Genomic DNA, 57,384 nt, shown 5'->3' with positions numbered 1-57,384 from the left:
GACGGGGGTAACGTCATATGGGGGCGCACGGCGCCCCCATATGACGTTACCCCCGTCCCCCCGTCAGCCCCCCGACACGCAAAAAAGCGGGAACCGAAGTTCCCGCTTTTCGGTTAGCGTTATGTCGCGCGCAGATTAGTAGCGGTAGATGGCCGCCACGCCGCGATCCACCGGCATCTTTTCGGCCGGCAGCACGTAGATGTGGGCATCTTGGGCCAAGGCCGCTTGAGCGAATGCGTCCACCAGATCGGGGCTGGCGGGGTCTTCATTCAAATCGTCTTTGGGGTCGCCGGCCGGATCGAAGAACATCTCTCCAGTCTTGGGGTCGTAGGTGCCGGGAATATCCTTGCCCTCCTGCACCAGCAGCACGCCCACCTTGCGCTCCAGCAGCGCCAGCGCAATGGCGTTGTAGTCATCGGTGGCGCGGCCCTTCGAGGCGTCCAGGGCGTATTGCTCCAGCACCTGTTTCACGTTGGCCTCGCGCTGGGCGTCCATGATGGTGAGCGCGTCTTCCAACAGCGTTTTGCCGTCCAGGCCGGCCGGATCTTTCTCGATGCCCACCGGCAGCAGGTGGCGCAGTGTAGAGATTTTGCGGAAGAAGCTCACATGCTCGGGGGCGCAGCACAGGATGATGGGGGTGGTGTCTTTGTCCACCAGGTAGTCGTCCACGGCCTTGTTCACGTAGCGGGCGAACTTCTCAAACTCTTCCTGCGACACCTCTTTGCGGGACTTGCGATCGTGGTAGGGGGACAGGTGGCCCTCAAGCGTGATGTAGTCCAGTGCGCCTTCTTCGTCCTTGCGCATGTCGGCAACCGTGTCGTCGGAGTTGGCGAACAGCTGCGAGAAGTAATCGTGCACTTCCTGGGGCAAGTGCTGGCGCTTCACGCCGTTGCGGTTGCCCTTCACCCAGCTGAAGCGATCGTTGCCCAGCTCCAGGATGTAGTACTGGGTGCCGTACTGCCAGTTGCGCAGCAGCGGCTTCACGTAGAAGGTGTCGCTCACCACTACAGCCGGTTTCACGTCGAACTCCAGATTGAAGGCAAACACGTTGCCGTTGGTGATGAACAGCCCCAGGCTCTTGCCGGCGTTCACCCACAGGGGCAGGTCTTCCTTTTCCAGCAGGTAGTTCAGGCGCTCGGCAATGCCGGCCCAGTCTTCCTCCTTCGGGAACTTCTTACGCAGGGTGCGCTCCGCCTCTTCTTTCAGGTCTTTGAACTCAATCATGTCCCATTCGTCGCGGCGGTCTTCCCGCTGGGTGCGATGGATGGGCAGATAGATGGAAACCAGCGGCGGCTCGGCGTTCTCGTAAGCTTTCGGGTCAAAGTGGTCCAGCACAATTACGCTGTCCCGCAGTTCAGTCCTGGCGTCTTTCATAACAACCTCCATTAGCTGGTTTGTGTATGCGGCTTTAGCCAGCTGTCCATGGGGCGTGCGAGCTCGTGGCAAGCCGTTCGCATCAGCTGGCTAGTAGTCACAAGCATAGCCACGTGGGCGGGGGCGGAGGGTGAACTGCGGGGCCTGTTTTCTTTCGGTTTCCCTTTTGTTGCGCGGATTTACCGGGGCGCTTTCATGGCGCGCATCGCGTTCAGGATGGCGATGACGGCCACCCCCACGTCGGCGAACACGGCCATCCACATGTTGGCGATGCCGAAAGCTGCCAACACCAGCACGGCGAACTTCACGCCCAGGGCAAACACAATGTTCTGCCACACGATGGCCATGGTTTTGCGGGCGATGGCTTTGGCGGTGGCGATGTCGGCGGGGTTGTCCTTCATCAGCACGATGTCGGCCGCTTCGATGGCGGCGTCGGAGCCCATGGCCCCCATGGCGATGCCGATGTCGGCGCGGGTGAGCACCGGCGCGTCGTTGATGCCGTCGCCCACGAAGGCCACTTTGCCCTTGCCGCTGGTTTGGGCGCGTGTTTGCTGGATGATGGCCTCCACTTCCTCTACCTTGTGCTGGGGCAGCAGTTCGGTGTGCACTTCGTCGATGCCTAGCTCGGCCGCAACGGCGTTGGCCACGGCAGCACGGTCGCCGGTGAGCATGACGGTGCGGCTGACGCCGGCGGCGTGCAGGGCGGCAATGGCCTGCTTGGCCTGCGGCTTGATGCGATCGGCAATCACGATGGCGCCGATGAACTGGCCGTTTTGGGCCACGTACAGCACGGTGCCGGCGACTGCGCGCTCTTCAAAGGTCACGGCGAAGGCTTCCATCAGCTTGCCGTTGCCCACCAGGATTTCCCCTTCGGCGGTGGCAGCCTTCACCCCTTGGCCACTGATTTCCTGCACGTCGGTCACGGCATCTGCCGCAGCGGGGGAGGGGCAGGCGGCCCGCACCGACTGGGCGATGGGATGAGTGGAGAAGCCTTCCGCCAGCGCCGCCAGCTCAAGCAGCCGCTGCCGGGTGGTGCCGGGGGCCGGATGCACTTCGGTCACTTCGAAGGTGCCATCGGTGAGGGTGCCGGTTTTGTCGAACACCACGGTGGTGGCATCTCCCAGCGCCTCAAGGTAGTTGGAGCCCTTCACCAGGATGCCTTGGCGGGAAGCGCCGCCGATGCCGCCGAAGAACGACAACGGAACCGAAATGACCAGCGCGCAGGGGCACGAGACCACCAGGAAGGTGAGGCCGCGCAAAATCCAGTCGCTCCAGGGCTGGCCGAACAGCAGCGGCGGCAGGATGGCCAGCCCTGCAGCTAAGCCCACCACGATGGGGGTGTACACGCGGGCGAAGCGGGTGATGAAGTTCTCGGTGCGGGCCTTCTTCTCGGAGGCGTTTTCCACCAGCTCCAGGATACGGCTGACGGTGGAGTCTTCGAAGGGTTTGGTGGCGCGTACCACCAGCTTGCCGGTGAGGTTCACGCAGCCGGAGATTACCTCGCTGCCGGGCCGTCCCATGCGCGGCACCGATTCGCCGGTGAGGGCGGCGGTGTCGATTTGGCTCTCGCCTTCCACGATGCAGCCGTCCAGCGGGATGCGTTCGCCCGGCAGCACCACGAACTCGTCATCGGGGGCCAGCTCGAAGGGGTCTACCTGCTGCAGCTGGCCTTCGCGCACCACGTTGGCGAACTCGGGGGAGATGTCCATCATGTCGGCGATGGATTTGCGCGATTTGTCCACGGCGTAGCTTTGGAACAGCTCGCCCACCTGGAAGAAGATCATCACGGCTGCGCCTTCGGCCATGTGGGGGTCGGAGTCGGGGAACAGCACCAGGGCGAAAGCGCCGAAGGTGGCGATGGTCATGAGGAAGTCCTCATCGAGCGCGTGGCCGTGGGCCAGGTTGCGGAACGCGCCCGCCACGATGTCGTAGCCTGCCACGAGGAAGGCCACGAAGAACAGCGCGAACTCGGCGTACAGCTCACCGGATTCGCCCGCCACCTGGGCTAGCACGCCAGTTTGGCTGAGGGCTTCGGTGACAACGAAAATGGCAAGCGCCACGATGATACGGATAAGGAGGCGTTTCTGTTTAGGGGTCATGGAAGTGCCTTTTCTAGTTGGGGACAAGCTTATGACAGGGGACGGAGATAATGTCAGGTTTTCTGGAGCAGGGGGAAGGGCGGGGGCAGCCCAAGTCGCTCAGACAGTCCTGCTTTGGGAAAAGCGCCACCGGCGCTTTTCCGTCGTGCGGAACTCGCTTTGTTGGACCACCCCCGCCCTTCCCCCGCACAGCTGCATTGCATGACGAGGGAAGGGGATGATGTCAGGTTTCAAGGAGGGTGGGCCGACCCGGCAGGCCTGCGCTCGACGCTCCGCACGAGGGGAACTAACTCGCCCTGGCGGGCGAGTGGATTTCCCCTCTACTCCGCTTGGCCGGACCTCGCTCCGACCTGCCGGGTCGGCCCAGCCAGGATGCATCGCAGGTCGGATTCGTAGGGCAGAGATTCTATCTCTGCCTAATCGTTCCTGGAGGGTGGGCCGATGGGGCGGGGTTACGCCCGATGCGCCGTTTCCGCTTAGCGCAGGATGTGGCAATCCTTCTCGTAGCTGGTGCAGATGGCATCGGCGGCTTCCACGATGGGCTCAAGCTCGGCCGGTGTGGAGGCATCGGCGTCCAGCATCAGCTTCGAGGTCATGAACGAGATAGTGGCATTGTTCACGCCGGGCAGTTGGCTGATGTCGTGCTCCATTTTCGCGGCGCAGTTGGCACAGCCGAGGTTTTCCAGTTTGAATGACTTGCGCATGAGGGGTCCTTTCTGCAGACGGGGAGGGGATTACTCGCACACGTGGGTGATGCCTTGGGCCAGCATCGTGAACACGTGGTTGTCGGATAGGGAATAGATGACGTTCTTGCCGTCGCGGGTGGCCTTCACCAGGCGCGCCTGCTTCAGGATGCGCAGTTGGTGGCTGACGGCGCTTTGGGTGCAGCCCACGGCAGCGGTGATCTCGTTTACGCTGGCATCGCCGCCCATGAGGGCAAACAGGATTTTGATGCGGGTGGTATCGGAAAAGGCCTTGAACAGGTCGGCTACGTCGAACAGCAGCTCTTCGTCGGGCATTTCCTGGAACAGGGCCGTGGTGGCCTCGCGATTGCAGCCGCAGGGGCAGTCGATCATCTGGGCGCAGGCGGTTTCCACCACTTGCTGGGCTTGGGTTTCTATGGAGGCGGTTGCGCCCATCGGTTCTCCTTTATGAACTTAACAACATATGAGCAACTGTTCATAAGATAAGGAATGCAGCGGTATCTGTCAAGGGGTTTTTGAGAAATCGAAACTCTTGGGTGACGGCTGCGGCGTTTGGGGGCGGCGGTGCTAGGGTTGGGGGAGCGAATAGGGCAGGCGGCCGCGGGCGGTTTGGACTTGCTTTGCGGCGAAAGGAGAGCGAAATGAGCGCGCACGATGCGGATGAGATGATTACGCCGGGGCTGATCGAGCGGCCGGCGCCCATTGCGGGGTTTCCAAATTTCGGTCACATCCCTCTGACAGGAATGGCGAATGCCCGCGATTTGGGTGGTATGCCTGCCGCTGACGGGCGGGCCATCAAGATGGGGCGGCTTCTGCGCACCGATGCCCTGCACCACGCCACCGAGGCCGATCTGGAATGGCTGGTGGGCACCTGCGGGGTGCAGCGGGTGTTCGATTTCCGCAGCCCTGAAGAGAAGAAGGCGGCGCCCGACCCGAAATCTCAGATGAAGGGCGTGGTGTTCTTCGATGTGCCGGTGTTCAACGTGGCCTCGGTGGGGTTGATGCCGGGGCAGGGGATTGCGGCCGATGCGGTGGCGCTGGAGCATGTGGCGCGCGGGTTGCATCCGCTGGTGCGGCAGGTGTATCCCCGTTGCCTGCTGGGGGCCGAGGGCATTGCCGCCTACCGGGCGCTGTTCGACGCGCTGCTGAGGGCAGAAGACGGCGCCACCCTGTGGCACTGTACCGAGGGGAAGGACCGCACGGGCCTGGCGGCGGTGCTGGTGGAGCATGCGCTGGGGGTGAGCGAGGAGAATATTCGCAAGGACTACCTGGCCACGAACCTGTTTGCCCAGACCGCGGTGGAAAAGATCGCCGATGCGTTCGGGCGCCATCATGTGGCGGTGCGGGCCGATATGGATTTGGACGCGGTGTTCTACGCCTATGAGGACTACCTGGACGAGGCGCTGGCGGCGGTGCGGGAGCAGTGCGGCGGCCTGGATGAGTATTTGGAAGAGCAGCTGGGGGTGACGCCGGACGCGCGGCGCCAGTTGCAGGAGATGTATTTGGCCTAAGCGCGACTTTGCCTTTGACGTATTCGCCTTGCCGCCGGTGCGAGGAAAGCGCGGGCGCTGGGGCGAATCGTAGTATTATGGCGAGGTTTTCCGATTTCAATTTCCGGAGGGTATCCATGAGCCAAACCGCTATGCCCGATCAGAAGGTCCTCGTTTTCGATTTCGGCGCCCAATACGGGCAGTTGATTGCCCGCCGCGTGCGTGATTTGCACGTGTACTCCGAGATTGTGCCCTGCGACATCACGGCCGATGAGGTGCGGGCACTGGCGCCGGCGGCCATTATTTTGTCCGGCGGGCCTGCGAGCGTGTACGCCGAGGACGCGCCTTCCATCGACCCCGAGGTGCTGCGACTGGGCATTCCGGTGCTGGGCTTTTGCTATGGGCAGCAGGCCATGGCGGTAGCTCTGGGGGGCGAAGTGGGCCATACCGAGAAGGGCGAGTACGGACCGGCGGTGATTATGCGGGCGGCCGAGTCGGCGCTGTTCGACGGCACGCCGGGCGAGCAGACGGTGTGGATGAGCCATCGCGACGCGGTGACGCGGGTGCCGGAGGGCTTCGCCATCACGTCGCGCACCGAGGTGTGCCCGGTGGCGTCGATGGAGTGCCCCGAGCGCAAACTGTTCGCCACGCAGTTCCATCCGGAGGTGCGCCATACCGAGTTCGGCCAGACCATGCTGAGGAATTTCCTGTTCGGCATTTGCGGGTTGGTGTCCGATTGGACGATGGATTCCATCATCGACGATTCGGTGGCGGCCATCCGCGCGAAGGTGGGGGAGAGCCGCGTGATTTTGGGGCTGTCCGGCGGCGTTGACTCCAGTGTGGTGGCGGCGCTGTGCGCGCGGGCCATCGGCAAGCAGCTGGTGTGCGTGTTCGTGAATCACGGGCTGCTGCGCAAGGGCGAGCCGGAAGAGGTGGAAGAGGTTTTCACCAAGCAGTTCGATGTGGACTTCATTCACGTGCATGCTGAGGAGCGCTATATGCGGCTGCTGGCGGGGGTGACCGAGCCAGAGGAGAAGCGGCGGATCATCGGCACGCAGTTCTGGAAGGAGTTTTTCGCCGTGGCCGAGGAGCTGGACGGCGTGAAGTATCTGGCCCAGGGCACCATTTACCCGGACATCATCGAGAGCGGCGCGCGCAAGACCGGCGGGAAGGCCAGCACCATCAAGAGCCACCACAACCTTATTCCGTTCCCGGAGGGCGTGCATTTCGATTTGATTGAGCCGCTGGATCATTTCTTTAAGGACGAGGTGCGGGCGCTGGGCACGGCGCTGGGGTTGCCGGACTACATCGTGCATCGCCAGCCGTTCCCGGGGCCGGGGCTGGCCATCCGCATCATTGGGGATGTGACGCCGGAGAAGCTGGAGATTCTGAAGAACGCCGACGCGATTGTGCGCGAGGAGCTGGACGCCTACAACGAGCGGCTGTTCGCCGAGACGGGGGAGCGCAACAGCGAGCATAGCGTGTGGCAGTACTTCGCGGTGCTGCCGGACATCAAGAGCGTGGGCGTGATGGGCGACGAGCGCACCTATGCGCGCCCGGTGATCCTGCGTGCCGTGGAGAGCAGCGACGCCATGACCGCCGACTGGGCCCGCCTGCCCTATGACGTGCTGGCCCGCGTAAGCGGCCGCATAGTGGCCGAAGTCCCCGGCGTGAACCGAGTGGTCTACGACATCACCTCCAAGCCGCCCGCGACTATTGAGTGGGAATAATCGCACACATTATCGTGAGGCTTGGTTTGTGTGCATTTTGGCGCGATTTGGTGTGCTAAAGCGATTCGCAGTTGCCTCCAAGCCATCTGAACCATCGTTTCCTAACATGCTCTCTTAGTGGCTACTGAGAGAGCATTTCTCATGGTCAACCAATGCTTAATTGGTTCATAGGCATTAAGAGCGAGATCAAATCATCACGATAATGTGAGCTTAAGCTTGCATTACGCGAAGCCTATCAACTTTGTACTCACGCAACTATCAGCAGTGGAATCGATTTATCGCATTTGTACTCATCTTGTACTCAAATAACCGAGCTAAAGAAAAGGCCGTTTTGCAGATGCAAATTTGGTGGCGAATACTTCGTTTTGCGGCATGAATAGCAAACGGTGTAGTAGAATACGTTTCAGATAGCCCCGGGACGACCGCTGATTCAAGTCGCCGGGGCTCAATTATTACATACGGAAGGCGAGCATGGCGGATTCCCCAAGTATCAATAGATCCGATATAGAAGCTTGGCTTTCTGCGCCCCGATACAAGAGGTATCTAGAAATCGCCAAGAACGATGATAACCTCGCACTCGATCTGTATCTCTGGAACATCGGGTTAGCGCAAGCCGTACTTAGGGATGTCTCATTCTTTGAGGTCGCTCTTCGAAATGCTTACGATAGGGCCATTTCAGCTACTTGGAGTGGGAACAAGCACTGGCTGTTCGATGATGCTTCACCGGTAAGGCGTCCGATTCTTCGAACCAACAAGCGGGGAAAGGTCAAAGATGCCAATCGACTCAATCGCAATGCAATCGACCATTTGGCGGGAAATCTAGGGCACAACCCTCCTCCTGATAAAGTCATCTCGAATCTAACCTTGGGGTTCTGGGCGCATATGACTGACAGGAGCCATGAACGTGACCTTTGGATCCCGTCCATACATTCTGTTTGGCCGAAAGGCGCATCAAGAGACATAGTAAATCGCAAGATTGCAGGGATCAACAACGTGCGTAATCGCGCGGCACACCATGAGCATCTGTTTGCGTCTGAGGGGATGAGCCGCTCGACTTTGCAAGCATGCCAAGATGCGGTTGTGCTCTTTTCTCAGTTAGAACCCGCAGCGTGTAATTACGTGTACGAGGGGCAGCTCGATCAGTGCTCTGTTAGCGACTTTGTTGCTAACAATCCCGCGCCTTGCAGCGTTGCGATCTAGCATTGTCGCAGAGGAGGCTGGGGCATTGGCAACAATGAGGGATGTCACGCTATCGGATTTTCCAGTCTTGACTTGCATCTCGCCAGCTCTTTTTCTTTGTCATTAATACCGTCTTCTTTCGATTTGTTCTTTTTTACTAAGTTATCTTTTCGCTTCTCAAAGACTCAATCTCGCTTTTTAGTTCTTTCTTTGCTTTGCGATCCAAGATTCCCAACGCACTAAGTTGCTTCTCTTTTATTTCTATTTCGCCTGAAAGAGAAGAAATCTTTGCCTTGGTCGCCGAATACTGCTCATCACTTTTTAGCTTAATCAGATCTTCCTTAAGCTGTTTTATCGAAGCTTCAAGACTAGCTCGTTCCTCTTGATGCGCATCCCAGTATTTATTGATTCTGTTCTGGCGTATTCGTTGTTCCGAGTCAGCCTTAGCGCTTTGCCATTCGGCTATTTTCTTATTTCGCGCAGCGATTGCAGAATCGGTAAATGCGTATTCTTTTGCCCATTTTGCACTAACGTATTGACTCCCCGAGATATACCCGATTGAACAGGAATCTCGTACCTTTTCGGCAATAAATATGAGGTTTTCATACCTAGTTATATCCTCTTCATCATCATTGTCGTCAATATTGATCGCTGCTTCAATTACTGAAATGCACCCATCTCCACGGTCGGTAAATCTGTTCCAGTCATATTTAGAGGGGATGGCATATAGTGAGCGATCGCTGGATGAGGCAGTTTTGTAGTCTTGAAACATGATGCCATTTCCAAGAGGCAACAACGGTTTGTCGTCGGTGTAGTCTGACCATATTGTCTTCCAGGCTTGTACGGCAGCGGCGTTCATTACCAAGGCTGCATCAGCCTTGAATTTATTTGGTTCTACTCCACATGATAGAATGAGCTTCATCGTTAGAATAATGGAGTTAGCTGCTTCTGTGACTATTGAGGAAGCGTTTTCTGAAGATGGGAATTGAATATAATTCTTGCAGCGTAGATTAATCATCGCCAATGAAAGCTTGCTAATATCTTCTGCGATCTGCTTTTTCAGCTCATCTGCATTTGCATCTTCGGAACAATTGGCAATCGCTTGAGAGAAGTAGTCAATTGCTTCTGGAATTCTATTGTTGCCACCAGTAGTTTGCCAACCAGCTGCAATCCCCTTTAGATAGAGAGCTTCATAGTTTGTCGGCTCTATCTCTAAAACTTTGTTTGCGTAGTCTTCAGCTTCTTTTTCATTATCTGAATCATGCGCCTTTCTTGCTAAGGATAAGAAGTTTTCGATTTGCTGAGTATTATCAACCTTGACTGTTCCTTCGACCTGAACAACTCCCTCTACCATCATCTTCTTTGCGTTTTCAGGTGTATATTTCATCCCGCAGCTTTGGCAAACAAAAAAGTCTCCGTCTTTGACAATGTCTGTTGCACCACATAATTCACACTGTATAGCTTTCATTAGTTGTCCTTTTTATAAATACTGTGATTATTCTTTGCGCGATCGATACGTATTACGCCAGGAATGCGTCCCTCTTTGACCTCATTAGCAAAGTATTGTCCGAAACTGATTCTTTCGCCTCGTGTTAGCTGATTCCATTTGTGCTCAGGAAATAGTGATTTGCATTCAAATGTTTGACCAACTTTGACATTGGTATCTAAGTATTGCCTTGCCTGCTCTAGCCATTTGGCATGATTCATAATCGCCCTACTTTCGTATACATAACTGGTCGCGTTGTTGAAGAAGTTTCTTCAATTCATCACAGCGACTATCAAGAGCTTCAGTTTTTCCTGCTTTTGCATCAGCTAAGAGCTCATTGATATGGGCTTGAATAATTTGTTCCACCGGCTGAGCCTTCTTGCATGACCGCAGGTTAGAGAACTGAGCTATTGCAATAAGCTCGTTAACGCAATCCTGATTATTAGGAAGCGTTTCTTTCAGAGCTTCGAGATGCATTACCAGATTTTTAATAAAGGAAGTATCTTCATTGATTTGGGAATCAATAGAAGCGATATGTTCAGTCGATGCTTGGCTTGTCAAGGCAACGCAAAGAAAACCGCCAAATAGGAGAATGCTTATTGCATATCCCCAAGGATTGCAGAGGGTTGGGTAAATCATAAATAGCGTGCTTACAATCAATTGGCCTATCAGATATGCGGCGGCAACTGTATAAATGGGCAGTTTGAGGAAGAATCTCGGTGTTTGTTTTTGTTTGAGTATTACAAAGGCGCAGGCTGCAAATGCGACTAAGGCGAAGCCGAGCTCAGCCCAAAACGAAAACGATGCCTCAAAAAGCAGCATACATATTAAGAAATAAACTGCGAATCCAACTATTAGAGCAATTATTGTAGTGCGGGTTGCTTTGTTTTCCATACTTTTTAGCCCCTCTTATTCCCGCATTGAGGACAAAAATTGTCATTTGATGAGAATTGTTTGCCGCAATTCGGGCAAAATTGAGGCAAGGATCCTTCGGTATCAGGCGAGGCGACGCCGGGATAGATAGAACCTCCAAACAGTTGGTTCTCTCCGATTGCCTCAGAAACCGCGCCCCCAACTACAGATCCCATAGTGCCGCCCACTCCTGACATCAGCCCAAGGCCTATTCCCATATTCGCGAATTCACCAACCGCTTCGTTTTGAGCCATTTGCTCCGCCACGTCGAATCCACGTTCTTGTTGATAGGTATATCCTTCAATTTGGCGCTTTTCTGCGACCCCCTTGGCCTCAATAACTGTCTGTTTAGCTGCCGTCTCCTGGTTAATCACGCCAACTTGCTGGTTGATCTGAGCGTTTTTTACATCCGCATACTGCCGAAAAAACAGCTCCTTAAATTGCTCATAAATGGGGTCGCCCTCGGGCTTAACGATTGTCGTAATCATCATTTGAGTAAGCTCCAGGCCGTATTCTTTGAAGTCGGGCTGAAGGTGCTTTTTTACTTCGTCTGATAAAAGAACTAGCTGTGCATCCATTTGGAAAATAGAGAGCGAGTTTTCGGGTATCGCCTGAGCTATGGCAGCTTTTATCCTCGTCTGAAGAAAGGACTTAAGGTATTTGATTAACTCTTCTTGTGAAAGAATTGCTTCAGTACCCACAATTTTTAGGAGGAGTTTCTTAGGCTCTCTGACAGCAATTGCCATCTCTCCTGATGCGCCAATTGAAAGAGGAAAATTGAACTCTGGTTCCATAAACTGGATTTTTGAGTTTGTTCCCCAGCTTATACCCATTTGTTCTACGAGGTTTATGAAGTAGACCTCAGCATGAAATGGGCTTTCGCCTCCTGATGGAATGTTTATAACTTTACTTAATAACGGGATGTTCTGGGTCTCTAGCTCGTATCTGCCAGGTTTAAACGAATCGAGCGCTTCTCCATTTAAGAAGAAAATAGCCTCTTGCGCTTCATGGACTATGAGTTGAGAACCAGTATTAAAATCCTCTTCGGGATATTTCCAAACAAAGGTTTTGTTATCACCTTCGTATTTGATCACATCTATAAGATTCAAGTTTTACTCCCAAGAACCAAAATAAGTAGACGTTATTTGGTTCAGGGAGAGCTTGAAGTAAAATCATTTCTATACTGCTGAAACAGATGTGACCCGTTGCTTGAAAAGACTATTATTTGAGCTTCAAATAACGTCTACGTTTTTGAGGTGTGAAAAAGTCCAAAAAAACCATCAGGCGGTCTCGCTCAGCAATGCTTTCCTGTCCTCTTTCATCCAGTTATCGAAAGTAGTTATGCTTATCTTCAGACGGTCAGCCGCCTCTTTTCGGGTGATGGCTCCATTTTCATAGGCGCGCTTCGTCTTGAGATAAATGCCCGGCCGTTCGATCTTAGGTCGTCCGAACCTAACTCCACGCGCCTTTGCAGACGCTATTCCCTCAGCCTGTCTTTGCTTGATATTCTCGCGTTCAACTTGCGCGACATAGGAGAGGAGTTGAAGCACCACATCAGTGATGAAGACGCTCGTGATCTCGCCTTTGTCGTTTCGTGTATCGAGTAGCGGCATATCGAGCACGACGATATGCGCGCCTTTCTTCTGCGTGATGTTTCGCCATTCTGCGATTATCTCTTGGTAGTTGCGTCCCAGCCGGTCTATCGATTTAACGAAGATCACATCACCCGGCTTGAGTCTTCGCATTAACTGGCGATAGGAGGGACGGTTGAAATCCTTCCCGCTCGCCTTATCGGTGAAGATCGCACTGTCGTCCAAGCCGAGCTCTCGTAGCGCATCAAGCTGTCTTGCGAGACTTTGATCTTTCGCGGAGACTCGTGCATATCCATAGTCCATGAATGGCTCCTTTCTTTTGAGATTGATTAAGGGGCGCGGGGGATCCCCCGCAAACTGGGAAGCGGACGGCGTAAGCCGTCGCCGGCCAGTTTCCCGAATTCGGCAAGTCGCTTTGGCGTTGTCGGACGCCATGGGCTACTTGCTAAAGTTGCCTATGGCGCGTGAAAACGTAATACGCCAATAGGCTACTTGCTAGAATTCGCCATAGCGGCCCGCAAAGGTAATACGCTATGGGCTACTTGCGAATAAAGACTCCTAAGGCCTTAGAGCGGCTTGTTCCTCGGATTGATGCCAAGTGAAGCCTTAAAACGCTTCTCAACGCCTCCGAGGATGAAAGCCGTGAAGGCTGTGAAAGCTGAACCCTATACCCGAGCGCAGCCTTCATCGCCTTCACTTCTTTCACAGGCGGTCTTCTCTAGAGTGATCTGCTGCCCGGCGCTGGTGTGCTTCTTGCTGTAGACAATCCCGCGCGACCTCATGAAGACACTGTGCTGTGCGAGGAACTTGCCAAACGTCGCGGTGGTCACTCCCTCGGCCCCTGCTGCCTTGATCAGGTCTCCGACGGAGCCCTGCCATGACCCATTTGTGCTTAACGCCATGAACTCGACCACCTTCAGTACGCAGTCGGGCACGTCCCGTTCCTCAAACTCCTCCTCGCTCGTGCGCTCGATAAGGTTCCAACGACAATCCCTGAGCGCAAGTTTCAGCTCTCGAAACTCCACATCTCGTCCGGTAACCGTGAGCGTCGCGTCCCCAACGCCACGCGACGCTCGCCTCAGTACCCAGATGCTGTCCGCACTGCCCGTGATTCCGCTCGAACCCGATACAGTGTTCATGACGTCCTCGTCTGCCATCTTGCGAGTATGGTGCACCACCATCATCGCCAGACCGTGCTTGTCGGCAATCGCCTTCAGTGCCGAGAAGTCGCTGTAGTCGGCAGCATAGATGCTGTCGCCGGTTGGGCTTCGAACCTTCTGGAACGTGTCGATGAACACGAGTTTCAGGTCTGGATGGGTAATGACGAAATACTCGATCTGCGCCGCCAGGCCGTCCTTGATCGTGGCTGCCGAGTTGGCAAGGTAGAACCTGTCGTTAGCCTCGTCTGTTAGCTTCCATAACCTCTTTTTAACTCGGGAATACGTATCTTCAAGGCAGAGGTAGAGAACCGCTCCTTGGCATACCGTATAGTCCCAGAACGGTTGGCCCATGCTCACGGCAAGCCCCATAGCGAGCACCATCCAGGACTTTCCAATCTTGGGTGCGCCAGCCAGTATATGCGCTCCCACAGGCAGCAAGTCCTCGATGACCCAGTCCGCTTCCTCGATGGGGTCTTCCAGTAACTCTTGGGCTGTTCTTGCTGTCAGCTGTCGCATTACGGTTCCCTCTTCAGATTCTTGATGGCGCTTTCGTCGCTTGCCAGCTGGATATTGGTGGACTTCTCGCTAAACCCAGCGAAGATCGTGGCAACGCTGTCCGTGAGCGCTATTAGCTCCGGCGTGGCGTCGGCGCAATTCGTCAGCCTTGTCAGCTCGCGATAGACGAGCATCATTGCCTCCTCCATGCCCTTCTGCATGCGGCTTGATGGCACGACGACGATTCTTCTGTCGAGCAGCTTCCGGATAATGTAGTCCTGTTTCTTCTGCCCACTAATGGCAACGAGGTTATCGAGCAGGTTCGCCTCTTCGGGCGACATGCGAAACGAGATTGTCTTGCTTCGCTGCCTGCCGTGCGCATCCAGGTTCTTCTCTGACATCTGGATCTCCTTTCCTAGGCCTGTTTCATGGGTCTTGCCATATCGAATGGGGATTCCGCACTGCCTCTTTGGACGTCAAGGTCGCAAGCCATGTCCTCTTGCTTATTTGGGAAGAGGTGCGCGTAACGCATGGTCACCTCGGTGCTCTCGTGACCCAGCCTGTCGGCAATCGCGAGAGCGGAATAGCCGAGTTCGATCAGAAGCGACACATGACTGTGTCGCAGATCGTGAATCCGAATGCGCTTGACTCCGGCTGCCTTCGCGCCGCGATCCATCTCATGGTGCAAGAAGGACTTGGTGACGGGAATCAGGCGGTCGTCGTTTCGAAGGTCGGGGATGCACCTCATGAAGTCGATAACTTCACCAACGAGGAACTCTGGCATGACGATCGAGCGGGCGGACTTGGGCGTCTTCGGTGCCGTGATGACGTCCTCGCCGTGCATGCGCTGGTAGCTCTTGGTGATCGACAGCCTCTTAGCCTCGAAGTCGAAATCCTCTGGCGTGAGCGCGAGCAACTCGCCGAGGCGCAGTCCGCACCAGTAGAGAATCTCGAAGGCTATGAAGGATTGCGGTTTGTCCATCATCGCCCTGCTGAACCTTAGGTACTCGTCTTTCGTCCAGAAGCTCATCTCGTCAGCCTGCTTGCTGCCTATCTTGCCGACCTTGGCCATCGGGTTCACCGTGAGGCCGTAGTAGCGAACGGCGTGATTGAGCATGGCCGAGAGTTGATTGCAGATCGAATGGAGATAGGTCTGCGAGTATTCCAGCCCGTTGCACGTGCGCATTGCGAGCAGCTCGTTCTCCCAGTTGAGGATGTCGAGCGACGAGATCTCGTTCACGCGCTTGTTGCCGAGATAGGGCAGGATCTTCGTCTCGATCATGTGCGCCTTGCTCTCCCAGGTGTTCCTGCGCAGACGGGGCTTCACGTCCGCGGCGTACACCTGATAGAACTCGGAGAAGAGCATTGTCGGTGCGCCCTCCATGCGCTTCAGGAACTCGTACTCCCACTTGCGCGCCTCCTTCTCCGTCTTGAAGCCGCGCTTGGTCTTCTTCTTGGGTTCGCCCGTCCAGTCTTTATAGCGGCACTGGACGTAGAACGTTCCGCGTTCACGATCTTTGCTAACGGACATTGCTGGCTCCTTGCTCGGGTGCTGGCATTGGTTCGCCAGCAAAGTAGCGCTCCTCAAAATACATTCGGCTCACTTTTCCCTGGACGATTAGGCACCCTTTCTTCGCCAGTTCCGCATTAAGCTTGCGAATCACCTTGTAGGCGTACGCCTTGGAGGTGCCCAGCTGCTCCGCGACCTCCGTTGCACTCATTAGCCTTGTTCCCATAGGGTCTCCTTTCGTTTGTTGGCGTAACATCACGTTTTTGTGATGTCTTAGGTTGACTATAACCTCACATATTTGTGATGTCAACGGAAATGGAGAAATTTGCTCACATTTGCGTGAGGTGGTACCCTGTACTCCTGACAATTTGTCAGGCCTTACGTCATGAGAAGGGTCTCTGTCTATGAAGAAAAAGGAAGTTCCCAGCCTTGCGAAGAAGCTGAAGTCTTTGCGCGATGAGCTTCACCTCACCCAGAAAGAGGTGGCTGATAAGGCGAAGATAACCGAGTCGGCTTACCGTGCATACGAGCTCGGCGACCGTAATCCCAAGCCGGAGATTCTGGACCGGATCGCAAGGGCGCTAGGGGTGAGGCCTGAGTATCTGAGTGCGCCCACGTTCAGGAACAGGCGCGAATTCGCTTACGCGATCCTGGAGAATGAGGACGCGTTCGGCTATACCGTGCGTGAAATTGACGGCGTGCCCGCCATTGTTAAGGGCTACGGCTCTGCAATGGACTTCTTCGCAGAGTTCGTTCGTGATTGGGAAGAGATGCGTCAGAAGCTCGACAATCACGAGATCACTAAAGAAGAGTACGCAGAGTGGAAGCGCACCTGGGATAACGGAACATGGGTTAAGACCGATGACGGCAAGAGCCCATATTCGGGGAAGTAGGAATTAATGAGAATTGACCTTCACTGCCATACGAATAAAACCAAAAGCGGAGATCCGGTGTCACGCAATGTAGATAAGGAATTGTTATGTAAAAAAGCAGAACTGGCTGGTGTCGATTTAATTGCAATCACCAACCATAACGATTTCGATTTCGAACAATACCAAGATTTTTCAAACCAAGATATATGCATAGTCTGGCCAGGAGTGGAACTAGATGGAATATCGAAGAATGCGAGCAAAGCATTTCATGTGATTGTAGTTGCAGATCCTGCTGAAGTTGATAGCTTTAACGAAGCACTTTCAAAACTAATTAATGGTCAAAAACCTGATGATTTCTCTGCGGATCTCGAAGAGATAGTGGCAGCTTTTATTGCGCTCAATACTTTATTCATCCCCCATTATGCGGATAAAGCAAAGGCCATTGGCGAGGAAGATAAAAAGCTATTCGAAGAATTAGTGCCCAGGGAAAGGCTGTTTTTGGAGCCTAAAGATCTGAGGACTGTAGGCATCTGCGCTTTCCATGGCGACAATATGATCATTGGAAGCGATGTCAGAGACTGGGCTCATTACGAAGAATGTAATTTCGCGGAGCTTCGACTCCCTGTAAGCAGTTTTGAACAGTTAAAAATGCTTGCCAAACGTGATACTACCGTGGTTCAGCATTTACTGGACGCAAAAACCCTCTCGCCCTTCACGATACATCCAGTTGATAACGAAAGTTTCAATCTTGAAATCTACAATGACGTCAATATTGTCTTTGGCGAAAAAGGTACTGGCAAGAGTAGGATATTGGACTCTATTGCAAGCGAACTTAAGCTCCAGGGCAAACGATGCGTTCACTATGCCGGATCCAAGCGAGATGAAGATTTGGCAAAACTACTTGAGAAGACAACAGTTACTAGGTCTGCTGCGGTCTTAGGAGTCGATTCTTGCGAAAATGACTTTTCAACAATCTTGAACTGGAATGAGCCAGCGGTAACACCCATTAAAGACTATCTTGATTGGATAAGAACCAATGGAAATGATGATGCGAAAATCAAGATGTGTATCGTTAAAATGACCAGCTTTGGAGTCCCCGATGAAACCGAGTTAACTTCGCTTGGGAACGATGCGAATAATGCTGATGCAATAAAAAAGGCGATAGCAAAGATCGATCTTGGAAAATACCTAACGCAAGATGAAGAGCAGACTCTGCAAGCAATACTTGGCATCCTAGAAGCCAAGATAATTGAAAAACAGACGAAAGAATTCGTAAGAGTCGAAACCCTTAAAGTCTCTGAGTTCACGATTAATACTTTAAAGACGCTAGTTGCAGGAAGCAAAGGTTCGAAGCCTATCCCGACAACTGTTGGGTTTGAAGCATATGCATGTGCCAGACTTGAATTAGCCCATGCATTACGCTGTATCTGCTCTGCGCTTGAAGCCCCCACAAAGTCGGATCCAGAATATCTCGGACCGCTTGACGGAAAGGGCGATTTGTTCATTACGACTGAGTGGAGCATGTTTTCAGGAAATAGCACGAAAGACCATTATTCCGGAACATATACTCAAGTTAAGAATCATGTAGCGGCATTTAAAGCAGCGAATAAGAATGCTCTGAAGATTGATTATCGTAATAGCTTAAAGAAACTAACAGACCTTCTTGAAGGGTCGGGGTACATAAATCTCGACTGTTTTGTAGGAGTTGATCGATTCCTAACTACTAAGGATGGCAAAAAATACGAGCCCTCCAATGGGGAGAAGGGTATCTTGTTGCTTCGTAGGGCTTTGGATCGAGAGGCAAGTTTCTATTTGATAGACGAGCCTGAGCTCGGCATGGGAAATACGTTTATTGAAGATTCGATCAGGCCAAAGCTCATTGAATTGGGGCGATTGAACAAAACAGTTGTTGTCGCAACGCATAACGCAAACATTGCAGTGAGATGTTTACCTTATAGATCAATTTACAGAGAGCATGTTTCAGGTGATGAATACAGAACATATATCGGAAATCCGTTCGTTGATAAACTGACCGATATTACTGATCAATCCAATAGCTTGAATTGGACCGAAACCAGTTTACGAACACTTGAAGGCGGCCGTGAAGCTTTTGATGAGAGAGGCTATATTTATGACAGTGCAAGTTGTTAAAGCGGTGCTTACTCAAAGAGAAAATGGAAATAATATTCTTCGCTTCAATATTGGGGGAGCAGATCAAGATTTGAATTTAGATGACGAGACCAACGAGGAGCAAGTAAAGAGCGTCTTCGATGCACTTCTAGCGCAGATGGTCAATGAAGATATTCAGGTCGTTGCTGATATTCCAGAAGAACGCGTGCATGATCTTTATGGAGAGGTATGTGCGGCATACGTTACACAGTTAAATACTGAATTGAGCAGAGTCCAATCAAGGATGAATTCGTTGGGTCTTTCTAAACGGGAAAGTTGAAAAAACGCTTCTTTGCAGAGCAAGAAGTGCCCCTGAGTGCTCTATGAGTACCACGTTTGATGTAATTTAGATATATACGGTAAACGAGATGATCTGCTAACGCATCTATTGAAACGAAAGACAAAGATACGCCATCGAGTGGGAATAGGTTAATGCGTGTTCATACGGGCGCACATTCGAGTCCCTATTTAGACGATTCTAACTGCCTTCGAAAGAGTCGCAGAATTAAATTAGAGCTCTAGCTGGATAAATGTTTTATCCAGCAATCAATCATATTGAGGACCAACTTGAAAACGCGTAGATATACATTATTCATCTGCATGGCAATTGGAGGACTGGGAATTGTTGCCATGCTATTGTTGCCGCTCTTATCTCTTGATGACCGGTACTATAGCTGTATTCTAGGACTGTTAACGGGTTTTATTTCAGGTGCTTTCTTGGCCGTTGCAACATCATTGTGTGAGCTAAAAATTGGGTTACGAAAACAAAAAGTCATGCTCTTTGAGCTTTGCATAGCCTTCTCGGGATGCTTGAAGCAGTTGATTATATCGTTTGAATTTGCACGTCAATACAAAATACCTCCAAAGCTCTTTGCGCCATGTTTGAGCTGTATTAATGGCCCGGGTATGCACTACGCGAATCTTATCTGCACTGAAATCGACGATAACCTTTTTCTTAGCAAGAAAAAGGTTGGTTCACTAAATAAATTACGCAGTATGGCTATGAATTTGGACCCTAGAATTTATCGTCTAAATTGCATGTGTGAAATGCTGAAATGCAGAACGCAAATTATCGAGCTGGACTGCCAATCCACATTCTATGCATCTAGTCAACAGGTTGACGAACTGGATCGAGAGCTTGTCGTCGAAATCGACGAATTGTTCAACGAAGTAGCTTCCATAGGGAATGAATTCGGTGATGAAGTCGAATGCGCCATTCTGGCCATATATGGTCAAAAGAGCCTGGATGACTTTCGCTCGCAGCTCTTAGAAGCTGTGAACTGCATCACTCCTCAAATTGAAAAAGCTATTAAGCAGCCTGCAAGATGTCAGCGTTTGTAGGAGCATTTTGAAATTACTCCGTACGGATTCCAGCCTGCGGTACCATGTAGACATTCAGAAACTTTATTGGAGAATTGTCAACTTGAGCCCTTATCGATCTAGATTCTGGTACTGTCCAGATTCTTGCGCAAATTCCAGCAGCCGGCGGTCAGCCGTCGGCATGATCACTCGCCCAGCAGCGACACGTCCGGGTACCTCCTCGATCCCCACTCGCTGTCGGCCACGTACTTGAGCCTGGCCATCACCAGCATGAGGGCGCTCTTACCGTCGGGGAACGTGCCCACCACTCGCGTGCGGCGGCGGATCTCGCGGTTCAGCCTCTCTATGGCGTTGTTGGTGCGGATACGACGCCAGTGCCGCATTGGAAAGCGCGTGTAGGTCAGCGTCTCCGCGATGCCGTCGCGAACGCACTTGGCTGCCGCCGCCAGCCTCATGCCGTCCAATTTGGCGGCGACGTCGCTGGCTTTCTCCATGCTGGCCTCCAGCGACTCCTGGGAGTGGATGGCCTTGAGCATGGCCGCCACCTGGCTCCTCTTTGATTTCGGCACCTTGGCCAGGACGTTGCGGTAGAAGTGCACCGTGCAGCGCTGATAGGCAGCCTCTGGGAACACCTCGGCGATGACCCCGGTCATGGCGGCGGCCTTGTCGCCGGTGAACATGCGCACGCCGGAGAGGCCGCGGCCCTTCAGCCACGAGAGGAACTCCCGCCAGCACTCGGCGGACTCGGTGAAGCCCTCGGCGGCGCCTATCACCTCGCGGTAGCCGTCGTCGTTGACGCCTATGGCCACCATCACGGCCACGTTCTCGAACGAGCCGCCCCAGGAGCGCTTGAGGTAGATGCCGTCGACGAAGACGTAGGGGTAGGGGCGGGTCAGCGGCCTGCTCCTCCACTCCTCGACGGCCTCGAACGCCCTCTCGTTGAGATTGGACACGGTGGCGGCGGACACCGACGAGCCCCAGAGTATCTCGGAGACGTCCTCGATGCGCCTGGTGGACACCCCGGCCAGGTACATCTCGATCATGGCCTCCTCCACGGAGGTCTCCCGGCGCCTGTAGCGCTCGATGATCGCCGTTGCGAACCTCATGCCCTTGAGCTTGGGCATCTTCAGTATGACCTGCCCCGATGTGGTGGTGAGCCCCCGCTCGTAGTGGCCGGCGCGGTACGCCTCGCGGTCGGCCGTCCTCTCGTAGCGGTCTGCGCCTATGAGGTCGTCGGCTTCCTCCTCGAGAAGCGCGTTCAGGGTGTCCTCGACCGTCTGGCGGACGAGTTCTTTGAGCTCGCCGCGCATGGCGGCCTCGTCGAATGATACGATGGGATCGGACATGGCTCAGCCTCCTAGCATGATTGAATTCGACACTCAAATCATACCGAAGGCCAGAGCCGTGTCTTTTGGTATCTAGACTATGCTGCTGTCAAAGTGCGCAAGAGATTGTACGTTACCCCTTTCGCTGAGGTTCACCCCTCCAGTCCTTGTACCTGAAGTTCGCGAACCAGGTCCCGCGCTTCTCGTCTTTGTATGCTGTCATGGCTTCTCCTTTCACGCGTCGGACTGTGCGAAGAGAAGGATGACTTATAGAGAAGCTATAAGGAATGACTTATGACACCGTTACGTATCTTGTTCATTTGGTATGGGGCTTCCGGCGCCTTGCGTAAACGACTCAAGAATCTGAATTACCACGTTAGCAACATTGACATCAACATACGGATCGGCTCCCCACTGGTGCATTGCTTTCGGAAGTGCAAACAGGGCGGCTTCCCTCATTCCGAGTGCAATAAGAAGACTGTACAGACTGCATCTCTGAGGGGCGGATTCGGAAATATCAGAGAAAAGCGCCTGAAAACAGTCTTCTGTCACATAAAACATCCCACCTTGTCTTGCCGTTTCCATGTCGCCTAGCGTATTCTGGTCAAGAAACGGGAAACTTGAAGGAAGCTTATCGATCTGAGCAAGTTCAACTTGTCTCAATTTGTTAAGAAAGCCTAATGTATTTGCGCAAATTGCGCTCAGTTCTTGCTTGGCTGCAGCGTCATACTGCAATAGAGTGGCGCGTCCATCGACTGAAACCATTTTCCCAGCGCCGTATAACGAATCAGAATAATCTTGAATGTCTAGCTGCAGACGTTTTTTCGTTGATGTGGTAATGCTGCAACGACTCATGATTGGGTCACAGTCGACGCCTAGCTCTTCAAGAGCAGCCAGAAGAACGATGGCATTATAAGAGAGAAGAAACGTCTCTTCCCCTGTCATGGGAGAAGAAAAGCCTATTTCTATTCTCCGAAATGGGACATCATCCCCTTTGAGCACATTTAGGATAAACTCAAATGGCTTGATGGGGTAGAGCGCACACCCTGTCTCGATCCCCAGAAAAACAACTGTGCCATCGTTAACTCGAATGCCGTCAGAATAAACGTTGCTCTGCTGTTTGTGCTCTTCCATGTATTCAGAGATTTGCCGAATCACATCTTCGATGTCTCCATCAGGGGAAGAGAAGACCACCGTTGAGGGGTCTTCTGCGATTATCTCCATGGTCTTTTTTCCGATGACGTCATCTACGTTGTTTACGTCTACAACTTCCCAGTACTCTGAGCCAAGTTGCACGCGATCTCCAACGGCATGATCTCGCATTGCAAGATATTGGGGAGATGCTGTTGTGTAGTTCTGCATCCCGAGAGCATTAACTCCTTCACTCGGAATCAAATCAGATTCCGAGTGAAAAGCTACGACCAGCTGTCCCGATTCCTTGTTTTCCAAGCATGCGCAGGTATTGTGGTCAATCTTAGTTGGTTTCTCTTTCTCGGCATCGCTCAAATGGCTGCAGCCGTATGCGGCAATTGCGCGGTGGGAGTCTGGTCTATTATCAAAAATAGCTCGCTTTAAAAGATAATCTGCTTTTGAGTCCTTTTTCTCTCTCCGGTAATGCTCGGCGATGAGCATGTCGAGCTCTGTGCTCTTTTGATTGAGAGCATACTGCTCAACTTCTTCGGGGATGCCTAACGATAAGCCAAGTGATGCATAAACCAGGGACCGTGCTGCGTCGAGAGAGGGGCGCTTTTTGAAGGATAGCTTTGCGAACTTGAGCGCTTTAAGCTGATCATTTGCAACAAATCCATGATACTGCGCAAGCAAGCATGTCAGCTCCGGATCATCGTTCTCCGATTGCTCCAGCAACTCGAAGAGCTCTCTTGCGAGAACCGATTTATCTAACGGTTCTTCTATAGCAAATGCGATTGACTTGAAAGCCCTTGCGGGAATTACGGGTGCGAATCGTCTGACTAGGTCGATCACCTGAAAGTCACGTTCGTTTTCATGAAGATAGCAAACCCATTCTCTCGAATAGTCTGGGCACGGTAATGTCTGCCCTGCGGCCATTAGACTTAGTGCCATTTCGATATGGCTGCAGGCCTCTTCGGGGTTGCTGCTCTTAAACAGCCTGTATGCATGCAGATGAAATCGAGGGTCATTTCTGTAACAGCTTTCATGGTACTTGTACTCTTCATAAGAGACGCATGGATTCAATTTATCGACATAGAAGAGGAAGAAAAGAAAGTTGCTGACCAAAACATTCTCAGCCTCCTTCTCTACCAGTTGTTTTAACCACAACGTGCAAGAGGGATCTTTGGATATAAGTTCTTCTGCGCATGTAAAGAATGCAGGGAAAAGCTGCTTTATCAACGACTTTTCGCATAAGTGTCTCAATCTATCGATATCGTCGCACGTGCTTATCTCTGCTTGAAGCTGTGCGTTTGGCAAGTGTTGCAGCGCTTCCTCAGGAAGAGACGAAATGATTTCCGCTGCACTTGTTTCGCCAATCAGATCAAGAGCAACTTCAAGGATTTCTCCATATTCATGTTTTAGCGATGTGCTACCCCACAGTGGGAAATCCCCGGCAAAGTTCCTTACGTCATCAGGAGAAATAGAAGTCAATGAATACTGCATTGCTTTGCATATGCGTGAAATGTCACTATGACATTTTGCTACTGGATTAAGTCGCCCTTCGCACAATGCGAATTGATCGTCTGCAATTACGTAGGCTTTGTTCATGAATGCGAGCTCGGCATTCAAAACGCATGCAAAAGGCGAGAAAGGGGAATCTGCGGCAATCTCATATCGATTCGTTTCTTCATCGATATTTGGATTATTAATAATCTCCCCAACAGCCTTAGCGCAATTGGCTCCTTCGTCATAGAGGCCAAGAACGCAGACGGCGGTGTTCAATTGCCCTGTCGAAATTGCCAACGAAGCCAGTGAGGAAGCAAGAGGAGTTCCAATGACCTTGAAGTCCGATATATCAAAGCATGGGTTTTCACCTTTACATAGAGAGAGGTATACAGAAAGATATTTGCCTGAAACACTATTACTTTTATCGGTCTCAACTGCAGATTCGAAATCGGCAAACAAAACCGACCCGTCTTCTACTGCATTTATGAGTAACGTCAGCGAAGAGAAGCCAAGTTGCTCTGTCAAAGATGCCGTTAGAGCATCAACCTTCGCTTCCATTTGTTTATAGCTCTGCTGAACGTCAGACTGAAGTTCTCTGGTTTCGGCGATGCCTTCTTGTATCGCTGCAGAAAGGGGTTCGTCTTTTTTGTCAATTGGCTGGAATATTACGGCAGCCACTTCATCAAAAAAATTACCTACAAGCTTTTCCGCATCAAAGAAGCGCCCTTCGGAGGGGGCCTCTTTTGAAGAGTAAAGAAAAGTATTAACTACTGCGGATTTTGCTAAGTCGCCTTTGCGACAATGGGCAATTAGCTCTTCGCACAAAGCATTATTTTGAAATAAATCTGAAAGAGGCGCTTGTTGGAATGATACAAATGTAGACCTAGTTAGATAATCTTCTCGAATCTGATGTAGCTTCCTGTTCTTTTTACATTTTTTGACTTTATCCAATAAGCTTGACAGGCCTAATTTGCTGGCAAGTGAGACAAGCGTCGAGGCTACTTCCATCCAGAATTAATCCTTTTCTCCAAGAGCTGTTTCCATATGTGGATCCCGTCTGAGACATAAATCCAAGAGCTAGTGTTGCGCGTTGTTGTTACATTCACGCAGTAGCAACATCAAGCTTAAGCCCAAACGCTTTAACGACTTTTTGCACCGTATCAAACGACGGGTTCCCTGTAGGAGACAATGCCTTGTAGAGCCCGTCTCTGGTGATACCGGTCTCCTTGGAGAGTTGGGTCATTCCCTTTGCTCGTGCGATATCGCCGAGGGCGGCGGCAACCACGGAGGTGTCGCCATCCTCGAGCGCGGCGTTCAAGTAGGCCGCCATGTCCTCTTCGGTCTCCAAGTATTCGGAGGCATCCCATTTCGTAGCCGTCTTCATGATCGTCCTCTATCCTTCGTATTCCGCATTGAGTCTTTTGGCCTTGTCGATGTCCTTCTGCTGCGAGGACTTGTCCCCGCCGATGAGCAGCAGGACAACCTCGCTTCTGTGTTGGGAGTAGTACACGCGGTACCCGGGTCCGTAGTCGATGCGCAGCTCGTAGACTCCGTCACCGACGGGCTTCGTATCGCCGAAGTTCCCCGTGAGCGAGATCCTGCGGATTCGCACGTTGATGCGCGCTCTAGCATCGGCATTTCGAAGCCGCTTCATCCATTTGATGAATTCATCTGTCTGCAGAATCTCCAACATACACAGATTGTATACTATGATATACACTTAGTCAATATCAATTTAGTTTTGCAGAAGAAACACCAGGTCATACCTACGTGGACAATTTGTCCACGTAGGTCTTGCTGATGGCTAGGAGTCTTTGCTCCGATTAGAGTTTGCATATACGCTGTACGCGATCACAGCTAGAGCGGCTATGACGATGAAGGGAAACATTAGCCAATAGATGCGAAGCATATAGATCAATGCCACTCCCAGAGCCACAACGGAAATCATCAAGCACACGTTGTACGTGACACTCATGCTGTGGGCATACCAATCGTCCAATTCAGATGGTTGTATTTTAGGCGGCTTGTTCCAGTACCGCACGTCAACATTTGCAACGACGAGCCTGCGCAAAGCGACGACGGCGGCAAGGACGGCCCACACGATGAGCGTCAGCCATGGAGACCCATAAGCATCAACATCACCGTCAGCTCCCCACTGCAGCGGCACCTCGGCGGGGACGTGAAAATGGACGATAGCAGAATCACCAAAGCCAACCCGAGGAGAACATTGCAAACGCGCCCCCGACGCCTCAATGTGTTCGTGATGTAGCGGTCGTTGCTATGGTTCATGCCTTTTGATCCTCCGGGAGCTGTATTCGGCGTCTCCGACGTTTGCTTCTGATGCGAGAAGCCACTCGGGACATCAGGCTTCAATTATCTCATTCAGGCCAACAGGACTAGTAGCGGCTGGCTTGCCCGTAATTGCCCTCACGTTCCCTGAACTCAATTTGAACTCACTTTGAACTCAGGGTTTCACATTTCTGCTGGTCAGCGATTTACTCCCAAGGGTTGTGTTTATTCCTGAACTATTCCTGTCGCGTAAATTTTCGAGGGTTCGAGACGATGTACCCGGAATCCTGAACTCAAAACATTCCCGGATATAATAAAATCCCAGTTCAGAGAACCAGGATCTGCTCCTTGGTTTTATTCCAGGATTTAAGTCCTTCTCGACTTCTTTGAAGTGAGTTCAAAACGATACTGAAACCAGAGCACAAGAGTTGGACGATGAAGCACGAGATGGAAATGATAGTGCCCATAATACAAAAAGGGCTGCTTGATGCGGTTGAGTGGGAGTAGATTTACCGTAAATAAGGAGTTAGCTTATCAGTGGATAGGTGTTATATAGATTTTTTGGATGAAATATCCTCTGACGAACTGTATGAGGGTTTTCTTGCGTATGGGTTTTTTCCTGAAAAGCTTCCTCCGGTGTTTACTGCTGTTCCTTTCTTCGATTACTGCAAAACGGCATCTAATTCATTTGAAGCAACCTGGAATGAATATATAACTTTTCGGGCAATGCGTAATATCGGTGTGCCGCGCCTTATGGGCATCCCTAATCCTTTCAAGTACCAAAGAGTATGTCGTGAACTTGCAAATGACTGGGATGAGATACGCGCTCATTTTCGCGCACAGACAGATGGACAAAGTTATTGTGTTAGTCGAATCCATATCCGTAAAAAGCGCAATGAAAAACGGATTTTCGAGATGACTTACAAGAACTGGCGAGTAGATGGAGATCCGGAATCAGATTTGTTGATGCACGATAACGGGGTGAGCCGTTTCCTTGTTAAAGCTGATATCTCCACGTGTTTCCCCAGTATTTATACACATTCGATACCATGGGCCTTGGTCGGAAAAGAAGTAGCGAAAAGAACAATTCACGATGATATTTGGTACAACAGGATTGATAAGGCATGTTCAGATATGCGTAATGGTGAAACACATGGGCTTCTCATTGGGCCCCATGCGTCAAACCTAATTTCAGAGATAATTTTGACGACCATAGACAAGGAGCTCTACGATAATGGTTATCGCTATGTTAGGAATGTAGATGATTATAGTTGTTACGTATCTAGTTTTGATGAAGGGCAGCGGTTCCTCAAAAACCTCGAAGAGGCGCTTCGCGAATTCGATTTGCTTCTGAATCACAAGAAGACACGGATCATCGAGCTTCCTATTGGCGCAGAGAAAGACTGGAAGCACCAATTGAGCGATTTGCCCAAAGTGGGTGAGTCAGGTATGGTTGAATACCCGCAAGTCAACACGTTCATTGATACAGCGTTAAAGCTGGCAATGGAATTGGATGACTTCGCAATAATTAATTACGCCATTAAGAAGTTGAAAGGATTAGATCTTTCCAATAATGGGAAAAGGCTGGCAGCAAAGCGATTCATGCATATGGCGGTCCTCTACCCATATCTTCTGCAATTAATGGAAGAATATATTTTTATCCCATATGGAGTAGACATAGGCGACATCAAAAAATTTTCGGATACGATATATCAAGAAGCAATCAGGCTAAACGACTACGAAAGCTTGTGCTATGCGATTTATTTTGCCGTTAGGTTCGGCTTTGTACTCGATGGATTCGAAAGCGATTATTGTGAGGCGCAGAAGTACGTAATTAAAAGCAAAGATTGTCTGCTTCTGACCATGACATGGATTTATTTCATGAAACAAAATCACTGGAAAAGAGATGCAACGCAGGTGAAGCCACTTAATAAAGTCGCTCTGAGGCTGAAAAATACAGACATGGATCGTTACTGGCTATTCTGCTATGAAGCTTTGAAACAAGGAAGCCTATCGGGCCAATGGAGATCAATGAAGCGGGCGGGCATAAGTTTTATCCGAAAAGACATGCTGGCCTCAGTTTAGTTGCGGGCGTCGATTCGAGTTGAGATAGCGTTGCGTGCAAGAGTCTGGACAGCATCCTCAAGTTCGCGCTCGTGATAGATCCAACAAGCGCTTGATCTGCGCGTTCATCGACGTAGCGTTGCGCCTCCGCTAATGCCACTGTTCGGTCGCTGCCTATAAGGACAAATCGAAAACCTGGACCGTTACGTGCATAATCCTTTCATCTTCTTCGTTCTGTATTTTGCAAAGCCACTGAGAGTGCTTGTGTCGATCGCAAGTAATCGATTCTCCCTCCAAAACTTCGTCAATTGCGTCGAGCACTTTCTCGTAGTTTTTGTTCTTCTTATTGAATACGATTACGGATACCTTGGTGTCGCGCCACGTCGTATATGAGAACAGTTGTGCGAGCGCGTCCTTGAAAGCCTTTGGCCCCTTCCACAGCTTGCATTCCGCGATGTACGCAGCATGATTGTTGACGGGAATCTGAATGTCCGTCTTTCCATGTCTGCGAAAAGCCTCGCCGTTCACTTGGTCTTGGTAATGAGTATTCAGGGCGCTCAATAGCACATCCCTTAGATGCTCTTCTTCCATGCCGTTGTAAGCCTCGGGAGCTCTCTCCATCATGGCTCCGGAGCTTTCTATTACATCTGTTATGTGTTTGTATGTTGCGTCATCAATAGAGTAGGATTGCTCGGCGCTTGGGATCTTTTCAGGCCTTGAAACTTTCAGGGTCTTCTTTTGTAAGTGAAGAGGCATGGCCAAAGGAGCATCTTTTACGCGATTTAAGGGAAGATTCAGTCCTCGTCGAAGGGAAGCGAACTTATCAAGTTGCTCAATCCTTTTGTCTAAAGCTGCTTCGATGATTTGCCTAAGAGAATTGTTGTAGCTTTCCGCGTCCTTGTTGCAGCACTCAATTTGCTCGGAGAAGTCTTCTATTTGATCCGAAAAGAACTTTCGTATTCCCTCGGGCGTGGCGCTACCGAGTGGGGTTTCTAGGGCAAAGGTAATGTAACCAAAACCATCTGATCCTGGATCGGTGACCTTCTCGGCATAATGGCCTGAAAGCGTGAAGGTTGACGGCTGCATCTTAAAGAACCACGGGGTCCCGGAATATGGGACCTTGCAGGTTGCCCTAGCGCCTTCAACTTCAAAGTATTCGGGCTCGTCCCATGCAGCATGATGCCAGCTATTGTATTGCTGAACCGATTGTTGGGTCAGGCCAAGCTCAGCGTTGTCGGGATAAAGCTCAACAGGAGGGCAATAGTATTCGTTTTCCCAATAGTCCACCCAGGCATCCCTGTCAGTGCTATCCAACTCTTCAGCTTTTAACTCAGATATATCTTCCTTAAGGCGTGCTTTTAGGTTCTCGAAGATACTGTACGAGCTGTTTCCGTTGAAGCACTCCACGCTACTCCACTCCTTGGATTACTGTGAGCAGCTCATCATAGGTAGATACTTCGTGGTATCGAACTTGCGAGGTCGATAGCTCGTTGAAAACCTTCTTAGCGCACGCGATCTTCGTCTGCTCCACCGTGCTCAATTCCATCGAATCCATGGTGCCCTTGGTCTCCGCAATGAAGTAGATGTGCCGGACAGCACCCTCGTTGAAGGCAATCGCCCAGTCGGGTGCGTACTCGCCAACAGGTGTCGGTATCGTGAATGTACGCGGCATCTTGGCATAGACACAGACTTCGGTGGCTACATCCATCGCTTCAGCGAACTCCTTTTCCTTCTGGCTGTCGAAGAACACGTAATCCTGGATGTTCTTCTGGGCCTTGAGTGCCTTGGAAATGTTTTCAGGCATGCGCTCGGTGAAGATGTTGGTGTCGAACTCCTCGTCGATTTGGTGGTAAGAGACATGGTCGATGACCGTTGTCGCCTTCTCGTCCACGATGATGGAGCTGGCCTTCTTGATGAACTCCTCAGGGTTCCGCTTGTAGAGAGAGTACTTTAAGGGGCTAATGCGCGAGAGGATAGTCGCTGCTGTGCGTCGCGTGACCTTGGCCGCTTGAGCCACCTCACCGACTAGGTCATAGGTGACGTCAATGCGTTCGTCAAGCTCAAGTGCCCTGCTTTCCGCGCTCTTGGTCTTGAAGTGAGTCCTGTCCTCTATGTCCTCGCGCTTCGCAGTTTCTTTTTGAGTTCCCGTAGTGATCGTGTAGGACAGCTCGCTCACCTGAAGGTTCGCATCGATTGCAGTCACAGCCTTTCGGATTAGTTCCTCGTCGTCGAACGACACCGTGTAGGCGTGTTTCTTGTTTATCCTCTTCCAGAGCTCCTGGAACTCGCGCCTGTAGTAGTTGTCGTTGAGCGCGTTTCTCGTGATCTTGGGTACATTGCCGTCGGTGATCATGGCGGAGAGCGCGCTCGGATCGTAGGCGCTCCTTACGAGCAGCTCGGCGGCTTGGAGCTTCGGCTCCTCGCGCATGTCCTCGGGCAGATTCACGATGGCATACTCGAAGAAGCCTCCCTCGCGGAACTTACACGACGGGCGGTCGTTGTCGTCGAGGAAGTCGCCCTTGATGAGGCACTTGTAGAGCTCCTTGGACTCGCGCTCACTGAACGTCACGGTCTCGCCAGTGTTGGGAAGTGTGACCTGGCGTCCTGCGAAGAAGTCCATCTCTACGACGGTCGGGCGGTCGCGAAGCTCCGCCTTGATGTCCTTCTGCAGGGCGTCCACGAACGACGAGTAGCTCTCGGAAGCCACTACGGTGAGCACGTTCACATTGTGCACGTCGCGGGTGCCCAGATACATTGCGTCCTGACGCTCGCCCTTCTGGTCCACGCAGAGGCGCAGTCCTCGTCCCACCTCCTGGCGCTTGCCGGTCTCGGAACCGGAGCTCTTGAGCGTGCAGATCTGGAAGATGTTCGGGTTGTCCCATCCTTCGCGAAGGGCAGAGTGACTGAAGATGAACCGCACAGGCTCCTCAAAGGAGAGCAGTCGCTCCTTGTCCTTCAGGATCAGATCGTAGGCGCGCTGGGCGTTCTCGTCATTCGCGCCCAAACCGTCTGTCTGCTCGGCCTTCTTCTCGGAGCTCTCGATCGCATTGCCCTTCTTGTCGATGCTGAAGTAGCCGGAGTGTACGGCATGCGCCGTATCGCGCCTCAGGTAGTCGAGGTAGGCTCGCTCGCGCTCGTCGTCTAGGGTCGGGTTGGAGAGGCGCTCCTCGACGGCGCGCTCGTACTCCTCCTCGAAAACCTTGCCGTAGCCCACGGTCTCCCCGTTGCCGGAGATGTCCCTGTACTTTGCCACCTCGTCTATGAAGAAGAGCGATAGGCACTTGATGCCTCGGTAGAAGAGAGCCTCCTCCTTCTGTAGGTGGGAGGCGATGGTCTCTCGGATCTGCACGCGGCGCATGTCGTCCTCGGCCGAGTCGCCGTAAACCACGCCTCGTTGGAGCACCTCGCCGTTGAGGAACCGTACGTAGCCGATGCGACCGTCCTGATCGGGCACGATGCCGTCGTTGCCCGACGCGATCACGTAGTCGCGGTAGGCCTCAAGGCGGATGTCCCCGGTGGCGTCGTAGATGCTGTCGCCTTCGTTGAAGCGCATGGTCTTCTTGACCACCTTGCCTCCGGCCGACATTGCCTTGAACTCGACCACGGCCACAGGGGCCTTGTTCTTGGAGACGATGATGTCCTTGAGATAGAGGTAGCCGTCGGTGCCGCGCATGTTCTTGAGCTCGAAGCCCTTCACTTCAATGCGCTTGACCAGCTTCTCGTTAAATGCGTCCAGGGCGTCCAGCGCGTACACCATGTTGTGCTTCTCACGGTGGGTCGCCGAGTAGTTCAGCACGAACAGCGGATTGAACCGCTCGATGCCCTTCCAGGTGGCAGAGTTCTTCTTGCCCATCTTCTGGGGCTCGTCGACGATGACGATGGGGTTGTTGGCTGCTATGACGTCGATGGGGCGGCGGCTCCCGAAGTCGTCTCGCTCGTCGAAGATGATGCGGGCCGCCTTATTGTTGGCTCCCTCCTTCATGGAGGAGTTGAATGCCTGCATGTTGATGATCATTACGTTGATGTCAGCGCTCTGCGAGTATGCATCCAACTCGTTCAACCTGTCGGAGTCGTAGATGAAGTAGCGGATCGAGCGCTCGTATTGCTCGAAGAAGTGCTGCTCGGTGCTCTGGAGGCTCTTGTTTACGCCCTCGCGGATGGCGATGGAAGGTACCACGATGATGAACTTCGTCCATCCGTAGAGGCGGTTGAGCTCGAACATGGTCTTGGTGTAGACATAGGTCTTACCGGTACCAGTTTCCATCTCCACATCCAGCTGGCAGGCTCCGATGTCGCAGGACAGCTCCAACGACTCTTCCAGCTGGTTTCGTGATTGCACACGGTTGATATTGCGCAGAAGCTCCTGCGCATTGATGGAGAGCGGCGCGTTGCCGTAGCCCATGGACTCCGACAATTCCGCACCAAGGCTAAATTGACCGGCGCTCTTCTGCCGGAGCGATTCCTTAAGTCTGACTTTGCCGATGTCGCGCATATACGACAGCAGCTCAACTCTTCGCTGACCCTCGAACACAGCGGTCACCGCGTCTGCTGCAGCCGTTTGGTATGGCTGTATCTTGAACTTGAACTGCATCTAGATCACCCGGCGGATGGTGTCGGGACTGAAGGTTTTGAAGAGCTCCTCGAAATTAGCTGCAGCCGAATCGTCCTTAAAGGACAGGTCGCGCATCACAGCATAGGAAGGTTTGCGCCGCGCAATCTCCTCAATGATGTCGTTGGTCACATCGGCATCGAAGCATGCGAGCAACTGACCATGATTGACGTCGAAGACCTTTTTGCCATTGATGTCGAGTTTCTCGATATGCGCCGAATACGGGATGCGGAAAGCAGGTAGCACCTGGAACAGAATATCTTCAGCTGTGCGACCGTTTTTCACGTTATCGATAGCGTCAAGGAGGGATGCCTGGTCGGCTTGTCCTGGAGTTAGATGTGTGTCCTTGAAGTTCGACGAGTCGATTCGGAGAACACGAAAACCGATGTCGGGGACTGGTTTAGGTTCGGAGCCCAGCTCCAACTGCGAGTGTTTTTCGTCACTCTCCTCAACAATCTTCGCTCCTGCCCGACGAATACGCTCTTCGCCGATTTCCACGATCGTGGTGTAGCCTGCTTTGTTTGCAACAGAATCTGTCTTTGTTTCTTCGGGAAGTTGCACCAATATGAACTTCCTATTGCCACCATCTAAATAGTTAAGACGCATAACGGCCTCTGCTGTCGTTGCTGAGCCGGAGAAGAAGTCCAAGACTGTGCAATCTTGATCCCTAATTGAAGCGAGGAGCTTCAAAATCAAGCGAACGGGTTTTGGATAGTCCAGAAGCCTCTGGACGCCAAAGAGTAGTCGGAGCTCTTCGTCTGCATCTTCGTTAGAACCCCAGCCTGAATTAGACAACTTATCTAGGTCGATACTGCCACCTCGGGCTCCTGCTTCTTGTTCGCCAACTCTGGGGAGAATGTCTTTCAGCGGTTTTAACCGAGCGTCGTTTACAATACGGCGGAGATACAGGTCCCTGGTCAAATACAGTTCCTTATTCAACGCGAACTGGGTCATCATTTCTTGAGAGTATCTCCAATTTCCTTCGATAACCAAATCCTCAGCTAGGACCCCATCGTTGATTACTAAATCTGAATGGAGAACCAAACTCATCGTCGTGTCTGATATTTCGGATCCTTCGGACAAGAAAAAGTTCTTTTCCTTGTACTTGCTCTCGATTCCAGCTGGAATCCGCCTTATTTCCCTGGGATTTGGAGCATTTACGCATGGATAGGTTTCGGTATCAGTATTAATGTCGCTAATTAGGCTTACCGAAGAAGATCGGTTTTTCGCATATACCAGCAGGTATTCTTTGATAGTTGTAATTGATTTTGCAAGAAATGACCCTTTTTTCTTTTTCTCCCATACCAATTCGGCAATAAAATTGTCGTCACCATAGATCTCTGAACACATCTTTCTCAAGTTGTGCATTTCATTGTCGTCAATGCTGACAATGATAAGGCCGTCTGAGGTCAAAAGGTCCCTAGAAATCAGTAGTCTCGGGTATATCATTGAGCACCAATCGGAGTGAAAACGGCCATTGCTGTCTGGGTTCGCCACAAGGCGTCCTTCCACAGAAACTTCGCCGCCTTCATAATTCTCTTTTGAAATCGTGAAATCGTCATCATAGATAAAGTCATTCCCCGTGTTGTAAGGTGGATCGATGTATATGAACTTGATCTTGCCTGCATAGGTCTCTTTGAGAAGCTTTAACGCATCGAGATTATCGCCCTCGATGTAGAGGTTCTCGGTCGTATCCCAATCGACGCTTTTCTCAGGACAGGGAATCATCGTCTTGTCAATCGGACGGCGTGCCTCTGCTTTCGCCTCACGCTTGCCCGGCCAGGTGAACTGGTAGCGCTCGCGCTGACCCTCGGCGACGTCCCCCAGTAGATCACGCAGTGCGTCGAAGTCGACCGCTCTCTCGATCTGCCCCTCATCTCCTTCAACCTCTGTGGCGACTTGCGGGAAGAGTTCGATGAGCTTCTTGATGTTCTCTTCGGTAAGATCCGGTGTCCTGGTGTCTATCTTTTCCATGTCCATCCTTTCAGCACGGCTTCTCGCTCGCTTCGTGCTTCCTGCAATTTTCTGAACAGCTCGTTTCGCTTTCCCAGCTGCCTCTCTTTGCCATGGGCGCGCTCCAGCTTCGCTATCTCCTCGTCCAGGCTCTTGAGCTTCTGGCGCTTCTTCAGCTCTCCGTCGACGTCCTTTATGGCGGGGTTTCCGAAGATGACCTCGGCACATATCCCGTCCCAGATTGCATCGAGGTTGTCTTCTCGAATCGAGATACTTTCGAGTTCGGTCGGAACCCAGTCGGTGTGCCATTCCTTGCCTTGTCGGTAGACCGACAAAACTTCCTCGTTTCCGAACTCGCTCCTGAAAAGGATCTTGTGGGGGTTCGCCTTTGCGATCGTCTCGATGACCAAGGCTGGGACGCACGACTCCTTGAGCGCAAGGTCGATTACGAAGATCTCGTGAGTCTCCGCACCGTCGGACACTCGCATGGTCGAGGGCTTCACGGAGTTTGCGATGGTTATGCTCTCGATCTGGTTGACGAAGGCGTCGCGCTGCTTGCCGGTAAGCTTCAGCCTACGATAGAAATCCTCCTTCGGGAGCCTCCTGTCGACACGCGTGGTGGAAGGGAGTTGGATCATTCGTTCACCACCAAAAAGCAGATGAGCTCGAAGTCGTCCAATCCGTTGATGTCATTCTCCAAGAAGGTGGAGACACCCGAGGAGAAGAAACTGTCAACATCGCCTTGGGCCTTCGATTCAACGATGGAGGCTATCGCGTCAACAAGCAGCCTGGATGCCCATCTCATGTCCTTGCCGTTTTTCGTCTTCTTGTTGAACGCCCTGCAGAGCGCGTCATCAGGTACGTCCTTGCCTCGACAGAGCAGCCGCATGGTGTCGAGCACGTCCTTCGGGGAGAGGTGCCCCTCGATGACCGAACCATCAGCTCCGATGTTGACGAGATAGAACGGATGGAGCTGGTTACGCCCCAGGATGTTCACATCCTGGTTCACGTTGCGAAGCACGAAGATTATGCCTGGCTCAACGCCCTTGACGACGCCGTGCAGTCCGCTCGGGAGGCGGTCGATGTCGGGGTTGTCCTTGTAGTAGCCGACGAGGTCCATTCGGAAGTCGTTGAGGCCGAGGTCCGTGATGGACACGCCGCCCGTCACGTCCTCAAGGTCCACGACCTCCTCTTGCATCTGGCGGAGCTGGCGCTCGCGGTACTCAAGGTCGCCCTTCTCCTCCTCGTTGATGTAGTCGTCGTCGCCTGTGGAAGTGAGCACGGTTATGCGCATGCGCTCCTCTACGCGCTCCTTCAGCTGTATGTACTCGTCGAGCTCCACATCCGGCCAGTAGTTCACGAGCTGAATCACGTCATTGGTGGAGCCGATGCGGTCGATGCGCCCGAATCGCTGGACGATGCGCACCGGGTTCCAGTGGATGTCGTAATTTATGAGGTAGTCGCAATCTTGCAGGTTCTGGCCCTCGGAGATGCAGTCCGTGGCTATGAGGATGTCTATATCGGCACCCTCGTAATCCGGCGCGGTTGCCTCGCGCTCCTTCGACACCGGGCTGAAGCACGCGAGTAGCGTCGTCATGTCTGAGGGAAGCTTCTCGACCGTGCTCCTGCCGCTGCCGCTTCCCGTTACCATGGCGGTCTCGATGCCGAGCCCGTCCTTGGCGAACTTGGACACGTGCTCGAAGAGGTACTCTGCGGTGTCGGCGAAGGCGGTGAAGATGATGATCTTCTTGTTCCCTGGGTTGATGGGGTTCTCCGCCTTCTGCCTTATCTGCTCCTTTAGCTCGACGAGCTTGGCATCGCGCTCTGGCCCGATGTCCTCGATCATGGACAGCAGGATGTCGATGTTCTCGACGTCCGACACGATGTCGCGCTCCCAGGAGAGCCAGTCCATGTCGGCGAGGTCGAACTTGGTGGCGTTGCCCACCTCGAAGGACATCTCCTCATCATCGTCGATGTCGAAGTCGAAGGCATCGAAGCCCTCCATGTCCGAGACCTTGAAGCCCTCGGCCTTCTGGAGCTTGTAGTCGTCGATGCGGGACAGCGTGTCCTGCATGTTCTTGCGGACGCGCTCCAACGTGAGCTTGAACGAGTGGACGCTGCTCTCCAGGCGCTTCAGGAGGTTCGCGGTCATGAGCTTTCGCACGCCGATCTCGCGCCCTGCCATTGTCAGGTTCGTCTCACCGTCGGCATACTTGGATACCTTGCTCGGATGCAGGTACTGCGAGGGCACGTAGACGGATAGCAGCAGGCTCTCCAGCTGGTCGTAGATCTCGCGGTAGTTGATGGTGCCGCTCTCGGTTGAGAGGCTCGGACGCTTGGATATCGGCTTGTTGCGCCTGGGGAAGGGGCCGATGGCCGCCATGTCGTAGTAGCGCTGGATATGCTTTCGGCTGCGCGCCACGGTCACCTGGTCCAGCACCTCGAAGAAGTCGAAGTCGAGCATGTGGGTGAGAGCGTCTGTGGTACGCAGGTCCGGCGGCAGCTTCGTCCATTGGGTGAAGGCGCGCTGAGCGTTCGCGAAGACGTCCTCGATGCTACCGTTGATGCGGAGCTTTCCCTCCCACGTGCTCTCGTCGCCCGCATAGGCGAGCGCGAGCTGGTTGCGTAGGTCGCGGAAGCGGTTGTTCACGGGGGTGGCCGAGAGCATGAGCACCTTAGTCTTCACGCCTTGCTTGATGACGCGCTCCATGAGCTTCTGATAGCGATTCTCCTTGTCCTCGCTCTTGGAGGCGGAATCCCCTCCGTTTCGGAAGTTGTGCGACTCGTCTATGACGACGAGGTCGTAGTTGCCCCAGTTGATCTGACCGATGGGAAGTCCGGTCTCGGATGTCCCTCTCGTGCGCGAGAGATCCGTGTGATAGAGCACGTCGTAGCGGAGCTGATCCCCGGCTATTGGGTTGTTCACGAGGTTGCTTCTGTAGGTGAGCCAGTTGTCCTTGAGCTTCTTCGGGCAGAGCACAAGCACGTTTCTGTTCCGGCTCTCGTAGTACTTGATCACGGCGAGCGCCGTGAACGTCTTGCCGAGGCCGACGCTGTCGGCCAGGATGCAGCCCTGATAGGTCTCCAGCTTGTTGATGATCGCGAGAGCGGCGTCGCCTTGGAAGTCGTAGAGCTTGTTCCAGATGAGGCTCTCGCGGAATCCAACGCGATCGTCAGGGAGCACGTCCTCGGATATGTCGCCTAGGAACTCGTTGAAGATGCGGTAGAGCGCCATGTAGTAGATGAGCTCAGGCGCGTTCTCCTGGTACATCGTTTGGATGCTGTCGATGACGGCCTCCGTCACATCCACAAGCGCAGGGTCGTCCCATGCCTTGTCGAGCGTCTCAAGCAGCATCCTGGACGTCGCAGGCTCCTGGCGGGTTATGACGCCGTAGCTCGAATGGCTGCGCTCGGTTCCGAGCTCGGAGGTGGTGAACGCGTTGAAGGGCATGTACGCGACGGTGTCGTCGTCCTTGCTCACGGTCAGTGCTGTGATTCCCATGCCCTCCTCGCCGTCGAATGACTTGAAGGTGGCCTTCGCGCGGATCCAGTTGGCGCACTCCTGGGCGATCGCCTTCTGCGTGAGCTCGTTTCTGAGGCGTATCTCAAGGTCGGTGCCGAAAAGGCTCTGCTCGCGGTTGAGTCTCGGGATGTAGAACTCCCGCTTCTCCTTCGGTGCCTTGCTCTGGGTGAACGCCTGCGAGGTGAATATGAACCTGAAATCGTCCAGCCCGTCGAGCTGCTCTTTGAGCTCCTGGTAGGCGTACATCGAGAAGGTGGCGGCCGCTACTGCGAGCGAGTCTCCGCCCTCGATCGTCTGGACGAGGTCGTCTTTGACTATGCTGAGCTTGTTGTCGAAAAACTTCGGTTCCATCTGCCCTCGCTAGATAGAGAGTATGACATTCTCTAAGTTTGTTGCAATTTTACCTAAAGAAGCATCGGTTCGTCCTTCGCGCTTTCTAAGCGCACAACAAGAATGTCTCCTCGGGCGGCTGGCAGTGATGGTTCGCTTGTCACGGAAAAGCAGTTTCTGCAATCTGTTGGGACCCTGCTTCCGAATTGCGCCATTTTGGACTTGAGTTGTCAAGGATGACGGCCAAAGAGCAAATGGGTATGATGCCGCTGAAGACGTGGTAACTCCGAGGCGCGAGAGGTGAAAATGACCGATTGTGATACTAATCTGGAGGGAGCCATTGCGGATGCCGATCAGATTCGAAGGCGGCTGTCGATTGCCGACATCCATCTAGCTGCGACGGATATTGAGGTTGATGTTGCTGATGCTTTCAAGCTCCCGTTGGGCCAGATGGCGGCTTTGGGTGTTGGGCTCGGTTCGCTTCCGGCAATGTTTCGATCTGTTACGACGACGATCAATATGCCTACTTTGTTGCAGGCCACAGATAAGGCCGGAAATCTTCTCGACATATCGCGTCTCAATAAAAGTGTCGGTAGGCTAATTGGTTCTTACAACGAACCAGACTTGGGGTTGCAGCAGGCTCGTTTTCAGACAATCGATTCGGGTTCTATCCAATCCGTTGCCACGATGCCCTATGACCCGACGATGCTCTTCATGGCGGCTGCGCTTGCACAGATCAACCAGAAGCTTGATGCCATCCAGGATACCGTCAACGAGATGTTCGAGTACATGCGCCAGAAAGATAAGGCTGAGCTGCGGGGTAACGTGAAGACGCTCGAAGACGTGCTTGAGGCGTATCGCTATAACTGGAACAACGATATCTGGCGCCAGAATGCCCATATGAAAGTTGTTGATATCAAGCAGGAATCCGAGCAGGCCATCATCCATCTCCGCGCGCAGATAAGAGCCAAAGTGAACGAGAAAGGCCCTGTAGAATTGCGCCTGGCCGTAGGCGGTCGACTCGATGAGGTGCTTGATCGACTGAAAGAGTATCAGCTGGCAACCTATACGTATTCGTTCGCAGCTTTCCTGGAGCCTATGCTGAGCGAGAACTTCGACGAGGCAAATCTGAATGCAGTAGCGACAAAAATTAGTGACCATGGAAACGAGTATCGCAAGCTGTACACCGAGTGTTACAACGCCACCGAGGAGAGCTCGAAGGCCTCGGCCGATGCGGTGGTGCTTGGGGGCGTGTCTGCGGCATTCGCTGGACTAGGAGCCCTTATCAAGCAGACGCCCCTGGGCGACCTGACTCCCGTTGATGGGGCCCTTGAGGAAGCGGGCAAGGGGGTCGGCAATTTCAACGAGGATCAAACGCGTGCCCTCATGGAGAAGCTACAGCGCGCGAAAGCCCCCGATATCCTTCCGTTCAAACAAAGTTTGGAGGCGGTGAACGACCTGCACAATCACTCGCACCAGCTCGCTACGGATGGAGAGAACGTATACTTGTTGCCCCTTTCGTAAAACCTCCGTTGATTCGTAGATGGTTCCGAAAAGCCCAAAAGTATCAATCTCCAATCGAACCCTCTTGCCTAATGCGCGCCAGTCGCGTGGGCTGGTATGGTGGGCGCGTTGTGTTGGCGGTGCGAGAAGGATGGGCCTGTGGAATTCACATCGGCTAGTGCTAATAAGTACCTGCGGCGGTTGCAGGATGAGAAGGATTGGCTGCTGCGAAGCGAGCAGGAGGTAAGCACCTTTGTGCTCGCGGAAGGGGAGACGGCCGAGCCGCCCGCCTACGACTATGGCGCCGTGCGCGAACGCGTGGCGCAGCTCGATGCCGAGGCGCGGACAATCCGCCACGCCCTGCATCGCTTCAACATGCACACCACGCTGCCCGACCAGGGCATCACCATCGATGAGGCCCTTATCCTGCTCGCCCAGCTCTCCGGCCGCAAAGATCGCCTGAACGAGCTTGCCTCTCGCCAGCCGAAAGAGCGGCTGAGCGACCGCTACCTCGGCGGCTCCGGGCAAATCGAATACCGCTATGCGAACTACGATCCCGCTCAAGCCGAAGCGGACTACCGCGCTGTCGCGGACGAGATTTCCGCCCTGCAGCTCGCTCTCGACCTCGTCAACCAAACCGAGGTCTTCTCGGTGGACCTGTAGCCCCTTTCCGGATCTGCGGCCTTCTCCGCAAGGATATCTTGGCACGTTGCGGTTTCGCGTTGGGGTTGTCGGGTAGTCCGTTGTCGGCAGTGCCGTGCGGTTTCAGCGTTGGCGCTTCTGCCGGAAGCTCCGGCTCCAATCATCGCGCCGCAGGTCAAAAGCTTCGGGCGTTCTCCCCGCGAGGTCGCCCGCGATGCCGAAGCACGGTTATAGGCATCGGCCTTGCCCGCAGGGTAGCGCTGCGCGTCTTGCGGGCCGGCGCCTTTGTGGTACTCTTTTCGATTATGGGTGCAGTCATCAATGGGTATATAGCTAGTTTCAGCGGAAGTTTCGATGTGGCCGTTTTGCTATGGCCGTTGCTGTCGCTGCTGCTCAGCGTTCCCGTGCTGATGGGGCTCTACCGGCGCGATGGGTGGCTGTCCCTCGCAACGGTGTTCGCCGTGTACGCGAGCATCCTTTACGCCGCCGGCCTCGTGTGCTTCACTTTGTACCCGCTGCCTACGGGCGATTCGGGGCCCGGCATCACATACGGCATGCCCCCGCAGTGGGTGCCGCTGAACTCCATCGGCGACATCATGGAGGGCGGCTTGAAGGCTGCGCTCCAAGTTCTGTTCAACGTTGTGCTCTTCGTCCCGCTCGGCTTCATCGCGCGCACCCTTTTGAAGCTGAAGTTCCCGCTTGCCCTGGCGCTCTCGCTCTTCGCAACCTGCCTCATCGAAACGGCGCAGCTCACGGGGTTGTTCGGGGCGTATCCCTTCGCATTTCGCACCTTCGATGTGGACGACATTCTCTGGAATACTCTCGGCGGCGTGGTGGGCTGGGGGCTGGGGCATCTGGCCGTGAGGCTGACCCGGCGCGAGGAAGCGGTGATGCCGCCTGTGACGCACCGCCCGGGCCTCGTTCGCCGCGCGGTTGCTTTATGGACGGATGCCATGATCATCGATGTGTGCGCGGTGGTGCCGCGCCTTATGGTGGTGATCGGACTGAGAATGCTGATGGGCGATGCTTTCGACGACAATCTGCTGGTGCAGGTTAACAATATCGTATGGGTGACTTGCTATGGGGCCGCTTTCGTGGTGGTGGAAGTGGTTGTCCCTTGGCTGCGGGACGGCAGCACCCCGGCGGGCATGTTTTACCGCATGTCGTGCGAAACGTGCAAGCGCACCGGCCCTGCGCGCGCCGCCTTCTATGCGCTGCGGGCGGCCGCGCTGTTGCTCGTGTTGCGGTATCCGCTGTTTGCGGCGCCTGCGCTTGCGGTGTTTTACCTGGTGGCCCGTCAGATGCCCTACGACTTCATTCCCGCCATTAGTGCCGCGACGGGCGAAGGCGGACGGGCCGCGCAAGGCCCGGAGGGCGCCGAGGCTGCCGAGGACATCCCCGCGGCCGTTACTCTCCAATAATCCGTAGACTCTTTTCGGCTCGTAATTGTTGGGCAAGGGCCTCGTTACGGTCGTTCCAGAAATCAAGTTGCGGCTGTCAGAACCTCGGGGCGCTCACCTCGCGCGCCCATGATTCACGCAGCATTTCGATTACAATCGAGCGCAAGCAAAATGCCAGCTATCGCTACGAAGGCTACGACACCTTCACGATGGATGAGCTCGCGTATCTTAAGGAGCTGTGATGACGCGATTGGAGACGGAGCGGTTGTTGCTGCGGCCTTGGGAAGAGGCCGATGCCGAGGCGCTTTTCCGCTATGCGCAGGACCCAGCCATCGGGCCCATTGCCGGCTGGCCGCCCCACACCAGCGTGGAGAACAGCCGGGAGATTATCCGCGACGTGCTTTCGGCCCCCGAAACCTACGCGGTGGTGCTGAAGGAGTCGGGGGAGCCCATCGGCAGCGTGGGGCTGCTGTTCGGCGCCGCCGGCACGCGGCCGCTTGCTGCCGGCGAGGCGGAGTTGGGTTACTGGGTGGGCAAGCCCCATTGGGGGCGCGGCTACATCCCTGAGGCCTCGCGCGCCCTCATCCGCCGCGCCTTCGCCGACCTGGGCCTGCAGGCGCTCTGGTGCGTGTGCGACAACGCAAATGCCCAGTCCAAACGCGTAATGGAGAAGTGCGGTTTCATCTTCCATCACAGGGAAGAGAACGTGCCCTGCGAGCTGATGGGGGACGTGCGCGCCGCGAGCTTCTCCCGTCTGACTAAGGAGCACTGGAGCGAACTGCCGCGGCCCTAGCGGCCCATCTTCTGGTGATACTGGCGCAGGGCGGCGTCAAAATTGCCCACGGTTTTGCGGAAATAAATCTGATATCCCAGGCAAAACGCCCCCAGGGTGATCAGGAAGATGGCGGCAAAGCTGCCCCAGGCCCAGGGGTTGTCCATCGGAAACCATCCGCCCAGCAGGGCGCATGCCGCCAGCGATACGAACCCGGTGATGCCGAATCCCAAAATGCGCAGCGGGTAGGTCAGTTTCCGAATAACCCGGTCGGTGAACCACAGTCCCCGCAGCACCGCGAACAGCCCCGAGGCCAGCAGCAGGGTGAGGGTCATCACCAGGCCGTACTGGGGCCCGGTGGCGATAATTACCGCCACGCTGCTCACCGCCATGAACAGGGTGAACATTACGCAGGTGGAAACAACGATCTGCTTTGCGAATTGACTCATGATTGCATCCTTTCTTCTGGCATCGCCGCTACAGGCCGATGCGCTTCTTGATGTCCGGCGAGAACTGCCGCGATGCCACCACCCGCTCGCCATTGCTCAGCGCTAGCTCCAGCCGCGCGTTCAGGTAGGGCCGCAGCCCCTGCACGTGAGCCAGATTCACCAGCATCTGCCGTGTGGCCCGCACGAATTCGGTGTCCTGCAAATGCTCTTCCAGCTCGCTCAGGCTCAAGCCGGTTTCCAGCACCTTGTCGGCGGTGTAGAGAAACGTCTTGGCATCCACGGTTTCGGCGTACAGCACCGCGTCCGCCGCCACCACCCGCAGAAAGCCGCCCTCCTGGGCCACCAGCCGCAGGTCCTCAATCTCCGCCGCCTCGATGATTCGCCGCACTCGACGGTCGATGCGGGGGCAGCGGATGCGCACCTCAACGTCGTCCAGCGCCGGGTCTTCCTTCACGTCAAGTTTCACGGCTTCTCCTTCCTTGTCGGCGAACAGTATGGAGAAGGATCCGCTGCGCCTCAAGGGCAGCTGGCCCTAGTTGCAAGAGGAGGGGTTCGAGTTGCACTTGGTGTTAGCGATGCAAATCTCCCTTGACAACATACTATGTAACATATAGTATGCCGCGCCAGGAGGTATGATGGATACGCAAATGAAGCGAGGCTTTCTGGACGCCTGCGTGCTGGCCGCCATGGCGCAAGGGGAGTCTTACGGCTACCAAATCATCAAAGACGTGCCCGCGTCAATCGGCATCAGCGAGTCCACTCTGTACCCGCTGCTGAAGCGGCTTGAGAGCAGAAAGCTAATCAAGGTGCGCAAGGCCGAGCACAACGGGCGGCTGCGGAAATACTATTCGCTCACCGAGGCCGGACGCGCTTTTTTGGCGGAGTTCGCCAACGACAAAAAGGAAATCGACGAGGTGTTTGATTTCGTGGAAAGGGCAACCCGGGGCGCGTGAAGCCCGTGGGGTATTGGGAAAGCGCAGGATTCGGAGCAAGTATGAATTCACGGGAATACAAAGAGCAGCTGTCGGCGCTGGTGGAGTGCCTGCCGGAGGCAGAACGCGAAGAGGCGGTTGGATTTTATCTGGAAGCCATTGCCGACCGGATGGACGAGGGCGCAACGGAGGAAGAGGCGGTGGCTTTGGCCCCCACGCCCGCTGAAGCGGCCAAGGCGATTCTTTCCGAAAAGATTTCCGAGCTGAAGGCCCGGGAAGGGGAGGGCGGCGGAACGTCGCATGCCTTCAACGAGGTCGTCTTCGAAGAGGTGGCCGAGGCGTACGGCAACCTGACCGGTGAAGACGGCGCGAAGCACAATCCCCGCGGCTTCTTCGGGCGCCTGAAAAGCCGACGGCTCTCGCCGCTCGAATGGGTGGCCGTTGTGGTTTCCAGCCCTCTTTGGCTGTCGGTCTTGGTGGCCGTTGCGGCCGTCGCCCTGGCGCTGCTCATCGTGGCTTTCGCGCTTTTGCTGGTGGTCTGGGTGCTGGTGGGCTGCGTTTGGATTGTGGGCGGCGCCTTCGTGCTGTCTGCGCCAGTGGCCATCGTGTTCGCCATATGGGGGCTGCAAATTGGCAGCGGGCCCTATAGCCTGGTCAACCTCGGCTACGCCCTTTTCCTTTTCGGCGGCGGCATGTGGGTGCTGCGGGACGCGTTGGCCCTCACCCGGGCGCTGTGGAAGTGGCAGAAGGAGAACGTGGAGGTTTCGCTGCATGGCTTCGGGAAAAGACGTGCGCGAAAGAAGAGCGCGGATTGCGCGGCCGACGGGTGCGCAGATGAAGGCGTGCCCGGCACTTTCGGCTCCGCATCGTCCGCAGGCGGGCAGCCGACCGCTGCGGTACCCGATGGCGGGGTTCCGCCGGTGGCTGCAGCGGGCCGCTCGGGTGGCAGCCTCTTCTTCAGGGCGTGCCTCGTGTTGTTGCTGGCCGGGCTCGTGTGCGTGCTCGCCGGTTTCATCTCGTCCGGTTTCGACTGGCGGGTGTTTCTGACGTCGGTGTACACTGAGGGCAAAATGTATTTGGGCGGCGCACAGGTGGAAAGCCCCGAGCGGCTGCTGTTCTCGCCTTACGGCCTGTTCGCGCGGTATTTTTAAAGCAGCACGCCTCACGCGTTTCGCGATCCAATCCAAAGGAAGGCACGTTTCATGACGGTGAACTACACGGCAGACGATTTCGACGGCGATTCCCACGTGGGGCCCGAGGCGGCCATGGCGCGCCTCAAGGAGGGCAACCGCATTTACGTGGAGGCGCTGGACCACAAGCGCGACCTGTCGCCCGAGCGCATCCAAGATTTGTTCGAGAACGGCCAGCAGCCCTTCGCCACGGTAATCACCTGCGCCGACTCCCGCGTGGTGCCGGAGCACATTTTCATGGCCGGCCTGGGGGAGCTATTCGTCATCCGCGTGGCGGGAAACGTGGTGGGCCCCATCGAGGCCGCCAGCGCCATTTACGCCTGCGAGCACCTGCACACCCGGTTGCTGCTGGTGCTGGGGCACACCCACTGCGGCGCCATCAAGGCGGCGCTGGACGGCGAAGCGGGGCCGGTGGCCGCGGTGACCAACCTCATCGCCGAAGTGGTGGCCGGCGCCGCCGACCCCTACGAAGCCAGCCTCCTCAACGTGCAGGCGGCTTTGGATGAGCTGCGGGCCCAGCCGGCGCTGCGCCAGCTGGAAGAAGCGGGCGCCCTGCAACTGGCGGGAGCCATCTACCACACCCACTGCGGCGTGGTAGATTTCCTGTAATCCTCGCCCGGCCACGCCCCGGCCCTTATGCCACCTGGTGGCGACGGAAGATGAGGGCCGCCGCAGCGATGCTGGCCGCCGCCGCCACAAACCAGGTGAGGGCGATGGCCGTGGCGGGCTCAAGCACCAGTGGCCCCGCGGAGTAGGAGAGGAAGTTCTTAGCTAACACTCCCACGCTCAGCCCGTTGATGGGGAACAGGGAGAACAGCTTCAGCAGCAGCCCCTTCGCACTGGTGCCCACGAAGCCGGTGATCAGCAGCAGGCAGGCATCGATGGCGAACACCGCCACTTGCGAGCGCAGCCGGGAAGAGAGCAGCAGCGTGAGCCCGGTGAACCCCAGCGTCATAACGTAGCTCACGCCCATGCCCAGCCAAACCGCCTGAGAAACGGTGATGTTGTAAGGGGAGGTGCTCACCAGCACCTGGATGGGCAAATGGGCCCCGTCGGTGCCGTAGCAGGCCAAGATGATCCCCGCTATAGTGGCCGCATACAGCAGGTAATAGGCGGTGGCGAACAGCAGTGAGGCCGCCACCTTCGCCGCAATCAACCGCGTACGCCCGTAGCGGGTGGCCAGCAGAACGGCATCGGTGCGGGCGGCGTACTCCCCGCAGAAAACGGGGGTGAGGCCAATGCAGATGGCAAGCATGCCGAACACCAGGAAGCTCAGGCAGTTCAGCAAATCTTGCCAGCCGCCGGCGTAACCGTACTCGAAGGGGGTGGGCAGGGCCTCCACCTTTTGCTTCCAGAAATCGTATTCGGCGTTGGTCAGCGGCGCGGCAGAGGAGGGGTCGAGGCCGGCGTCCAGCTGCCGGAGGGTTTTGGCCTGCAGCGCCTCGTAAAAGGTGGAGGGGTCGGTGCCGTCCAGCTGCATGCGGGCGGCCGTTTGGAATGCTCCGGACCCGTTTTGGGCCCAGGGAGACAGCAGGTACCCGTAGTAGGGGCTTTGCAGCCGGGCGCATTCGGCGGCAGGCAGCAGCTCCTCCATCAGGTCGTAGGCGGCGGCGCTGGACAGGTCTACCACCTCTTGCGGCGAAACGGTGGCGAAGGCCTCCTGCTGGTAGCCCGTTATTTCCTCGCTAATGAGCTGCGGCGTGAGCAGCCCGGCGTGGGGCTTAACGATGCTTTTCTCGTAGTTGATGGCGGTCAGGCCGCTGTAGCGTTGGCCGGTTTCGTTGTCGTAAGCCACCGCTTGCAGTATGTTGGCCGCCATCAGCACGCACAGCAGGGCGTAAAGGGCGACGGCGGAAACCCAGGTGGACTTGCGGGTGATAATCTTCTTCAGCTCGAAGCATATGAGGCTTCTCATGGAACATCCTTTCTGCAGCGGGGCGGGTTACAGCTCGTCGCGAAACACGTGGAGGTACACGTCTTCCAGGGTGGGGCGCAGGGGGGTGGCCGAAGGCGTGGGGCAACGGTCGGCGATGACGCGCAGGGCGTTGCGGCCGTCGGGGGTGTAATGGGCGTTGGCCACGATGAACCGCGACTCCAGCGCCGCTGCTTCGCGGGCGTCGGCGACGCATTCCCACACTTTTCCCTCCAAGGCGGAGACGATGGTTTCAGGGTGGCCCCGCATGATGAACGAGCCGGCCCGCATCACAATCACCTCGTCGGCGATGGATTCCACATCGGACACGATGTGGGTGGACAGGACGACGATTTTGTCCTGGGCGAAGCTGGCGATAAGGTTGCGGAACCGCACCCGCTCTTTAGGGTCGAGGCCGGCGGTAGGCTCGTCCAGCACCAAGATTCCCGGCTGATTGAGCATGGCCTGGGCGATGCCCAGCCGCTGCTTCATGCCTCCGGAAAAGGTTTTGATGCGCCGCTTTGCCATGTCGCGCAGCCCCACGGCGTCCAGCAGCTCCAGGCTGCGGCGGCGGGAGACGGAGGCGGGAATGCCTTTGAGCGCCGCCATGTACCCCATGAAGTCAAGAGCGGTGAATTCGGGGTAATAGCCGAAGTCTTGCGGCAGGTATCCCAGGTGAGAACGGTATTCGGCCCCCAGTGCCCGCACGCTGCGGCCGTTGAGGGCAATCTGGCCGGAGGTAGGGCGCAGCACGTCGCACAGCATGCGCATGAGGGTGGTTTTGCCGGCGCCATTTGCGCCCAGCAGGCCGTACACGCCGGGGGTGAGGGTGGCTGACACCCGGTCTACGGCTATTTTTTCGCCAAATTGTTTGGACAGGCGGTCGAGGGTCAGTTCCATGGTGGTGGATCTCCTTCGTGTTAGAGGGGCTTACCAGACGGGGGAGGCAGTGGCTTTCAGGGCGTCGAGGCCGCGGGCAGCGCAGTCCAGCAGCAGGTAGGCCTCGCGCGCCAGCCACAGGGCGGCGGCCAGTGCGGCGCATCCCCAAACCGCAATCGAGGTGCCTTCGTAAGCGACGGGGGCAACGGCGGCAAACCCGTAGGCGCAGGCCAGCACGATGGCGGTCCAGCAGAGGGCCCAGGGCAGGGTGTTGGCAGGCCGGGCGCGGCGGGCGATGAGCAGGCATCCGGCGGCGCCGGCGAAGAAGGGCGGGCATAGGTGCAGCAGCACTTCCAAAAGGGACAGGGCCCCCAGAAGAGGGATGCACAGGGCCGCGCACCCCAGCACAAGGGCATCGGAGCAGCCAATGACGATGAGCCGTGCGGCCGTGGCCCCGGCGCAGTCGAAATAGCAAGCGCACTCCAGCTCGGCGGTGTTGAAAGACTTGCTGGCCAAGAGGGAGGGCAGCCCCGCCAGTGCGGCGGCGCCACCGATGAGGCTGGTGCCCATGGCAACCGCTTGAGCCGATTGCGCCCCGGTGGCCAGCAGCAGTGCCAGGGCCATGAGGGCCGCCTGCACAATCCAGGTCCAGCGGGGCACGAAGCGCACCTGGGAGGCCACAAAGGCGACGAACCCCATGGGGCGGGGCGTTGCTGCGGCCCCTTGCCGCTCTTGGGCCATGAGGGCCGCCAATTGCCGCAGCCGCTGCTCGTCGCCGATGGCGCTGCCGCGGGGGCGGCCATCGGTCCTTTGGGCGGCGTAGTGTGCACGCAGCCGCGCTTCTAGCTGCTCGGCCGCGCGGGGACGCGGAAAGCTGGTCATCGAGGGCTCCTTTCTTCGGTGGCGCTGCTGTCTGCCGGCAGCAGCTGTTGCCTCAATTGCTCAAGCGCCCGTTTGAGCCTTCGGTGGGCGGAAAAGCGGCTCACTTCCAGCACCTGTGCCATCTCAGCTGCGGAAAGCCCCTGGTCGTAGCGGAGTTCCAGCACTTCCCGCGATTGGGCGTCCAGGGCGGCGAGGGCCTGGGAAAGCTCCCAATCGCCGATGGGGTTGCGGGGGTCGGCGATGGCGGCCACCTCTTCGCCGGACGGATCGACGGGCAAGGGCGCTCGGCCCGCGCTGCGGCCGGCGTCGATGCACAGGTTGCGGGCTATGGCCAGCAGGTACGCCTTCGCGGTGCCGCGGTCGCGGTAAGTGCTTTGGCGGGCGAAGCGCAAGAACACCTCCTGAGCCAAGTCTTCCGCGCTGCCCCGCGGGCCATGGCGACGGCAATAGGCCAGCACATCGCCGTAGCATTGTTCCACCACGGCAGCGTCGTCGCTGCTTTCTGACTGCCAACTTCCTGCCACGGGTTTCCGTTCTTCTCGTTCTTGCAAGGCGCCTTCAAAGGGGGTAAACGAAGGCGCGCGGGTTTTGTGCGGCATATTTTCGTAATTATTCCCTAGCGGCAGTGCTGTTGTTCCCTTCGCCGTGCTGCGGCGGCGCAGTGGTATAGTGGGCCCACTGAGGGGCGGCCCGCTGTGGTGCGCAACAGGGTGTTGCTTGATGGGGGCTTGGCGCAGGGCCATAATCGACGGTACCAACCGCAATCAATCCGCCGCAGATGCGCGTACCGCGCCGGCGAAGAAAGGAGCCATCCATGGCCATGAGCGACGTGATCACTTCCATCCGCACCGAAAAGGGGCTCACCCAGCAGCAGGTTGCCCGCGATTTGTATGTGACGCGCCAGGCGGTGAGCCGCTGGGAGACGGGGGAGACTTCGCCCGGCATCGATATGGTGAAGCTGATTTGCGTCACCTACGGGGTGCCGCTGGAGCGCTTCTTCGAGATGCCCAAGGATTATTATTGCCAGTGCTGCTCGATGCCCATTTCGCAGCCGGAGCTGCACGGCACCGAGGCGGACGGCACTGTGAGCGAGCACTATTGCAAGTGGTGCTACCAGGATGGTGAGTTCACGGCAAAGAACGTGGATATGGATGAGTTCATCGAGGCCACGGCCCAGCTGGAGGCGGACGCTTTGGGGGTAACGCGGGAAGAGGCGGTTTCCCTCATGGGCACCCTGCTGCCCCACCTGCAACGCTGGGAGGATGCGCACGCGCAGCAGTAGCCCCGGAGGGCGGTAGGACTTGCTGCTGAGGGTTTCCGAATATTTGGCATCGCCCGGGCGAGGATACTCGTCCGGGCGATTTTCGTATTGCGAAAAACTGATCTCTGTTATAGACACAGTAGAACAATTTTATTATACTGACGCTATTACAGAATGGGCTATGGGCGAAGCGAAGTTGAGGAGGCCGTTATGTTGATGAGCGTGGATGATACGCTGCCCGTTCCCCTGTACCGGCAGATTCGCGATCAGGTGGTGAGCGGTATTGCCCAAGGGCAGTTGGAGCCGGGTATGAGCTTGCCTTCGGTGCGCGCTTTGGCGGCCGATTTGGGCATCAACCTGCATACCGTGAACAAGGCCTATGCGGTGCTGCGGGACGAGGGCTACATATATATGAAAGGCCGTGCGGGGGCGGTGGTGGCAAGCCCACTGGATGCCGACCGTGCCGATATTGCTCAGGTCGAGCAGTCCAAGATGGAAGACGCCCTATTCAAGATGGCGCTTGCCCACCGGGCCCGCGGCGGCACGCGGGGCGAGTTTCTGGAAGCGGCGGCGGCCCAGGCGGCTCGCGCTTATGGCATGATGCCCGAGGAGGCCTCCGCTGCCGAAAAGCGCAAAGAGGCTGTTGCTGAGAAGCGTAGAGCCCCTGCTCGCGCTGCGGCAAAGGCGCCGACCGGTGCCGAAGGGGCGCTGGCTTAAACCCTTTCTCACTGTTCCCTTATGAGAGGAGGCATGGATAGCTATGCCATTTTTCGGAAGCGACCAAGGGGTGGCCGTCATCCAGGCCCTGACGTGGATGCTGTGGGCGCTGGTGCCGGTGGTGGGCATCATGATGGCGCTTACCCCGTACCTGATGCCCAAGCGGGAGTGCTTTGCCGTAACCGTGCCCGACACCGCCCAGCAAGACCCCTACCTCAAGGGCTTGAAAAGGCGGTTTCTTGTTTGGGTGCTGGCGGCAACGGCCCTACTTTCGGTTGCGCTGGCGGCTGTGCTGGCGTGGGGCGCGGCGCCGGTGTTCATTGTGCTTCTCACCGTGGGGCTGCTGGCCATCAGCTTGGGCGGCTATCTGCCGATGCTGCGTTTCCGCCAGCAGGTGCAGGCCTACAAAAAAGCCCAGGGCTGGCAGGCGGAGGCAGTGCGCCGCGTGGGCTTCGCCGGCCCCGAGGACTTCCCCAAACCGTTGTCGCTGAAATGGGCGCTGGCGTACATCCCCTTCATCCTCTTCGTTCTGGCGCTGGGCATAGTTGGCTACCCCACGATGCCTGAGAAGATCCCCATGAACATCGGGATGGACGGGCAAATTGTCCACTACGCCGAAAAATCCTTCGTCCTGGTGCTGTTTCCGGTGCTGTTCTGCCTGTTCATGGCCGTGATATTCACGTTCAACCAGTGGATGATCCTGCGCTCCAAAAAGGCCACCGACCCCTCGATGCCGGCCGCGAGCGCTTGGGCCTACGGCATGTTCGCCCGCGCCCAATCCATCTTGCTGGTGGCGATGGGGCTGGTGCTGGTGGGGGCGGTGGGCATCCTGCTGCAGCTGGCCATGGTGGGAGTGCTGTCCATCTTCGATGCAGCGCTGGCGGTGTTGCCGATCGTCTTCGTGATAATTGTGGCATCAACGGCGGTGAATTTAGTGTACGGCCAGAACGGCGCTCGGCTGCTGACCCGGGTAGATGGTGGCGACGGGCTTCTGCGCGACGACGACTCCCATTGGAAGCTGGGTATTTTTTATTTCAACCGCGAAGACGCCAGCCTGTTTTTGCCGGAGCGGTTCGGCATTGGCTGGACGGTGAACTTCGCCCGTCCCGCCGTGTGGACCATACTGGCCGCCCTGGTGCTGCTGATAGTGGCATTCATCGTGTTTTGCCTGGTGGCAACCTAAGTATGCCCTGTCGCTGCCTTTCTCCTGCCGCCCCGGCGCCCTGTGCCGGGGCGGTTTCTTTATGCCGTCTTAACGTGGCGCCGCCAACCTTAACGGCGCATTAAACCCACTTGCCATAGCCTTGCTTCCATCGGTTCAAAGGCCCTGCGGGGCCCCGGAGAAAGGAAGGGCCATGGCTGTGGCAACGGCAATCGTGGGCGCGCTGGGCGTGATTGCGATGGGCTACCTGGCGGTGCTGCTCTTGAAAGACGGTGATCGGCGATGAGCCCGTTGGTGATTTCGCTGTTCGAGGCGGCGGTGCTGGTGGCGCTGCTGGTGGCGGTGGCGCTGCCGTTTTCCGCCTACGTGGTGGCGGCGATGGAGGGCGCCCCCTGTGTGGCGCGCCGCGTGCTGGGGCCGCTGGAGCGGGGTTGCGGCCGGCTTTTGCGCATCAAGCCGCAGGAGTCCATGGGCTGGAAGCGCTACCTGGTGGGAGCGGTGGCTCTCACGTTGGTGGGGGCGGCAGGGCTGTTCGCCATCCTGCTGGCCCAAGGGGTGCTTCCGGCGAACCCGGAAGGGTTTTCCGGCTTGGCCCCCGATACGGCGTTCAACCTGGCGGTGAGCTTCGCCACCAACACCGACTGGCAGCCGGTGGCGGGGGAGACGCATCTCAGCTATTTCTCGCAGGCGGTGGGGCTGGCGGTGCAGAATTTCTTGTCGCCGGCCATCGGCATTGCGGTGGCGTTTGCCCTGATGCGCGGCATAGCGCAGGGGCAGGGGGCCGGCCTGGGCAACTTCTTTATGGACGTGGTGCGGGCGGTGCTGTACGTGCTGCTGCCCTTGGCCCTAGTGGGGGCTGTGATTGGCGTGGCCCAGGGCACTCCCCAAACCCTTGAGCCCTATGAAACGGTGCAGCTGCTAGAGCCGGTGGGGCTGGACGAACAGGGCAACATCGTGGACGCTGACAGCCCCGATGCGGTGCAGCAGGTAACGGAAGCGGTGGTGCCGCTGGGGCCGCAGGCATCGCAGGTGGCCATCAAACAGCTGGGCACCAACGGCGGCGGCTTCAACGGCGCCAACTCGGCATCGGCGCTGGAAAATCCCACCCCGCTCACGAATCTGCTGCAGTGTGCGGCCATCATGCTGCTGCCGCTCACGCTCATCTTCTGCTTCGGCCGCATGGTGGGCGACCGGCGCCAAAGCCGGGCCCTTATGGCGGCGGTGCTGGCGCTTCTGGCGGTGGCCATCGTGGCTGTTACCGCAGCCGAGTACTCCGCCACCCAGCAGCTGCTGGCAAACGGTGCCGTGTACACCGGCGGCTTCGAGCAGTCGGCCGGCAATATGGAAGGGAAGGAAACCCGCATCGGCGCAGGGGAAACGGCCCTGTGGGCGGCGTTCACCACGGCGGCCGCCAATGGCTCTTCCAACGGATCGCTGGCCGGGTTCACTCCGCTGGGGCAAGTGGTGCCGCTGGTGCTGATGGGCCTTGGCGAAGTGGTGGGCGGCGGCGCCGGCACGGGGCTGGCCAGTCTGCTGGGCTTTGTGGTGCTGACGGTGTTCATTGCCAGCCTGATGATCGGCCGCGCTCCCGAGTACCTGGGGAAGAAAATCGGCCCGGCCGAGATGCGCCTGGCGGTGGTGATGGTGATGGCCCCGGCGCTGGTGATGTTGGCGGGCGCCGCAGTGCTGGTGCTGGTGCCGGCGGCCCAGGGGGCGGCCGGGGGAACGGGGGCGCTCGGCTTTTCGAACCTGCTGTACGCTGCGGTTTCGGCCGGCGCCAACAACGGTTCGGCCCTGAGCGGCTTCGTGGCCGACGCCCCGTGGGCCAACGGCGTGCTGGGAGTGGAGATGCTGCTGGGACGGCTAATCCCGCTGGCCTGCGCAGTGATGCTGGCGGGCCGCATGGCGGCGCTGCGGCCGGTGGCAGCGGGAGTAGGGGCCCTTTCCGCGTCCGGCGTGCTGTTCACGATGCTTTTGATGGTGATTATTTTGCTGGTGGGCGCGTTGACGCTGGTGCCGGCGCTGGCCTTGGGGCCGGTGGCCGTGGCGGTTGCCTAAAGGAGGCGCACAATGGATTCCCTGTTCAAACGCGCAATTCGCGATTCCTTCGCCAAACTAGCGCCGCGGGCGCAGGCGGCCAACCCGGTGATGTTCATGGTGTATGTGTCGGCGGCGCTCACCACCGTGCTGCTGGTGCTGTCGTGGTTCGGCATCTCCGACGCCCCCAGCGGCTACATCGCCGCTATCTGCGGAGTGCTGTGGGCCACGGTGCTGTTCGGCAATTTTGCCGAAGCGCTGGCGGAGGGCCGGGGCAAGGCCCAGGCGGACGCCCTGCGCAGCGCCAAGCGCGATGTGGAGGCGCAGGTGGTGGACGAGGCGACGCTGGCCCAAGCGGCCGAGGCCGAGCCGGAAGAGGCTGCGGCGCTTTTGGCCGGCGCGGCGCGGGCTGTCAGCTCTTCGCAACTGAAGCGCGGCCAGCTGTACCTGGTGAGCGCTGGCGGCCAAGTGCCGGCCGACGGTGAGATACTGCTGGGGGCCGCATCGGTTGACGAAAGTGCCATCACTGGCGAATCTGCCCCGGTGGTGCGCGAATCCGGCGGCGACCGCTCGGCCCTTACCGGCGGCACCACGGTGCTATCCGATTGGCTGGTGGCCCGGGTGACCGCCGAGGCGGGCCACAGCTTCCTTGACCAGATGATCGCCATGGTGGAAAGCGCCGCCCGCAAGAAAACCCCCAACGAGCGGGCGCTGGAGCTGCTGCTCATCGCGCTGACGCTGGTGTTTCTGGCGGTGGCCTGGACTCTGTACGGCTTCGGCGCCTTCTCGGCCCAAAGCCAGGGGGCCCAAAACCCGCTGGGGCTCACTTCCCTGGTGGCGCTGTTCGTGTGCCTGGCCCCCACCACCATCGGTGCCCTGCTCTCTGCCATTGGCATCGCCGGCATGAGCCGCCTGAACCAGGCCAACGTGCTGGCGAAGAGCGGACGGGCCGTGGAGGCGGCAGGCGATGTGGACGTGTTGCTGCTGGACAAAACCGGCACCATCACCCTGGGTAACCGCCAGGCAGCTGCCTTCATTCCGGTGGACGGTGCTGACGAGCGCGCGCTGGCCGATGCCGCCCAGCTGGCCAGCCTGGCGGACGAGACCCCCGAGGGACGCAGCGTGGTGGTGCTGGCGAAGGAGCGCTTCGGCATTCGCGAGCGTACCCTCACCGGCGCCGGCTTCACCGTGGTGCCCTTCAGCGCCGCCACCCGCATGAGCGGCGTGGATTTCGACGGTCACGAGCTGCGCAAGGGGGCGGCCGACGCGGTGCGCGCCTATGTGGAGGCCCGCGGCGGCACTTTCAGCAACCAGTGCGCCCAGGTGGCCAACCAAGTGGCCAGCGAAGGCGGCACTCCTTTGGTGGTGGCCCGCGACGGACGGGTGCTGGGAGTTATCCAGCTGAAGGACATCATCAAATCGGGCATTCGCGAGAACTTCGCCGACCTGCACGCCATGGGCATCAAAACCGTGATGGTGACCGGCGACAACCCCCTTACCGCCGCCGCCATCGCCGCCGAGGCGGGGCTGGACGACTTCATTGCCGAGGCCACGCCGGAGGCGAAACTGGAGGCCATCCGCCGCTATCAGGCAGAGGGGCACTTGGTGGCCATGACCGGCGACGGCACCAACGACGCGCCGGCGCTGGCCCAGGCGGACGTGGCGGTGGCCATGAACAGCGGTACCCAGGCGGCCAAGGAGGCCGGCAACATGGTGGATTTGGACTCGTCGCCCACCAAGCTGATTGAAATCGTGCGCATTGGCAAGCAGATGCTGATGACCCGCGGCAGCCTCACCACCTTCTCCATCGCCAACGACCTGGCCAAGTACTTCGCCGTCATCCCGGCGCTGTTGGTGCCGCTGTACCCGGGGCTGGAGGCGCTGAACATCATGCACTTGGCGTCGCCCGCCAGCGCCATGTTGGCGGCCATCATCTACAACGCCTTGATCATTGTGGCGCTGATACCGCTGGCGTTGCGCGGAGTGAAGTACCGCGAAGGCAGCCCCAACGCTCTGCTGGGGCGCAACCTGGCCCTGTACGGGCTGGGGGGCGTGGCAGTGCCGTTCGTGGCCATCAAAGCGCTGGATATGGCGCTGGTGGCGATAGGCGTGGCTTAGGCGCGGCGGATTGTGAAGATTGTTTCGGGGCGCGAACTTAGGGCGCGCCCTGTGCGGAAAGGAACAGCGATGAATGCTCGAATGATCGGTGAGGGGCTTGCCCGGGCGGTGGTGGTGTTTGTGCTGGCCACGGTGGTGTTGGGGGTGGCCTACCCCTTTGCGGTGGGGGCGGTGGGTCAGCTGGCCTTCCCCTGGCAGGCAAACGGATCGGTCATAGAAGTGGATGGCGTGAAGTACGGAAGCCAGCTGGTGGGGCAGCCCTTCAGCGACATGAAGCACCTGTGGGGGCGCCCCACGGTGGCCAACGCCACAGCGTTTCAAGGCGAGGACGGCCAGCCGCTTTTGTGGTACGCGCCCGAGAACCTCAGCCCTGCTAGCGATGAGTTTGCCCAGCGGGTGCAGCAGCGGGTGGAAGCCATCCGCGCTGCCCACCCCGACCAGGCCAACGAGCCGGTGCCCAGCGAACTGGTGACCGTGTCTGGCTCTGGCTTCGACCCCCACATCTCGCCGGCGGCGGCCGACTACCAGGTGGGACGCATCGCCCAGGCTACGGGTCGCAGCGAAGAAGAGGTGCGGGCCATCATTCGCCAGTGCACCGAGGAGCCGCTTTTAGGGGCCATCGGCCAGGCGCGGGTGAACGTTCTTGAGGTGAATCTGATGCTGGACGGCGTGCTGGACGCGGTGCCCAACCGTTGATGAGCCGGCA

Annotated in this window: 50 protein-coding genes; 21 read left to right on the top strand and 29 right to left on the bottom strand. The window is 56.2% G+C overall.

All coding sequences use genetic code 11. The features are described from left to right. Nucleotides 1-135: 135 nt before the first annotated feature. The 4 genes from DMP11_RS05915 to DMP11_RS05900 form a co-directional block, all read right to left on the bottom strand. Entirely contained in the window at nucleotides 136-1,374 is a 1,239-nt protein-coding gene (locus tag DMP11_RS05915; protein ID WP_123185575.1) for a baeRF8 domain-containing protein, read from the bottom strand. Between the two features lie 179 nt (nucleotides 1,375-1,553). Beyond that, nucleotides 1,554-3,473, bottom strand: a complete 1,920-nt coding sequence (locus DMP11_RS05910) for a heavy metal translocating P-type ATPase (RefSeq protein ID WP_123185574.1) — start codon at nucleotides 3,471-3,473, stop codon at nucleotides 1,554-1,556. A 476-nt stretch (nucleotides 3,474-3,949) separates the two neighbouring features. Next, nucleotides 3,950-4,177, bottom strand: coding sequence for a cation transporter (locus tag DMP11_RS05905; protein ID WP_123185573.1), 228 nt, complete (start codon nucleotides 4,175-4,177; stop codon nucleotides 3,950-3,952). A gap of 30 nt (nucleotides 4,178-4,207) precedes the next feature. Further along, complete coding sequence (locus tag DMP11_RS05900; protein ID WP_123185589.1) at nucleotides 4,208-4,549, bottom strand: ArsR/SmtB family transcription factor; 342 nt, start codon at nucleotides 4,547-4,549, stop codon at nucleotides 4,208-4,210. A gap of 269 nt (nucleotides 4,550-4,818) precedes the next feature. Here DMP11_RS05900 and DMP11_RS05895 point away from each other — a divergent pair, with 269 nt between their 5' ends. The 3 genes from DMP11_RS05895 (at nucleotide 4,819) to DMP11_RS05885 (ending at nucleotide 8,597) form a co-directional block, all read left to right on the top strand. Further along, nucleotides 4,819-5,688: a tyrosine-protein phosphatase gene (locus DMP11_RS05895; protein ID WP_123185572.1), complete on the top strand. Its 870-nt coding sequence runs from the start codon at nucleotides 4,819-4,821 to the stop codon at nucleotides 5,686-5,688. Between the two features lie 116 nt (nucleotides 5,689-5,804). Beyond that, a complete protein-coding gene (gene guaA, locus DMP11_RS05890; protein ID WP_183621469.1) occupies nucleotides 5,805-7,397 on the top strand; it encodes a glutamine-hydrolyzing GMP synthase in 1,593 nt (530 codons plus the stop codon). 471 nt (nucleotides 7,398-7,868) lie between these two features. Further along, nucleotides 7,869-8,597, top strand: coding sequence for an Abi family protein (locus DMP11_RS05885; RefSeq protein WP_123185571.1), 729 nt, complete (start codon nucleotides 7,869-7,871; stop codon nucleotides 8,595-8,597). 136 nt (nucleotides 8,598-8,733) lie between these two features. Here DMP11_RS05885 and DMP11_RS05880 read toward each other — a convergent pair whose 3' ends face one another. The 9 genes from DMP11_RS05880 to DMP11_RS05840 form a co-directional block, all read right to left on the bottom strand. Further along, entirely contained in the window at nucleotides 8,734-10,044 is a 1,311-nt protein-coding gene (locus tag DMP11_RS05880; RefSeq protein WP_123185570.1) for a tetratricopeptide repeat protein, read from the bottom strand. Beyond that, nucleotides 10,044-10,283 carry a DUF1413 domain-containing protein gene (locus tag DMP11_RS05875; RefSeq protein ID WP_123185569.1) on the bottom strand — a complete coding sequence of 80 codons (240 nt, stop codon included), beginning with the start codon at nucleotides 10,281-10,283 and terminating at the stop codon, nucleotides 10,044-10,046. The genes DMP11_RS05880 and DMP11_RS05875 overlap by 1 nt, the downstream gene beginning before the upstream one ends. 7 nt (nucleotides 10,284-10,290) lie before the next feature. Continuing rightward, the gene (locus DMP11_RS05870) at nucleotides 10,291-10,956 is read right to left on the bottom strand and encodes a hypothetical protein (RefSeq protein ID WP_123185568.1); all 666 of its coding nucleotides are present in this window, start codon (nucleotides 10,954-10,956) and stop codon (nucleotides 10,291-10,293) included. Between the two features lie 5 nt (nucleotides 10,957-10,961). Further along, on the bottom strand, nucleotides 10,962-12,083 hold the full coding sequence (locus DMP11_RS05865) for an SPFH domain-containing protein (RefSeq protein WP_123185567.1): 1,122 nt from the start codon (nucleotides 12,081-12,083) through the stop codon (nucleotides 10,962-10,964). Between the two features lie 171 nt (nucleotides 12,084-12,254). After that, nucleotides 12,255-12,869, bottom strand: coding sequence for a recombinase family protein (locus DMP11_RS05860; RefSeq protein WP_123185566.1), 615 nt, complete (start codon nucleotides 12,867-12,869; stop codon nucleotides 12,255-12,257). 362 nt (nucleotides 12,870-13,231) lie between these two features. Further along, nucleotides 13,232-14,242, bottom strand: a complete 1,011-nt coding sequence (locus DMP11_RS05855) for an AAA family ATPase (RefSeq protein ID WP_123185565.1) — start codon at nucleotides 14,240-14,242, stop codon at nucleotides 13,232-13,234. Continuing rightward, nucleotides 14,242-14,622 (bottom strand): plasmid mobilization protein, encoded by a 381-nt coding sequence (locus DMP11_RS05850; RefSeq protein ID WP_183621470.1) that lies wholly within the window; start codon nucleotides 14,620-14,622, stop codon nucleotides 14,242-14,244. Before DMP11_RS05850 ends, DMP11_RS05855 begins: the two co-directional genes overlap by 1 nt. A gap of 14 nt (nucleotides 14,623-14,636) precedes the next feature. Next, a complete protein-coding gene (locus DMP11_RS05845; RefSeq protein ID WP_123185564.1) occupies nucleotides 14,637-15,752 on the bottom strand; it encodes a site-specific integrase in 1,116 nt (371 codons plus the stop codon). Continuing rightward, nucleotides 15,742-15,957, bottom strand: a complete 216-nt coding sequence (locus DMP11_RS05840) for a hypothetical protein (RefSeq protein WP_123185563.1) — start codon at nucleotides 15,955-15,957, stop codon at nucleotides 15,742-15,744. The genes DMP11_RS05845 and DMP11_RS05840 overlap by 11 nt, the downstream gene beginning before the upstream one ends. A 178-nt stretch (nucleotides 15,958-16,135) precedes the next feature. Between DMP11_RS05840 and DMP11_RS05835 the strand changes: the two genes are divergently transcribed. The 4 genes from DMP11_RS05835 (at nucleotide 16,136) to DMP11_RS05825 (ending at nucleotide 20,113) form a co-directional block, all read left to right on the top strand. Next, the gene (locus DMP11_RS05835; protein WP_123185562.1) at nucleotides 16,136-16,624 is read left to right on the top strand and encodes a helix-turn-helix domain-containing protein; all 489 of its coding nucleotides are present in this window, start codon (nucleotides 16,136-16,138) and stop codon (nucleotides 16,622-16,624) included. Between the two features lie 6 nt (nucleotides 16,625-16,630). Next, a complete protein-coding gene (locus tag DMP11_RS05830) occupies nucleotides 16,631-18,754 on the top strand; it encodes a hypothetical protein (RefSeq protein WP_148041098.1) in 2,124 nt (707 codons plus the stop codon). After that, a complete protein-coding gene (locus DMP11_RS10225; protein WP_161555307.1) occupies nucleotides 18,735-19,052 on the top strand; it encodes a hypothetical protein in 318 nt (105 codons plus the stop codon). Before DMP11_RS05830 ends, DMP11_RS10225 begins: the two co-directional genes overlap by 20 nt. Nucleotides 19,053-19,339: 287 nt before the next feature. After that, on the top strand, nucleotides 19,340-20,113 hold the full coding sequence (locus tag DMP11_RS05825) for a hypothetical protein (protein WP_148041096.1): 774 nt from the start codon (nucleotides 19,340-19,342) through the stop codon (nucleotides 20,111-20,113). A gap of 164 nt (nucleotides 20,114-20,277) precedes the next feature. On the opposite strand, the gene DMP11_RS05820 is transcribed toward DMP11_RS05825, so the two are convergent. From DMP11_RS05820 to DMP11_RS10685, 5 genes are all read right to left on the bottom strand, one after another. Beyond that, complete coding sequence (locus DMP11_RS05820; RefSeq protein ID WP_123185559.1) at nucleotides 20,278-21,438, bottom strand: IS256 family transposase; 1,161 nt, start codon at nucleotides 21,436-21,438, stop codon at nucleotides 20,278-20,280. Between the two features lie 282 nt (nucleotides 21,439-21,720). Beyond that, entirely contained in the window at nucleotides 21,721-25,062 is a 3,342-nt protein-coding gene (locus tag DMP11_RS10220; RefSeq protein WP_148041095.1) for a hypothetical protein, read from the bottom strand. A 94-nt stretch (nucleotides 25,063-25,156) separates the two neighbouring features. Beyond that, the gene (locus DMP11_RS05805; protein ID WP_087198711.1) at nucleotides 25,157-25,438 is read right to left on the bottom strand and encodes an addiction module antidote protein; all 282 of its coding nucleotides are present in this window, start codon (nucleotides 25,436-25,438) and stop codon (nucleotides 25,157-25,159) included. 9 nt (nucleotides 25,439-25,447) lie between these two features. Beyond that, on the bottom strand, nucleotides 25,448-25,747 hold the full coding sequence (locus DMP11_RS05800; protein ID WP_123185556.1) for a type II toxin-antitoxin system RelE/ParE family toxin: 300 nt from the start codon (nucleotides 25,745-25,747) through the stop codon (nucleotides 25,448-25,450). Between the two features lie 111 nt (nucleotides 25,748-25,858). Then, on the bottom strand, nucleotides 25,859-26,287 hold the full coding sequence (locus DMP11_RS10685) for a DUF1648 domain-containing protein (RefSeq protein WP_161555306.1): 429 nt from the start codon (nucleotides 26,285-26,287) through the stop codon (nucleotides 25,859-25,861). A gap of 593 nt (nucleotides 26,288-26,880) precedes the next feature. Here DMP11_RS10685 and DMP11_RS05790 point away from each other — a divergent pair. Then, the gene (locus DMP11_RS05790) at nucleotides 26,881-28,428 is read left to right on the top strand and encodes an RNA-directed DNA polymerase (RefSeq protein WP_123185554.1); all 1,548 of its coding nucleotides are present in this window, start codon (nucleotides 26,881-26,883) and stop codon (nucleotides 28,426-28,428) included. Nucleotides 28,429-28,581: 153 nt separating this feature from the next. On the opposite strand, the gene DMP11_RS05785 is transcribed toward DMP11_RS05790, so the two are convergent. From DMP11_RS05785 to DMP11_RS05765, 5 genes are read right to left on the bottom strand one after another with little or no spacing between them, the layout of a single operon-like run. Beyond that, the gene (locus tag DMP11_RS05785; RefSeq protein WP_123185553.1) at nucleotides 28,582-29,814 is read right to left on the bottom strand and encodes a hypothetical protein; all 1,233 of its coding nucleotides are present in this window, start codon (nucleotides 29,812-29,814) and stop codon (nucleotides 28,582-28,584) included. Nucleotide 29,815: 1 nt separating this feature from the next. Then, nucleotides 29,816-32,947: a restriction endonuclease gene (locus DMP11_RS05780; RefSeq protein WP_214647015.1), complete on the bottom strand. Its 3,132-nt coding sequence runs from the start codon at nucleotides 32,945-32,947 to the stop codon at nucleotides 29,816-29,818. 51 nt (nucleotides 32,948-32,998) lie between these two features. After that, nucleotides 32,999-34,990, bottom strand: coding sequence for a site-specific DNA-methyltransferase (locus DMP11_RS05775; protein WP_123185551.1), 1,992 nt, complete (start codon nucleotides 34,988-34,990; stop codon nucleotides 32,999-33,001). Then, nucleotides 34,978-35,607: a DUF4391 domain-containing protein gene (locus DMP11_RS05770; protein WP_123185550.1), complete on the bottom strand. Its 630-nt coding sequence runs from the start codon at nucleotides 35,605-35,607 to the stop codon at nucleotides 34,978-34,980. The genes DMP11_RS05775 and DMP11_RS05770 overlap by 13 nt, the downstream gene beginning before the upstream one ends. Next, nucleotides 35,604-38,843 carry a helicase-related protein gene (locus DMP11_RS05765; protein ID WP_123185549.1) on the bottom strand — a complete coding sequence of 1,080 codons (3,240 nt, stop codon included), beginning with the start codon at nucleotides 38,841-38,843 and terminating at the stop codon, nucleotides 35,604-35,606. The genes DMP11_RS05770 and DMP11_RS05765 overlap by 4 nt, the downstream gene beginning before the upstream one ends. Nucleotides 38,844-39,122: 279 nt before the next feature. Here DMP11_RS05765 and DMP11_RS05760 point away from each other — a divergent pair, with 279 nt between their 5' ends. From DMP11_RS05760 to DMP11_RS05745, 4 genes are all read left to right on the top strand, one after another. Next, a complete protein-coding gene (locus DMP11_RS05760) occupies nucleotides 39,123-40,346 on the top strand; it encodes a hypothetical protein (protein ID WP_148041094.1) in 1,224 nt (407 codons plus the stop codon). Between the two features lie 138 nt (nucleotides 40,347-40,484). Next, nucleotides 40,485-40,988 carry a hypothetical protein gene (locus DMP11_RS05755; protein ID WP_214647016.1) on the top strand — a complete coding sequence of 168 codons (504 nt, stop codon included), beginning with the start codon at nucleotides 40,485-40,487 and terminating at the stop codon, nucleotides 40,986-40,988. A gap of 335 nt (nucleotides 40,989-41,323) precedes the next feature. Further along, the gene (locus DMP11_RS05750; protein WP_161555305.1) at nucleotides 41,324-42,388 is read left to right on the top strand and encodes a VanZ family protein; all 1,065 of its coding nucleotides are present in this window, start codon (nucleotides 41,324-41,326) and stop codon (nucleotides 42,386-42,388) included. Nucleotides 42,389-42,608: 220 nt separating this feature from the next. Further along, the gene (locus DMP11_RS05745; RefSeq protein WP_123185545.1) at nucleotides 42,609-43,160 is read left to right on the top strand and encodes a GNAT family N-acetyltransferase; all 552 of its coding nucleotides are present in this window, start codon (nucleotides 42,609-42,611) and stop codon (nucleotides 43,158-43,160) included. On the opposite strand, the gene DMP11_RS05740 is transcribed toward DMP11_RS05745, so the two are convergent. Further along, nucleotides 43,157-43,588: a hypothetical protein gene (locus DMP11_RS05740; protein WP_123185544.1), complete on the bottom strand. Its 432-nt coding sequence runs from the start codon at nucleotides 43,586-43,588 to the stop codon at nucleotides 43,157-43,159. The genes DMP11_RS05745 and DMP11_RS05740 overlap by 4 nt on opposite strands. Before the next feature lie 28 nt (nucleotides 43,589-43,616). After that, nucleotides 43,617-44,054, bottom strand: coding sequence for a LytTR family DNA-binding domain-containing protein (locus DMP11_RS05735; RefSeq protein WP_123185543.1), 438 nt, complete (start codon nucleotides 44,052-44,054; stop codon nucleotides 43,617-43,619). Between the two features lie 166 nt (nucleotides 44,055-44,220). On the opposite strand from DMP11_RS05735, the gene DMP11_RS05730 reads away from it, so the two are divergent. The 3 genes from DMP11_RS05730 to DMP11_RS05720 are packed head-to-tail and all read left to right on the top strand — an operon-like array spanning nucleotide 44,221 to nucleotide 46,319. Further along, on the top strand, nucleotides 44,221-44,541 hold the full coding sequence (locus DMP11_RS05730; RefSeq protein ID WP_306811814.1) for a PadR family transcriptional regulator: 321 nt from the start codon (nucleotides 44,221-44,223) through the stop codon (nucleotides 44,539-44,541). 41 nt (nucleotides 44,542-44,582) lie between these two features. Next, entirely contained in the window at nucleotides 44,583-45,671 is a 1,089-nt protein-coding gene (locus tag DMP11_RS05725) for a DUF1700 domain-containing protein (protein WP_123185542.1), read from the top strand. Between the two features lie 51 nt (nucleotides 45,672-45,722). Beyond that, nucleotides 45,723-46,319, top strand: a complete 597-nt coding sequence (locus DMP11_RS05720) for a carbonic anhydrase (protein ID WP_123185541.1) — start codon at nucleotides 45,723-45,725, stop codon at nucleotides 46,317-46,319. Between the two features lie 25 nt (nucleotides 46,320-46,344). Here the strand turns inward: DMP11_RS05720 and DMP11_RS05715 are convergent, their stop codons facing one another. The 4 genes from DMP11_RS05715 to DMP11_RS05700 are packed head-to-tail and all read right to left on the bottom strand — an operon-like array spanning nucleotide 46,345 to nucleotide 49,907. Continuing rightward, nucleotides 46,345-47,625: an ABC transporter permease subunit gene (locus tag DMP11_RS05715; protein WP_123185540.1), complete on the bottom strand. Its 1,281-nt coding sequence runs from the start codon at nucleotides 47,623-47,625 to the stop codon at nucleotides 46,345-46,347. A 27-nt stretch (nucleotides 47,626-47,652) separates the two neighbouring features. Continuing rightward, nucleotides 47,653-48,522 (bottom strand): ABC transporter ATP-binding protein, encoded by an 870-nt coding sequence (locus DMP11_RS05710; protein ID WP_123185539.1) that lies wholly within the window; start codon nucleotides 48,520-48,522, stop codon nucleotides 47,653-47,655. Between the two features lie 30 nt (nucleotides 48,523-48,552). Further along, nucleotides 48,553-49,383 carry a hypothetical protein gene (locus DMP11_RS05705; RefSeq protein ID WP_123185538.1) on the bottom strand — a complete coding sequence of 277 codons (831 nt, stop codon included), beginning with the start codon at nucleotides 49,381-49,383 and terminating at the stop codon, nucleotides 48,553-48,555. Continuing rightward, the gene (locus tag DMP11_RS05700; RefSeq protein ID WP_235869407.1) at nucleotides 49,380-49,907 is read right to left on the bottom strand and encodes an RNA polymerase sigma factor; all 528 of its coding nucleotides are present in this window, start codon (nucleotides 49,905-49,907) and stop codon (nucleotides 49,380-49,382) included. Before DMP11_RS05700 ends, DMP11_RS05705 begins: the two co-directional genes overlap by 4 nt. 290 nt (nucleotides 49,908-50,197) lie before the next feature. On the opposite strand from DMP11_RS05700, the gene DMP11_RS05695 reads away from it, so the two are divergent. The 6 genes from DMP11_RS05695 (at nucleotide 50,198) to kdpC (ending at nucleotide 57,374) form a co-directional block, all read left to right on the top strand. After that, the gene (locus DMP11_RS05695) at nucleotides 50,198-50,665 is read left to right on the top strand and encodes a zinc ribbon domain-containing protein (protein ID WP_123185536.1); all 468 of its coding nucleotides are present in this window, start codon (nucleotides 50,198-50,200) and stop codon (nucleotides 50,663-50,665) included. Nucleotides 50,666-50,854: 189 nt separating this feature from the next. After that, entirely contained in the window at nucleotides 50,855-51,361 is a 507-nt protein-coding gene (locus tag DMP11_RS05690) for a GntR family transcriptional regulator (RefSeq protein ID WP_123185535.1), read from the top strand. A gap of 43 nt (nucleotides 51,362-51,404) precedes the next feature. Next, complete coding sequence (locus tag DMP11_RS05685) at nucleotides 51,405-52,544, top strand: DUF1648 domain-containing protein (protein WP_214647017.1); 1,140 nt, start codon at nucleotides 51,405-51,407, stop codon at nucleotides 52,542-52,544. Between the two features lie 261 nt (nucleotides 52,545-52,805). Beyond that, nucleotides 52,806-54,581, top strand: a complete 1,776-nt coding sequence (gene kdpA, locus DMP11_RS05680) for a potassium-transporting ATPase subunit KdpA (protein WP_214647018.1) — start codon at nucleotides 52,806-52,808, stop codon at nucleotides 54,579-54,581. A 12-nt stretch (nucleotides 54,582-54,593) separates the two neighbouring features. After that, complete coding sequence (kdpB, locus tag DMP11_RS05675) at nucleotides 54,594-56,678, top strand: potassium-transporting ATPase subunit KdpB (protein ID WP_123185534.1); 2,085 nt, start codon at nucleotides 54,594-54,596, stop codon at nucleotides 56,676-56,678. 69 nt (nucleotides 56,679-56,747) lie between these two features. Then, nucleotides 56,748-57,374, top strand: coding sequence for a potassium-transporting ATPase subunit KdpC (kdpC, locus tag DMP11_RS05670; RefSeq protein WP_123185533.1), 627 nt, complete (start codon nucleotides 56,748-56,750; stop codon nucleotides 57,372-57,374). The last annotated feature ends 10 nt before the right edge of the window (nucleotides 57,375-57,384 follow it).

It is taken from the genome of Parvibacter caecicola (assembly GCF_003725335.1).
GTDB lineage: Bacteria > Actinomycetota > Coriobacteriia > Coriobacteriales > Eggerthellaceae > Parvibacter > Parvibacter caecicola.
Note: the sequence above shows the minus strand (reverse complement) of the source record. Positions and strands in the feature narration are given on the sequence as shown.

Bases quoted from the DNA above. Each gene is read 5' to 3' on its own strand.
- DMP11_RS05915 (WP_123185575.1), bottom strand. From the start codon at position 1,374: ATGAAAGACGCCAGGACTGAACTGCGGGACAGCGTAATTGTGCTGGAC.
- DMP11_RS05910 (WP_123185574.1), bottom strand. From the start codon at position 3,473: ATGACCCCTAAACAGAAACGCCTCCTTATCCGTATCATCGTGGCGCTT.
- DMP11_RS05905 (WP_123185573.1), bottom strand. From the start codon at position 4,177: ATGCGCAAGTCATTCAAACTGGAAAACCTCGGCTGTGCCAACTGCGCC.
- DMP11_RS05900 (WP_123185589.1), bottom strand. From the start codon at position 4,549: ATGATCGACTGCCCCTGCGGCTGCAATCGCGAGGCCACCACGGCCCTG.
- DMP11_RS05895 (WP_123185572.1), top strand. From the start codon at position 4,819: ATGAGCGCGCACGATGCGGATGAGATGATTACGCCGGGGCTGATCGAG.
- guaA (WP_183621469.1), top strand. From the start codon at position 5,805: ATGAGCCAAACCGCTATGCCCGATCAGAAGGTCCTCGTTTTCGATTTC.
- DMP11_RS05885 (WP_123185571.1), top strand. From the start codon at position 7,869: ATGGCGGATTCCCCAAGTATCAATAGATCCGATATAGAAGCTTGGCTT.
- DMP11_RS05880 (WP_123185570.1), bottom strand. From the start codon at position 10,044: ATGAAAGCTATACAGTGTGAATTATGTGGTGCAACAGACATTGTCAAA.
- DMP11_RS05875 (WP_123185569.1), bottom strand. From the start codon at position 10,283: ATGAATCATGCCAAATGGCTAGAGCAGGCAAGGCAATACTTAGATACC.
- DMP11_RS05870 (WP_123185568.1), bottom strand. From the start codon at position 10,956: ATGGAAAACAAAGCAACCCGCACTACAATAATTGCTCTAATAGTTGGA.
- DMP11_RS05860 (WP_123185566.1), bottom strand. From the start codon at position 12,869: ATGGACTATGGATATGCACGAGTCTCCGCGAAAGATCAAAGTCTCGCA.
- DMP11_RS05855 (WP_123185565.1), bottom strand. From the start codon at position 14,242: ATGCGACAGCTGACAGCAAGAACAGCCCAAGAGTTACTGGAAGACCCC.
- DMP11_RS05850 (WP_183621470.1), bottom strand. From the start codon at position 14,622: ATGTCAGAGAAGAACCTGGATGCGCACGGCAGGCAGCGAAGCAAGACA.
- DMP11_RS05845 (WP_123185564.1), bottom strand. From the start codon at position 15,752: ATGTCCGTTAGCAAAGATCGTGAACGCGGAACGTTCTACGTCCAGTGC.
- DMP11_RS05840 (WP_123185563.1), bottom strand. From the start codon at position 15,957: ATGGGAACAAGGCTAATGAGTGCAACGGAGGTCGCGGAGCAGCTGGGC.
- DMP11_RS05835 (WP_123185562.1), top strand. From the start codon at position 16,136: ATGAAGAAAAAGGAAGTTCCCAGCCTTGCGAAGAAGCTGAAGTCTTTG.
- DMP11_RS05830 (WP_148041098.1), top strand. From the start codon at position 16,631: ATGAGAATTGACCTTCACTGCCATACGAATAAAACCAAAAGCGGAGAT.
- DMP11_RS10225 (WP_161555307.1), top strand. From the start codon at position 18,735: ATGACAGTGCAAGTTGTTAAAGCGGTGCTTACTCAAAGAGAAAATGGA.
- DMP11_RS05820 (WP_123185559.1), bottom strand. From the start codon at position 21,438: ATGTCCGATCCCATCGTATCATTCGACGAGGCCGCCATGCGCGGCGAG.
- DMP11_RS10220 (WP_148041095.1), bottom strand. From the start codon at position 25,062: ATGGAAGTAGCCTCGACGCTTGTCTCACTTGCCAGCAAATTAGGCCTG.
- DMP11_RS05805 (WP_087198711.1), bottom strand. From the start codon at position 25,438: ATGAAGACGGCTACGAAATGGGATGCCTCCGAATACTTGGAGACCGAA.
- DMP11_RS05800 (WP_123185556.1), bottom strand. From the start codon at position 25,747: ATGTTGGAGATTCTGCAGACAGATGAATTCATCAAATGGATGAAGCGG.
- DMP11_RS05775 (WP_123185551.1), bottom strand. From the start codon at position 34,990: ATGGAAAAGATAGACACCAGGACACCGGATCTTACCGAAGAGAACATC.
- DMP11_RS05770 (WP_123185550.1), bottom strand. From the start codon at position 35,607: ATGATCCAACTCCCTTCCACCACGCGTGTCGACAGGAGGCTCCCGAAG.
- DMP11_RS05765 (WP_123185549.1), bottom strand. From the start codon at position 38,843: ATGGAACCGAAGTTTTTCGACAACAAGCTCAGCATAGTCAAAGACGAC.
- DMP11_RS05745 (WP_123185545.1), top strand. From the start codon at position 42,609: ATGACGCGATTGGAGACGGAGCGGTTGTTGCTGCGGCCTTGGGAAGAG.
- DMP11_RS05740 (WP_123185544.1), bottom strand. From the start codon at position 43,588: ATGAGTCAATTCGCAAAGCAGATCGTTGTTTCCACCTGCGTAATGTTC.
- DMP11_RS05730 (WP_306811814.1), top strand. From the start codon at position 44,221: ATGATGGATACGCAAATGAAGCGAGGCTTTCTGGACGCCTGCGTGCTG.
- DMP11_RS05725 (WP_123185542.1), top strand. From the start codon at position 44,583: ATGAATTCACGGGAATACAAAGAGCAGCTGTCGGCGCTGGTGGAGTGC.
- DMP11_RS05720 (WP_123185541.1), top strand. From the start codon at position 45,723: ATGACGGTGAACTACACGGCAGACGATTTCGACGGCGATTCCCACGTG.
- DMP11_RS05715 (WP_123185540.1), bottom strand. From the start codon at position 47,625: ATGAGAAGCCTCATATGCTTCGAGCTGAAGAAGATTATCACCCGCAAG.
- DMP11_RS05710 (WP_123185539.1), bottom strand. From the start codon at position 48,522: ATGGAACTGACCCTCGACCGCCTGTCCAAACAATTTGGCGAAAAAATA.
- DMP11_RS05705 (WP_123185538.1), bottom strand. From the start codon at position 49,383: ATGACCAGCTTTCCGCGTCCCCGCGCGGCCGAGCAGCTAGAAGCGCGG.
- DMP11_RS05695 (WP_123185536.1), top strand. From the start codon at position 50,198: ATGGCCATGAGCGACGTGATCACTTCCATCCGCACCGAAAAGGGGCTC.
- DMP11_RS05690 (WP_123185535.1), top strand. From the start codon at position 50,855: ATGTTGATGAGCGTGGATGATACGCTGCCCGTTCCCCTGTACCGGCAG.
- DMP11_RS05685 (WP_214647017.1), top strand. From the start codon at position 51,405: ATGCCATTTTTCGGAAGCGACCAAGGGGTGGCCGTCATCCAGGCCCTG.
- kdpA (WP_214647018.1), top strand. From the start codon at position 52,806: ATGAGCCCGTTGGTGATTTCGCTGTTCGAGGCGGCGGTGCTGGTGGCG.
- kdpB (WP_123185534.1), top strand. From the start codon at position 54,594: ATGGATTCCCTGTTCAAACGCGCAATTCGCGATTCCTTCGCCAAACTA.
- kdpC (WP_123185533.1), top strand. From the start codon at position 56,748: ATGAATGCTCGAATGATCGGTGAGGGGCTTGCCCGGGCGGTGGTGGTG.